This is a genomic window from Photorhabdus sp. P32, from assembly GCF_038085095.1.
Lineage (GTDB): Bacteria > Pseudomonadota > Gammaproteobacteria > Enterobacterales > Enterobacteriaceae > Photorhabdus > Photorhabdus luminescens.
Genome location: NZ_JAZGJN010000279.1, coordinates 1 through 57,671, shown reverse-complemented (window position 1 = coordinate 57,671; position 57,671 = coordinate 1). Strand labels below are relative to the sequence as shown.

Below are 57,671 nucleotides of genomic sequence, written 5' to 3'. Positions count from 1 at the left end.
TCTCACTATAACGATTTCTGTTTGTAAATCGTCTGGCGCATCTGCCCAATGCACCGCTACACGTTTACTATCTTCTACCTGACGCCACAACGTCCCGCGGTTTTCTACCCGGAAATAGCGAGTATTTGTCCGGTTGGGCAAACCATGTGGCGCAATTTCCTGGTAGTACAGACGCACACCGGGCAAAGCACGGTTAATAATGCTGTCGATCTGTTCTGCCGCTGCCAGTTTAATCAGGCGATCGTCAGGAATTTCCCGCTCGCGATGGGTAAAGCTGTCAGAGCGCAGCACCAAATAGAGCCGTTGTTGTTCATTGACGCCTGTTGTATTGAAGGCTGCATGATAATAACCGTGGCTTTCTTGTTGCAGAGGGATTACGGTGTTCGGTTCCAGCACCAGTGCATTAAGCAAATCAGCAATTGTTCGTTCACAACTATCAAGAGTTAGCGCCAGCTCCAAATGCTGATATTTCTCCAGTACTTCTTCTTGCCCGTTCCACTGGCCTAAGAAAGAACAACGGTCGGTAAAACAGGAAAGCTCGCTGATCAGTTGGCGTAATAGCCCAAAAATCTGTAACGGGTGAATATCTCTCGCTTCCTGAAAATGGTGCAACTGTACGACATAACGTGCCAGAGTTCGTAGTGTCAGCAATAATGTGCTTTTTTCCTGGGTATAAATTTCCCCTTCTAGCGTTTGCGGGCGTTTCAACTCTTCCAATTGATGGACACGCCCGGTTAACTCCTGACACAGTTGATCAATGCGTTGGCCCAATTGTGGCACAGCATAGAGCGTTAAGCATGGCGGTAGATAGCGGTTATCCAGTGCAATACCGTCACTGGCGCAGTGCAGTTGGCCAACCGGTAATAATGTATAACCCGTTGCTTGAGCAATCTCATCATGCAAGAAAAAACGTAAGTTATAGGTCAGTTGTTGCACTTCTGCTTCCGGCCCTTCGCCAAAAGCATCTCGCATACGCTGCTCTTGCGGCCATGTTACCCAACGGCTGGTGATGTTACCGACACTGTTGGCATCCGTGATACCGGTGACGTTACTCTGATTGTGGCTGAACATACGCAAACCAACATAAATGCGTTGCGGTTTGTCACGTACCAGCCAGCAATCCCGCAATGATCGGGCACTGAGTACGCCATTGACATCACAATCCACGTAACAACCATCGGGAAAAATGAACGCGGCGTGATGGACGCTCAGCACTTCGTCATTTAGTGCGGCCAGATTGAATGCAAGTTTCACCACACCAAAAGCATAAGGCTGTGTCAGTAACTGATAACGCCCTTGCCAATATTCATGTTGCAATTCATGGGCTTGAAAGTGTTGTGGTTGTAAATACAAGCCTGAATACCAATACATCGGTTTATGTTCAAACATGGGTTACTTCCTCAACAAACTCTCGTCACTGCCGGATTCTGCCGTTTGTCCGGGGAAAACTATTTGTCCTGGGAAAACCACCTCATCTCCAGTGTTACCTGCTGAGAAATCACTGCGGATAATGGCGTAACGCCCTAGCGTCAGATCAATGCGCATGGGAACAAATTCAGCGCTCCATGAGCTATTCAACCAACCGTGTTGCTCAAGGCGCAGCGGCAGTGATAATACTCGCGTATGAGTACTATCTGGCGTCGGGTAGTAACCGGCAATTAATGCGATATAACGTGCCTGTTCCGCTCTATCGATGTGTAAAGATACGGATTGCCCCGGCATCATCACGTAATTATCCAACTGTAATATTTGCTCTGTTGCACCGGTGCCGGCAAATAAATTGCGTAATAACACGGGATTAGCCAGTAATTTATCTAATTGTTCACGTTTCTCCGCTTGAGCAATTAATACTGTGCAACTGTTCGACATATTATTAAAAACGTTCAGTTGCGGAACTGCGGTTATTTTTAGACGAATGGCATTGCTGGCATAAACCGGTTTGGCTTGTTCAATTGCCTGTAAGCGTTTTTCATCGTTGGAAATAGAATGACTACAACCATTTATTAAAAGAATTACCGTCAATATTAAGAAACGGCATTTGATGCTATAAAAGTTTATGTTATTCATTTTACTCTCTGTTTATTTCTGGTCCTTGTATCACGCGCATAATTTCTTGTAGCGCGGAGGTATTTTCTGACATCATTTCTTCCAGCCATTCGGCCATACCCATATTGGCCCAACGTGCAGCACGTTCGATTAAATAAGGCACTGGGCTGGTAGGTTCATTTTGACGAAAGTAATTGGCGATATTGATTAATTGCCTAATGGCGATAGCGCGCATTTCATGGTGCGCCCGATCTTCCGTTAAAAAGGTCGTATTTATGCCATTTGGCGTATTTTTTCCGGCCGTTATTTCTCCCTCATTTTCACTGCTATATTCCTGAGTTAATTCTGGTGTCACCATTTCACGAAACCGTTCGATTAGGGTCAGCAGATCTTGCAACCGCCGCGTACTGTTACTCATGCTGTTACCGGCATCCGGCAGTAGCCCCACCATGATTTTTTGCAGATCTGCCAATGCGTTACTGACCTGTTCAGTTTGTACCAGCAGTTGGTTAAATCGTTCGGCTGGTGTAGCACGAATACTGCCGTCACACTCAGCGATACCGAAATAACCATCACTGATCAAGGCGCTGCGTAATTCGCTATTAACGGCGGCGCGTTGTTCAAAATATTGCACCCGTTGCCAGACGCCCAAGCTTAATTTGCCATCATCGGTCAGTGTTAGATTGTCCAATTGTTTCACCAATTGCTTATCTAACCAGCTTAACCGGCCAAGACGAGCATCTGCACTGTTTGTCTCTGTATCATCTAACGGCGGGTAAAGTACCGGCCAAAAGGCTTCCAGTAGACGGGCAAGTAATGTGATACCGCTACTAATACCTTCCAGGCCATACAGTTCCCCTTGCGCTTGGGTTAACCAACAAGCTATCTGCAAGTCTTTACTCTGTTTTTCCAGCACTTCCTGACACAAGGTCGAAACTCGCAGCCAATCAGCCTGACGGGTTTCGTACCCCCATGTGTCGTCTTGGAGAAAATCATCGTCGGTTTCGCGCGCGGCGTTTATCTGCTCAAAAATAGGTTCGTATTCGATATCGACTCCCGCTGGCTTGTCAGCAGAAATAGGTTGTAGAAAACGTGCGATATCTGTTTGGGCTAAATTCACAGTGACTTCCATTTCAAGCGATAATTACTAATGGGTAACCGGTAGTAATTGTGCCGCCATGTGCGCACAGATCGCCGAGTCTGGCCGCAGGTCGGCCACCGATTAATACCGTTGGGCTGCCCATGACTATCGTATCCGGCGGACCGACGCACACCAACATTGATCCCATTGTTGCCGCTGGCAATCCACCAATTAGCACTGTCGGTACGCCTGGCGGCATAATCGGTCCGCCTACATGTGGCACTGGAGGTACCGCAGGCGACACCATTGGACAAATATGCATATCACCCACGCGGGCTGCTGGCATTGGCATTATTGCTCTCCTGATAATGTGGCTTGATGGTGCAGATAATTTTTGCGCCCCTGATCCTGTGACGGCGGCAATTGCCTTAGTTGACCGTGTGCCAGTTGAAAAAATTGCTCAACGTACTGCATTTGTCGTTCCGGTTGTTCGCCATAAAGGTGCAATATCAGGCACAACGTATCGGCTAATGTCGCCAGTGACTGCCACGGTTGTGGATAGACTGCCTCCAAATCCGGAGTGGTCATGCTGCCTTCACTCCAAAAAACGGAAAGCGCCAGACATGAAATTGGGTTATCGAACCCAACTGTTTGTGCCTGTTCGAACAGTTCATGACGCAAAGGATCACCGCCATCAACCCGCCAGCGTCGCACCTGTTGCAATAACGACCGTTGTCCTTGCATGAGATCGCGTTCGTAAATGCAGGAGATAAATGTCAGTACCAGCTCCAGAGCCTGGGAGTAAGGCAACATAAAAATGGTGTAGTACACCGCGTCTTGCCACAACATCTCCTTATTAAGCGCTGATAGATTCTGTTCATGTGCTGCGTGTTGTTGTAGTGCCAATTCCGCCTGTGGCGAAAGCTGGCAGTATCGTAATTTAACCATGATTGCAAACTCTTATTATTCGTTGATCCTGCTATTAACCAATCTTGGTCAAAGTTCCTTTCACCATCGCAATGCCGGTCGCATCTACCTGCACAATGCCGCCTTTTAATTGTGCCATCGCACTGCCTTCTACTTTTACTGTGGTACCGGTTAACTCCGCCATGCCGCTACTCTTCAACGCCAGTTTTCCTGTGCCTTCTACGGTGACGGACGGCGCTTTGATGGTGATCCCAGCTTGGGTAATCGATAATTTGCTGGCGCCGACTTTCAGTTCAATGCCCTGATTTGCTGTAATTGTGCATTGCTGACCCACATTGATGTTGGCGTTACCTCTGGATACCGACAACTCATAACTGCCTGCGCTGATGGTGGTGGTGAAATTGCCGCGATCCAGAGTTTGTTTTTTGTCACCTTTTTTTACCTCAGTTAAGGCGTCGCCTTCGCTCAGAATTAACGTGTCATTGCCCTTTTTAATTTGGGTATCGCGCTTTTCCTGAATTTCCCACAACACGTTGCGATCGATCTGCGCCGAAAAATCATTTTTCACTTTCAGGCGCATATCTTTTTGTGAGTGAAGCAAAATAAATTCTTCGCCTTTTTTATCTTCGAAGCAAAGCTGATGTCCTTGCTCCACCGTGCCTTTTGCACTACTGCGTGTCGCAATCCCACTTTGAGTTTTCTGTCTCGGTAGCGCGAATGGCGGCATCTTCACCCCGTTATAAACCGTTCCTGTCACCAGCGGGCTATCTGGATCGCCATCGATGAAACTCACTAATACTTCATTGCCCACACGTGGCACAAATTGTGCGCCAAACTTTGCGCCATTCCAGAACTGACTGACACGTATCCAACAGGAGCTGTCATCATTTTTTTTATGTTCTTTATCCCAGTGAAACTGGATTTTGATGCGCCCTTGTTCATCAGTATGGATCTCTTCTGACGTCGGCCCTACCACCAGCGCGGACAATACACCGGCAATGTAAGGCCGCGTAACAGAAGGACGCGGGCGAAATGCTTTATTCGCCGGGAGTAAGGTCACTTGAGACGAAAACAGTAATTCGCCTTCTTCCAGGTTGCTCTCCGCTTTTAATTGCTGGCGGCCTACTGCATAACGGCCATCGGCGCTGGTATGACCTTTCAGAGTGAACTGATGTCCTACTTGTAAACCGGGATAACTGTTAACAGCACGTGCGTAATAGGATTGTGATTCCCATTGTTCCATGCACAGCGTTGCCTGTGCTTCCAGTTGATTACGTTCCTCCTGACGTCGATCATCATAGATAGAAAGCTTGGGATTGGTAGAATAGCCGCTATTCGCTTTGGCGCTGGCGCTGATTGCCGCTGCGCTTTTAACGTTATAACCATTCATTTCCGCCGTACCTGGAATCATTGAGCGATGAATATGCCAGGCGCGTAGTCCATAGCCCTGTTGATCACCTATCTTTGATTGGTATGGCAATACCGCTAAGGGCGCGTTAATAAATGTTGAAGGGTGATCCGCTAATACCAGCACATGACGCCCTTCTTCATGGCGAAAGAAATAGAAAATCCCCGCTTGCTCCAGTTGACGCGTCACAAAGTCAAAATCCGATTCCTTGTATTGCATACAATATTCAAGCTTCGGATAACGGCTTTTTAGCGCCAGTTCAACGTCGTTAAACCCACGTTTACGGAAGATATCACATACCATATCCGGCACGCTGATACGCTGATAGACGCGCAAATTATGGGTTAATGTCAGCATTTTCAGCCAAGGTTCAATTCGTGCCTGATAACAAAACTGGCCGTCGCTAAAACCTTGTTGCTGTAATTCAGTCAATAGGCCATGCACGATACGGTGATTCGGCGCTTCACCAAGGCGAAATGCCAAAGGCTTACCGATGTGAGACTCCAGCTTATCCCAGTCAGCGTTGGAATAGAGCTGAACAGAAAATGAATAAGGTTGCGATAGATGCTCTTCACCTTCTATTTTGTTCAGTGCCACAATATCTGACAGGCTACCTATAACCTGTAAAAAACGATTCTTTTGCCCTAACAGCATCTTTTTAATTACCTGAATTTTTTGTTTAACTTGCGTAAGGACCCGTACATTCAGCCAAGTAGATACGCTGAATATTGCTCTTGCCGGTATCGCCCAAACAACCATCCCATCCCAATTGGCGGCTGCCATTTAATACGTTGCCTTGTCCACTATGTTGTACCAACAATTCCAGTGAAAAGGAGAGCAATGGCCCGGCAAACTGCCACACCCATTGTGTCAGTTTGCGATATTGTTCATTTCCCGGCATAAAAGCGGCGCGCTGCCGAGCGGCAAATGGCCCCAACTGAATATGAAACCCGGATTGAATATCCCAATAAGCGCGACCCAACATCGGGTTATCGCCTAATGAACTGTTGCCAAGACAGCAACAGTGCGCCTGTTCAGCATCTTGCCAGCGTCCTTTAAAGGGTTGGATGTTGACCGCCATACCCAATTCCCGTTGCAACAGATGTTGCAAATTCACCATTGAGCGGACCGGTGTTGCCAGTAATCCGACACAAGCTGGATGAGGGCGCTGTATTTTGCTCTCCATCAATTGGCCGGCAACGGCTGGAATAACTGCCGGTAAAGCCCGATGGTTTTGTAATTCCGCGTTAATATATAACCGGTATTTCTGCCATGCCTGAAAGCGCAAACTAAGCAGACGATGAGTAAAAATATCAATAAATGCCTGAGCTGATTCGTCGCCATAGCGGTAACGCCTATCAATCAGCCATTCGGTATAACGCAATGGTAATGCGCCAAGGGTTCCTAATAGACCAAAGTGATGTACCGCCATGCGATACTGTTCGTACCCTTCTTGCGGTGGTAATAGCGATTCGACTTCCCTTTCCGGCGCATCTAATGTCAGTACAGAGCTGAATTGCACTACATCATCAGGGGTGATTGCCGTTTCTTCATGTCGCCGACAACGTTTGAGCAGACGACGTACATTTTGATAAAAACGGCCGCCGACTAAACGCATCTTATGTTCTACAGCCATGTCAGTCTCCCACTGCGACGCGGCCAACGGCGGGTACTATTATTAACCGCCTCTAACTGTGTTACGGTTTGCGTGAAGCTGTTAATCGGCGCATACATTGCGATAAAACGTTCTAACAGGCTGCAAAACAGGTAAAAATCAACAAACTCTTCGGCTTGTGCCTGAAATGTCAATGTCACTTCCAGCCCCCGCGCCAGAGAATAAGGATCGGCGGGATTCAGGCGTGCATTCACTGGCGCAATAGCAATCTGCTGTAATTGTGCAATCAACCTTGATATAGCTGGATCGCCAAGCAAGTTGTAGAGTTCTAGCGCCTCTTTTAAGCATTGAACCCCCTGTGGACCGCTTAGTAGCATTTGGTTCAAATTGAGTTGCGATACTAGCCGCCAGTTCAATGCGCTATTGGGTTGTGGACGCACCGGCAATCGAGGACGGATCAATCCCAGAATTTTTACTCCTGGCAATGCGCTTTCTGATTCGAAATCGCCATCAGGATGACCGTTGCTCAATTGCCGCGGTATATCGCGGTTAGTACAGGTCAGACTCAGGATCGCCACATCAGTTTCAGGTTTCAGATGTTCGCCGTTGCTATCAGAAAAACCGATGAACATATTCATCCCCAGATCGTTATGTCTGAGTGAAGGACGTGGCGTTGCCTGCCAAAATAACGGGAACTGTTCATCAGACCGTGTATGTTCAATACCAAATAATGACGGTACCGGCTTAGAACTTAGTTGTTCCTGTTGACGACTGACAATTTCGACCTGATCGATGGTGTAGACTTCCATACTTTGTGGGCGACGCGCATCCGGTTGAACCAAATATTCATGTTCCGTTTCCAGTGGAATAATGGGTTCCGCCTGATGAGAAAACAGGTTGACGATGGGGACGCAATTTAGCCGGAAGGTTTCATTGCTGACTTTATCGCTCATACGTTCAATACGGCGCAATGCGATGCAATCCTTAAGCCGGAAACGGTATTGCAGCTCGCCTGATAAACTGGTGATCAAACCGGTATCCGGTAATGGAATATCCAGGAATAAAAACTTTTCAGGAAAACTAAAATAGTCACGAAATAAGTGATGAACCGGGTTTATTAATGCATCATCGGCGCATAAGTTATCTTGCGGATCAAAGCCCACTACTTGAACACTCTGGTTATTCAGGTTGGATGTACGGCCGCCCAACCGACATTCCAGTTGTTTAACTTGCGCCGACAATAATTCATATAAACTGTGGGTCAGCACTGGTGCGCCATGTAAGTACAACCGGATATATTTCGCCTGAAAGCTGGCGCCCGGCCACAGGGTAAAACTCAGCGTTAAGATAAAGTCCCGATCGTAAGGGTCTGGCATCAGTTCTGCGTGCGTTAAATCTAATGGCAACATCTCCAGCGGATATACCGTGCGGAAACGACAAGTCACATCACCTACTGGTTGAGAAATCAATGGGGTATGCCGCGCCACTGTCATCATCCCGGTTACGCCGGATGCGAGTGGGTCCTGTTGAAACTGTACTAACGATACCGACGGTACCTGACGTAAAAACTGTGGCGCCAGCACCTCCAACATAGCATTACTGAGTTCCGGCATATCTTCATCAATCCGCTGGTGGATTTTTGCTGTCAAAAAGGCAAAAGATTCCACCAGACGTTCTACATGCGGATCTTCTGAAACACCTTCCGCGAACCCAAGACGTTTAGCAATTTTGGGAAAACGTTGAGAGAAAGCGGCGCCATATTGTCTTAAATAACTCAATTCCCGGTTGTAATAAGTCAGTATTTTTTGTGGTAATAACATCATCTTATTATTTATCCCATGAAATTGAATAGGTATACGCGGTACTGTTCCATGAGATAGAAAACACCACTTGTTCGTTGAAGAAAATTCCATTCACCCAGAAAGTTATATTTTCTGGCGTATTTTTCTGTAATGTAATCACGACATTTTGCAAACGGGGTTCGAACCAAGAAATAGCTTGGTAAATATTATTACTCAGTGCATCAATACGTTCATCATCAGAAATATCCACATTAATGACATCAGAAACGCCATAATTTAAAACGGATTTCGGTAATTCACCAAATAAAGGGGAAATTTCAGAAATCGGTCTTGATGAAAATAACATATTCAAATCGGAAATTAGGCTTTGTACAACTTCCTGACGTGACCAAGCCAAAGTGACACCCCGTTTTTCATCTTGTGGATAATCATCTTTCAGGCGATGGAGTAATGAAGGCTGAATCATTATATTTTTCCGGGTAGAAACTGCCGGCCAAAGGCCGGCAGTAAACAGTCAAAATTACTGTTTCTTGTTCTCGATAAGATCCCAACCTTCTGGACCGACTTTGTTGCCTTTGGTGCCATCTGGGTTGAGTGGTGTGAATGTCCATTTAATTTTGGAATAGGTGATAGAAATCTGTTCTTGTGGAAATTCACCACCACGTGTACAGGTTTCATGAACGTCAGAGATAATACATTCGTCCATTTCAACTTCCGCGTAAGGGTGCATTTCACCTTTAAAAATTGTGCAGATTTCCAGTTTCACTTTCTTAATCGCGGTACCTTGCGCCACGGCGGACAGTAAGCCAATAGAACTGGTATCCATCACTTTCACACAGTCAATGGTACGGAAATCCGCTGCGCCAGAGGTAATTTTGCGTTTACCGCTGTCTGCAATACGTGCATGGTTAAATGCGCCAAAATTGACATGTTCCAGCTCAATCCATTCTTTATGTTTGCTGTCGGTACTCTCACCTTTAATACCATCAATTTGTAAAAAAATTGAAGAACTCATAATTAACTACTCCAGTTAGTTGTAATAAATAGGATAAATATTAATAAATAGAAAAATCAGGCCGCCGATGACGGCGGTAAATCAGCCACCAACCGTAAAGACATACTTAACCCTTCTAATTGGAAATGCGGCCTTAAATAGGCTACAGCCCGATATGTTCCGGGTGATCCAGGAACTTCAACAACATCAACTCTTGCCTCCCGTAATGGGTGACTCGCTTTTATTTCTGCGCCAACGGTATCCGAGCCAACAATATATTGGTTGATCCAATTTTGCAGATAAGATTGACATTCTCCGCGGGACATAAAACTACCCACTTTGTCACGTACAATCATTTTCAAATAATGGGCGAAACGAGAAGTTGTCATAATATATTGCAATTGGGTTGATAATTTTGCATTGGCATTTGCCAAGTCAGAATTATATTTTCTTGCCTTATTCGGTGACTGCACCGAGAAAAATGCGGCATAGTCAGTCCCTTTGTAATAAACCAGAGGAATAAACCCTAATTCTGCCAACTCTTTTTCACGGCGATCAGAGATGGCAACCTCGGTCGGACATTGCAGCATCTTTTCACCAGACACCGAAGAGTAATGATGGGTTGGCAATGCTTCGACCAATCCTCCGCCTTCCACACCGCGGATCGCCGCGCACCAACCATATTGTTCAAATGCAGCTACCATTCGGCCTGCCAGTGCATAGGCGGCGTTAATCCACAGATAACTACTGCTATCTCCTTCCCTTACCTGCTCTTCGAAACAGAACTGTTCGACCGGGATGGTTTTTGCCCCGTAAGGCAAACGGCCAATCACTCGCGGTAAAGTCAGGCCGACATAACGGGAGTCATCAGATTCCCGGAAGCGTTTCCAGCGCAGATAATCGGATGTGTCAAATAGTTTGGACAAATCACGCGGACGTGGTAGCTCGCCAAAATCATTCAGACCCAACATGCCCGCGTTGACTGAACTGATAAACGGCGCATGAGCTGCCGCTGCGACATGAGAAATTTGTTCCAGTAAGTAAAGATCTTCCGGGCTGTTATCAAAGTCAAAATCACCGACAAATGCTGAATAAGGTTCACCACCAAACGTACCGTATTCATATTCATACACATTTTTAAACAGCATTGACTGATCGAAATCCGATGCCGATTTAAAATCTTTAATTAAATCGGTTTTTGTCGCGTTCAACATGCGGATTTGGGTATTATCCGTTTCGCTTTGGTCGAGTAATCCTTTAAGCCCTACCCAAGAAGATTCCAGACGTTGAAATTCCGGGTGATGCAATACCAGACTCAGTTGAGCGGACATCAGCGCGTCAATTGCTGCGATACGTTCCTCAATGCTGTTTACCAAATCGCCGGAAACCACCAATGAACCGGAAGTCACTTCGGCCAGAAACTGGTCGAGCTGGCTTTTTACCCGATCACGATCTGCTTCCCGACGAATGGCTTGGGTGTTATCAATAATCTGATCAAGAAAATCACCACTTGTTTCCGTCGTTTTCAATTCTTGTTGTTCAACAACGCTCTGTTCCATGCTGCCCTCACTGTGCATTGTTATTTTCCGGGATATTGTTATTTTCCGGAGTGACGTCATCCTCTGTATTTTCTGCGGCGGTTTCTGCTTTTTCATTTACCTGCGGTAAGTTATCCGCATGTTCAGCCAGAATTTCCGCCAGACGGTCACGCAATTTTTCATTGCTCAATGCACGGCCTTTCAAATCGCTGAGTTTGCCGCGTACTTCCAGTAAATTGCGCAGCGGTTCTATTTGCTTCGCCAAATTCTCTGGGGTAAAGTCAGCCATTGATTTAAATTGCAAATCGACATTAATAAATCCGCTCTGACCCGGCAGTGCGCTTTCAACCTGTAATTCCAATGAAGGCGATAAACCTTCCATCACTGCATTAAAGTTATCTTTATCAACATGCATGAAACGACGTTCGCGCATGGGAATAGATTGCTCAGCAAATTGCCCAACAACACCAATAACCAAAGGCAATTCTTTTTTCTCGACCGCGCCGCCTAATTCAACATCATAAGTAATCTGAACTCGGGGCGGTCTGACTTTATCAAGCTTACGTTGAGTATTCATGGCACCTTTTACCTTTATATATGACAGGAAGTGCAAACTTACTTACGTTAAACCGCACCAAACCTGATTAAATAGCCGAATAATAAGATGAGAAATAAATGGAGAGATCAATTAATACTATTTATAGCAAGTAAATATGCCGTGACGCATTTAATGATATTTAAAACCCACCGTATTTCGGCGGGAAATAAGTTCTCATGAATATTAACTTAATGCAATGGTCTCAGAGTGAAATATAATGCCGGGGATTTTGTGTTATTTTGTAACTGATTGTATTTATGTTGAAAAATCGAGAAAGCATATCGCGGTCAAAATGTATTTTCATACTTGTCTTATCTTTCATTCTGCCGTTTTTAATAATCAGAATCTGACGAGTCAGAAAAGTAGAAATATAGATGGAATTAGAGATTTATTTAATCTGGGGTGAGTTTTAGAAGGGAAATAAAATACTTTTCGAATTTTTATTGAATCAAATCGCTGACTGAAAAACAGCGCTTTGTTAATATTTTATGATGGTAAAGTTATACCTGTGCATTGGATTGCGGCGGGCCTAACTCAGAAGCAAGCTCATGTTTTCGTTGATGGGCTTGCAGCATTGATTGAGCCGGTCAAAACGCATTATTTATGGCGACCAATGTCCTGTTCCGGACAGGTGGAGAAGTGCCTCGTTCTGATGATGAACTTGCTCATCAATAACATACCGAACTGGAAAGCTACTTTTTCAGAGCATAGGAACCGTATTCTTGCCCATCAGGGATTTTCAAATATGGCGATAATGCTCAATCCAAATTTGAGCGTGGCTGGAAAATAAGCAAGCTCATCTTACCTGATGAGCTTTTATATTCTTAGGTCATTATTATTCTGCTTTTACGATGTAGTTAAAGGCGATATTTCGAGGACGGGTTTCATGGCTCGTCCTAGCTACTCGTGACGCGTCAAATAGGGTTTTATAGCTATCGTAGTCATTCGGAGATCCATTCATACCGTTTACTGTTCCTCCATTGGCAAAAACGCCTTCAGCGGTTATTGCTATTGAATTATCTCCTATAAATGAACCCTTTAAATCTTGTAAGGCATCACTCTGGTTTGTCAGAAGTGCTCTACCACTATCTATTCCTCGTCCGTCATCCCAACCACGAATAAATTCACCTCTCAAATCGGGTAACCTACCATCAGGATAAGCTTCTGCTAACTTAGGATATTGTAATTTATTAAAAGCGGAACCGTTACAAGTGAAATAGCCAATAGGTGGATGCGCTAATGGCCAAGGGATAGGAGCGCCAACAGGAATCTCACTGGTTGTCTTAATCAATCTATCCACCTCTGCTCGGGTGTAAACTTCTGTTCGAGTATATGCTCCTGCATCATTCGCATTCAGATTAATATCCTCAGTCAACGCTTTACCGTTTATTTTCCGACTATTGGAGACTTTGCCATCAATATTTCCACGTAATGAATTGATGATTTCCTGCACCAGCTTTTGTGTCACTGCTAGTGTGTCATTGCTGCCAATTTCATTGGTCAGTTGGACAACGCCTTTTTGTGTTAATGAGGCATTGGGAATTTCTGCTGTGACTTTTTGTTTTAATGCTTGATTTAATTTTGTAGTGAGTTTAGCTATATCACCATCATCCAGAACGTCATCACCAGATTGTGTTGCAATAAAGTTAGCGATAACAGAAGCTATTGTTGATGATTGGCGTAATGCCTTATTTAATACATGTGTAGAGATATTTTCTGGTGGAAATCCTACCTGCAAACTCTGATTTTCTTCATATTTTTCTTGACTTACCACATTAGCATTATTACTAATGGAAAAAGCTTTGAAATCATTTTTTTGGCTCATATACCCCTCTAAATAAAATAATTTTCTTACGTAATCAATATATTAAATTATCGTGCAGATAACTTTATCCATTGGCGCAAATTATAGTCTAGTTCATAAAAATAATAATGGAGTGTTTTTATAACTTACAGGGTTAATTATTTTTGTATAAGGAGCGAATAAAAAAATTGATGTATATAAATTATTATTTTCCTGAAAAATTAATGTATATGACAATAAGGTTGAAATATGAGAATGTTTTTATTTTTAATAAATATTTCATTATCCTTAAACCCAAGGGTTTAATATTGGCACGCCGGTTAATTCAAAATCAATCACATTTCGTGTGACGACAGTCATACCATGAACCAGCGCGGTGGCGGCGATATCAGCGCCTTTGACCTTCCTCCTTTTCTCCTTCTGGCTCATGCAACTTTAAACCTTTTCCCTTTGTTAGATTACGTTCAAGTTCAGCCAATGCCCCAACCAAATGAAAAACGAAGGTTTTTTTACCTGGTAGCAAAGCGGAGATTCCATGATAGAGTATTAAAAGGTATTACCTTTTAATATTTAGGTGGAAAAAAATGGCAACCTATTTAGAGTGTGAAGAAAAACGTGAAGCTTTCAAACGGGATGCATTGCGTGCTTGGGAAGCGTATCAAGAGAATGGACTACACTTAACGCTTGAAGAAACGGACAAGTGGTTAGCTAAGCTCGAAGCAGGAGTAAATGTAGAGTTACCTGAATACCACGTTTGATTTGGTTTCAACCGATTAATGGGCAATTAAAAACCCCTTCTCAGATAGAGCATTCGTGTCACAGAAGCATAAAAGGATTTCTGTTGACCGTGTTAGGTGGGGTGATTGCGTACTGCCTTAAATGGAAGAAGCCATCACTGAAAGTTTTTTACTCAGAATAAGATTTTCTAGTGACAGCTTAAACAGAATTCGAGTTATGTTATGACTAACATTCAATATGAAATCATAAAAAATAACTATCGAATTTATTATTTACAGATAATTGGTAAAAGGTAAATTTTGTTTTTTAGTGATAAATAACGATGGGTTAATATTTAACTAACACCATCAGTGGTAAATCACTATTTGTTATTTTTTTAATGTTAATCTTATAATTTCCCTCACCTTTTTCTGAGTCACCAGATATAATTTGCTTTTTGTTAAACTGTTTTTTACTGTTTGTAATATAAACTTGACTGCCATGTTGAAACATGTAGTTCACAGTATTAGGAATCCCACTTTTACTGAAAGTGGTTTTGATATAACGACCAGAGTCAAGATCTTGCTGACTATCACACCACGGAATCGGTATATTATCGGCGGGCCTATCCTCCCCAGGAGAAACAGTCACACTCTGTTTTGATTGCTCATTAAGTAAATCTACTTTGTATTTATAACCAAATTTGTTATCAACATTAATAATAGTACGAACATCTGGCATAATAATTTCATCCTATATAATTTAAAGAATTTTTCTTTTATATAACATATCAAAGGAACTAAACTCTTAAGTCTAGGTTTAATAAATATCATTATCAATGATATTTATATGAAAAATATTCTACCTGAGTTTTCTGTGTAATTTCAAGATAAGTATTTATCAATAATTATAGGTGAATTCACATAATAAGCTTATTATGTGAATTCACCACCTATATTTATTTTCTACTTAATATATACATATTTCATCATCCTTAAACCCAAGGGTTTAATATTGGCACGCCGGTTAATTCAAAATCAATCACATTTCGTGTGACGACAGTCATACCATGAACCAGCGCGGTGGCGGCGATAAGCGCATCACGCTCTGAGCATGGATCTGGGACATGCAACCGGGCGCACCGCTGTGCTACAGCCGTATCTATTGGCAATATCCGACTAGTAAATTCCGGCATTACATGGTGGTTAAACCATGATCGTAATAATGCCCCTTGGGTTGTGTCTCGTCGTTCAATCTGTAAGATCCCGGTTTCCAGCTCCATAATGGTAATGGCTGACAGGAAAAGTTCTGTTGCATCAACACCTTCAGCCCATGCAGCCACACCGACATTAGCCTTACCCGCTCGAACTTTCCGAAGTTCGGAGACAATATTAGTATCAAGAACATACATCATGAGAAATTGGCTGGACGGCTATTGATGGCGACACGTGGTGGATTGAATTCAATATCTTCAACATCGGGCATTGCTAAAGCATCAGCGATATTTCGACGTTGCTTGGTGATTCGTTGATATTCTTCAATGGTTAGTAGGACATGTGCCGGTTTGCCACGATCTGTGATGAATACTGGACCGCTTTTAGCCGCCTTCTTTGCTCTGCTGACGTCTTGATTAAGCTCCCGACTCGATAAGGTTGTGATTGACATGGTACACCTCGGTATAATCGCTAATTTATGTAGGTACGTTACTACATAATTCTGGGGGGCGCAAATTTTAGTCATTCAGCCTCTTATGGGAAATAATCTCCACTACCGGTTTTATCACCAATTATCTAACCGACTGGGGAACAATAACTAATATATCCATTAGCCGATTTAAAATAATCATTTTATTTTTTAACTATTTATTTTAAATGAAAAATAAATTATTTAATTAATTTGTTATTAATGGATTTATATAAATGGCGTAATAGAAACTTATTTTAATAAATGGAGAGTGAATATCAATATCATGAATTAATTTATATTGAATCAATATTCAAGAACGTTAAGACATTATATGGAATAACGGGTTTTAATTATCTTTCTTTAATCAATTAAATTAAATAAATCAGCGATAAAATTTTCTGCCACAATTCACATGTCTATATTTTCAAGAATATTAAATGGAATCAATCTCTCTTTATCATGTCATGTAATATAGTTATCCATTAATTTAGTCACTTCTAAAAACTATCAACGATGATAATAAATATGTCAGTGTGTTTATTCTCACCCGCGAGACCATTTAGCATATAAAATAGATTTATTCAATAAAAGTTTTGCAAAAATATTAAATTTTCATTATGGCTCACTAATTTATAAATTTTTAGACAATTACTCTTTAAATGATCTACATCAATCTATACTTACCTAGCTGGTTAATATTTTTAAAACACTTTTTTAACTTTATTTTAACTTAACAAGGATATGCATCATGGGTGTTTTTCAGTACAAAGACTTTGATGACACTACTTCTAAAGAGTTATTTTCCGACGCAAAAATTATCTCCGGATATGCTTACCATAATCTGGGCAGCGGATTTGCTGAGGGGTATTACAACTATGGTTATGGTTTAGGGATGCCATTAACATTGGTGACCGCACTTCTCGGCAGCACGACATCGCAGGGCATCACCCCTAAATTGCCTTGGAATCCGGACGCAGAAAAACAGGCACGAGATAAACTCAATGAATCGGGATGGTTTACTATCAGTGCTGATGAGTTAGGCTATCAGGGTAAAACTGATGCCCGCGGTACTTTTTTTGGCGAAAAATCAAGTCATTCCACCGCTCAGGCAGAGGTAATGGGAAAATATGATGCTGATGGTAATTTGATTTCTATTGGCATTGCGTTTCGTGGTACGAGTGGTCCTCGAGAGTCAGTTATTACCGATACATTCGGCGACATTATGAATAATGTGCTGGTCGCTTTGGGTAAGAAAGACTATTCGAATGACTACACGCCAAACGCTTTTGGTCGGCTGCTGGACCATGTGGCTAATTATGCCAAGGCTCACGGTTTGACAGGCAATGACGTTGTGGTTAGCGGCCATAGTTTGGGTGGGTTAGCTGTGAATAGTATGGCGGAGTCTAGCGATACGAAATGGGGGGGATTCTACTCCCAGTCGAATTATATCTCTTTCGCTTCGCCATCACAGTATGAAATAGGTAACAAGGTGCTGAATGTAGGATATGAAAATGATCCCGTATTCCGTGTATTAAACGGCACCACCGTTGATGCGTTCTCCCCAGGTGTTCACGATGTACCAAGGGATTCGGCTACAAATAATATTGTTAACTTTAACGATCACTATGCATCAAATTGGTGGAATATATTGCCCTTCTCTATTGCTAATCTGTCAACCTGGGTTTCGCATGTGACGCCGTTTTATCAGAGCGGCATGCAACGTATTATGGAGTCAACGTTCTACAATCTAACTCATAAAGACTCTACTATTGTTGTCAGCAATCTTTCCAATGTCACTCGTGAAAATACCTGGGTGCAGGATTTGAACCGGAATGCTGAGAAACACACTGGCAGTACTTTTGTTATTGGTACCGACGGCAACGACCTAATTAAAGGTGGTAAAGGAAACGATTATCTGGAGGGACGCGATGGCAATGATATATTCCGCGATGACGGTGGATTTAACATGATTGCCGGTGGAAAAGGCCATAATACCTTTGACTTACAGAAGTCACTAAAAAATGCAGAAATAGCCTATGACAAGGCAGGGACATTATATGTGCGTGATGCGCAAGGTGGTATCACCGTTGCTACGGATATTTCGACTATAAGAAGTAAGGAAAGTACCTGGCTATTTCTGACTAAACAGGTGGATTCTCAAGTTAAAGCCGATGGTTTGTATTCCAGCCGTGGAGTAACGAAATACGCCAATTCAGTAACCGGCAACGATGGGAATGATACTCTGACTTCTAAAACCTCCGGTAGCTGGCTATTCGGTCTGGATGGTGATGATACGTTGATCGGCTTCGGCAACAATAATGTTTTCGTCGGTGGTGAAGGCAACGATGTCATGAAAAGTCAGGGTAATAACAATACTTTCCTGTTCAACGGCGAGTTTGGGCAAGACATCATCTATGGCTACAATAAGACTGATAAACTGGTGTTCCTAGGTACCGAAGGCAGCAGTGACAACAGTAAGTATCTGGATCATGCTTCTATGGTGGACAATAATTTGGTGTTTACCTTCGGCCAAAACTCAGTCACTCTGGTTGGCGTCAGCATAGATAGCTTATTGGCGGATAATATAATACTGGCGTAACATATAAACCATGCGATATCCCTACTTGTAAAGTGGCCATGCAAAATGGCCATCTTGGTTCGGGAGTCAATTGAATAGCTAATTCCCGGCTACGATATTTTCTGTTAATAGGGTGTGACCAACGGCGTATTTCGCCTGCCATGCTTTAGGATTGATCAAATAATGTTGCCGGAAACGTTTAGAAAAGTGACTTGGGCTGGAATAACCCACTGCGGTAGAAACATCAATCACACTCATTCCTTTTTTCAATAAATCTTCTGCGGTTGTCATACGGACATTCTCCAGATATTGATGGAAAGTGCGAAAAACAACCGCACGAAATCCCTCTTTTAACTTCCGTTCGTTCAAACCAACTGCTCTTGATAATGATTTTATCGTCCAAGGGTAATGATAATCACTGTTAATTATTTTTATTGCATTATAAACAGCACGGCGTTGCAACCCGCTGATCACATTATATTGACAATCATAAACCTGAGACGCTACGCAAGCGAGTATTTCTAACGCTTTTGCTTTTAAATAAACCTTTCTTATACTGCCGCTTAATTGGCACTCTTCTATTTGATTCACTATCTGCATAAATGGTGGGTAAATGGGGCATGCCATCATCAATACATCACTGTAGCTGGCGTTCTTCTCAAAGCCAGCCGCTAATTGGGTGAATGGGGGTAATTCCTGAGCTTCAATTTCGTTCAACGAAAAACGGATATCGAGAATATGCCATGATCCGCAACCAAAGAAGTTCATGCCACGCGTTATTTTAGGGGAATGGAAAAATATCATCGTTCCTGAATTGATATCTAAAACATTGCCATTTTCAATCGCCATTTTCCCTTTCCCGCTTAAAATAAACGCAATTGATACCGTTGGCGGCCCTTCACAATATTCTGTGACATCTTTGTTAAGCTCAAAGCGAATTCGGTTTATATGAATTCCGTCAGATAATTCCTCAGTTAATAAAGGCGTATTTGTGTTATTTTTCTCCGCATGTGAATGCATGCAATTGCAATGGTCAGCCGTGAAAACTCCTAATTTCTTGCTATAGATCGTCTTCATGAGATCCCCTGTAAAATTAGCATCGGATACCGGTTAAAAAGTGCTTTCGCACTTAAAACAGTGTTTTTTGCATATTAAAGACATTATATTTTTATTTTATATATATATGCATATTGTGAATGTCACTCACTTTATCATTAATGAGAATCATTATCAATAGTGCGTAATGCGCTACTTTTGTCCCTATTCCGTTAGCCCTGATGGAATACTATCGATAGTCTCCCGTTAGGTTTTTTGTTTTACCATACTTAATTTTCGTAAAACATGATTTAAACAGTGCATAACGAGTTATTTATATGAAAAAAAAATATGCTAAGGCGTCTGTCTTATGTTGTTTAATTTCGCCTGTGGTATGGGCAGAACATTCGCCTGGCGCGACAGAAGATGCTTTGATTGTGACGGCCAATAAACGGGAAGAAGCATTAAATAAAGTCGATGGTAGCGTTCTGGTTAAAACTGGTGAGGAACTTGTGCAGGCTGGTATCACTCAAGTACAAGATCTTGAGCGCGCTTTCCCTGGTTTACAAATCCGCTCACGGGGGAACCGAACCTATTCAGCAACCACCATTCGAGGTATCAGTTCGCCGGATTTCTACTCGCCTTCTGTTCGAATTTATGTCGATGGCGTTCCTCAAGATCACCAGTTCTTAACACAAGAATTAATTAATGTAGAACGTGTAGAATTATTACGCGGTCCGCAAGGGACTTTATATGGCGGAAACGCCCAAGCCGGTGTTATCAATATTGTCACCCGTTCGCCGCAAGAAGGCCCTTGGCTTAACCTCGCCGGTAATTACTCTAAGCTGAAACAAGGCGGCTCTTTCAGCGGATCAATACCACTTATTGAAGATCTCCTTTATGGTAGTACCAGTTTGCGTTGGGTAAAAGAGCCTGGGCAAATTGATGCGCCAAATAGCGGCGATAAAAATATTGATTCCAGCAAAACCTGGCTCGGTAGAGGGCAACTGACATTTGCGCCGGAAGATTCTTCGTTCAGTGCTGAACTCAGTTTTGCTCATGAAGATCTCGATTCCCATGAAGAACTTTATTTAACCGACGAACAATTTCGCCGAAAAGAATACGATGGCCCTATTCCAGAGTTAACCCGGAGGGTTAACAGTTATGCATTCAAGGCTGAATATGATTTCGGCGACAGTGTATTAACCAGTGTGACTTCCTATCAGGATCGCGATATTTACCGTGATTTCATCGGGGGTAAGTGGAAAGAGAAGCACCACGCCACCACGCAAGAGCTGCGTTTAAATTCCAATTTTTCAAATGGGATTACCAGCGTTCTCGGCGGTTGGTTTTCAGATGAAAAGAATAAACATCATACCAGTGGTTATCCCGGTTACTATGGCGATGCGGCTAACACAATAAAAGGTAAATCTCTGGCGCTGTTTGGCGAAGTGAAATTGCCGTTTGCTTCTCAGTGGGATTTGACCTTGGGCGGGCGTTTGTCCCATGAAAAATCGCAGATAGATTATGCGGGCCGTTCTGGCATGGAGGCGCTCGAAGCTTTTGATAACCAGGTTTCCAGCAATGAGTTCACACCTAAGGCCGCATTGGGTTGGCAATTGACGCCAGATACCCGTTTCTATATCTCTGCCACTAAAGGGTACAAACCCGGCGGATTCAATAACATTGTTTACTCCGCTAATGATAGAAAACCCTACAGTACCGAAACCTCAGATAATTATGAATTTGGCTGGCATACCTCGTTCTTTGATAACGCGGTGACATTAGACAGCGCTGTTTACTACATTCGTTCGAAAGATAAACAAATTTATGTTGGTCCGATCAGTGCGCAGTTTATACGCAATGTGGGTAAAGCCGAGAGCAAAGGCATTGAGTTGAGTAGCCAGATCAAGCCAATGAAAGGGCTGAAATTTTCTCTTGGGGGAAGTGTAGGCAAATCAAACTTCACTGATGCAACCGGTACAGAGAATGGCATAAGTTATAACAATAAACGTTTACCTTATGCGCCAGACGTCATGCTCAATGCAGGTTTTGACTACTTGATTGATCAAACGTTGTTACCCGGTAACCTCTATTTAAATGCCGGCGCTCGCTACTATTCAAAAAGCTACTTTAATGAAGCGAATACCCTTGAACAAGGGGGATACACACTCTATGACGCTTCATTAAGTTTAGAAATGGCACATGGGATTAATGTAAAACTCTATGGCGAAAATCTGGGCGACAAAAAGTATCGTGTCTCTAGTTTCATAGTGGGGCCAAATACGCTCAGTATGATCAATAAGGGCTTGAATGTTGGGCTGGATGTGAGTGTCTCATTATGACGCATAATATCTCCCATCCCCGTCATATATCGTTGTTATTGCTAACTTTGGCGGGTGTTTACACCCTCCAAAGCACGATTGGCATGTTGACGTTACAAAGTATGCCGGCATTTTTGCGTAGCCACGGCGTAACCCCGGATAAAATCGGTTTGCTCTACTTGCTGATGTTGCCTTGGGCGTTTAAATTCCTTTGGGCGCCTATTATAGAGCGCTATCGTAAATCCGGTTCGGGGGATACAAACCCCCGTCGTATCATGATCTGCGGTAATCTGCTAATAACATTGCTTTTTTGTTCAATGTCATTGGCAAGACCTGCCGAACATATGCCGCTGATTATTGTCGGTCTGTTTTTGATCACCATTTGTCTGACGGTGGTGGATACCACTACAGACGGTCACGCTATTGACCGGTTACCACCAAAGCACCGCCCTTGGTGCAATGTTATGCAAGTTGGCGGCGGTTATTTGGGTTCCATCATAGGCAGCGGCCTGTTTCTATATCTTGTTTCACTGTATGGCTGGCATATTGGCGCCGGAGTGTTAGCTATAGTGATTCTGTTGATGTCATTGCCTGCCCTATTTTTACGGGAAACACAGGTAGAAAAAGCGCCGACGGTTTTAAAAGCTCCGGTTGCCCCTTCTCTCAAGAATGCACTCCGCCGAGCGCCGGTTAGGCAAGCACTGGTTTTGATATTGTTGTGTATGATCGGTACACGTCTTTCACTCGGTATGCTTTCGCCATTTCTGATCGATCGCGGCGTAGATTTAACTCAGCTCGGTATCATTGCCGCCAGTGGTGGCGCATTGGCTGGATTATCTGGTGTTTTGCTTGGCGGCGTCATTGTCCGTAAATTTGGTGCTGTCCAGACATTACTGGCTATCATGCTGCTTGAAGCTATCGTATTAGCCTGTATCTTCTGGCTTGCCCGTCAACCAGAAGCGCCGTTATCCCTGCTTTCAGCGGCATATGTCTTCATCACCTTAATCACCGCCGCTAAATTTGTTGCGCTGTATACCCAGATGATGTCGCTCGCTGCGGGTGCTCAGTCCGGTGTGGATTTTGCATTGATGCAATCCGCAGATATGGGTATTGCAATTATCTGTTCAGTGTTGGGTGGATTGATTGTGACCAAAGCAGACTATTCCACCCTTTTCATGCTTGCGCTCATCTGCACCTTCACGGCCCTATTCTGGACATTGCGTAAATTCCATGATTTCCAAAGGGAGAATGTGCATGCATAGCCATGATACTTCTGTTCAGAGTTCGCCGGAGCAGCGTGCGGCTGATGCCGGCGTAATTAAAGAGTTATGGTATATGATGCGTCCATATCGCACCTTGAGTTACGTTGCGATTGTACTTGCGATTCTTTCCGCCGGTTTGCAAATGTTGCCGGCGGCGGTTGCCGGGCTTATCACCCAATCTATCTATGACGGGCAATATGACACGCTATTGAATTATGGCGTCATGTTATTGGGATTCACGTTTGCCGCTATGTTGACCTTTAGTGGTTCAACGTTTTTTGCTCATTTGATTGCTGCCGATGTGCAGGCTGATGTTCGCCGCAACATTAGCAGTAAGTTGAAATCGGTTCCCTTGGGCTTTTTCATGCTGACTGACAGCACTGAAATAAAAAAGATGATGCTAGATGATGTCGAACAGCTTGAAGATGGTATTGCCCATATCATTCCAGAGATGTCTGCTACCTTGTTTGGCCCATTGATCGCATTGAGCGTCATGCTGGTTATTGATTGGCGGTTAGCTTTGGCGGCATTCGCGCCAACTTTGGGCGCTTGCCTGTTATTCGTCTATATCCAGATGAAGGTGCAAACGACAACTCAGCGTTTTTATGCCGCCCAAAACCGTATTGCTTCAACAATGGGTGAAGTTATTAATGCGATTCCAGTGGTTAAAACCTATTCAGGCGGCAAGGTTGCGTTGCAACGCGCTGAAGAAGCTTTCACTGCTCTGACACGGATTATTGATGTCTGGGTTGAGAAAGTGCAGGTCAAATCCAGCCGGTTTTTCGTGCTATCCAGCGCTAACCTGTTGTTTGTTCTTCCTTTGGCGGTCTGGCTATTCAACCGACAAGAGATCACGTTATTCGAATTCACTTTCTTTATTCTGGCGGCAATGGCATTTGGCAATATTGCTTCATCCATGTTCGCTGTGATGACACGTTTGCAACAGCAAGAGGCGTTAATCACTCGCTATCGCTGGTTAATGAATCAACCTGAACTGGCGCCTTGTACTCAGAGCCAAACACCGGCAGATCACAGTGTCGCGCTGCACAATGTCAGTTTCTCCTACCAAGATGAACAGGAGAATGCATTAAATAACATTTCATTTTCTATACCAGCGGGAAGTTCATTAGCTTTAGTCGGCGCCAGTGGCTCGGGTAAATCTACAGTGGCGAGTCTTATCGCACGTCTTTGGGACCCGCAGCACGGTCAGGTGACGATTGGCGGTGTTGATATCCGTAATATGGATGAACCGACGCTACGCAATAACGTCTCTTTTGTTTTCCAGCGTGTGTTTCTGTTCAATGATACGGTGGCTAATAATATACGACTAGCCCGTCCTAATGCCTCACAGGCGGAAGTTGAAGCAGCGGCTATCGCAGCACAAGCAGATCAATTTATTCAACAATTACCACAAGGCTACGACACCGTACTGAACGGCGGCGTGAGTTTATCGGTGGGCGAAAAACAGCGCATTGCCGTTGCCGCCGCTATTCTGAAAAACGCCCCAATTCTTGTCTTGGACGAAGCTACAGCCTATGCCGATCCAGAATGTGAAAAAGAGATGCAACAGGCGCTCAATGCCTTATGCCGCAATAAGACCGTGATTGTCATTGCTCACCGCCTGCCGACTATCCGTCATCTTGATCGAATACTGGTTTTAGATAAAGGACAGATTATCGAACAAGGCACCCATGAAGAACTGGTCGCACAGCAAGGTGCATACGCCAGACAGTGGGCCGCTTGGCGGGGAGAAAAAACTGGGACAGGAGCAAATTATCATGGGGTTATTTAATCGTCTCCAGCAACATCTATCACCAAAACTGCAAAGAGTTTGGTTCAAAGGGTTGTTATATAAACAGTTTGATACCGTTGCGATTATGGCTCAACTTGCTATTGCTGCCTGGGCTATTACCCATCTGGGGGAAAGTGATAACGCTATGTTGCCGCTTATCACTTTGGGATTACTGGTTCTTTTACTGTTGCTGCGATTTACTTTTATGGCTCGCGCATTACGTAAACTCACCATTGCCGCCTATGGTTTAGGCATAGAAATCCGTCGCGCCCTGCTACAACGCCTTGTCAGTATGTCTATAGCCACGATTCGAGGATTGAGTGCCGGAAAGATAGCGTTGACGTTATCTGAAGATGTGCAATGGCAGGAAAATCAATCAGCCTATACCACACCGCAAATCGCTTGTCAGGTGATGATGCTGACCCTCATCTACCTAGCTTTGTTCTGGTTCGATTGGGTGGTTGCCGGCAGTGCGTTATTGGTGCTGATGGTTGGAATGCTTATCTTGGGGGCTATCCGTAAAAAACTGAATGAAATATTGCGGTTGCGTGCCACTATGATGGCTGATGTATCCGAAGCGATTGTCGAGTACGCCCAAGGTATGTCCTTTATTCGTGCTGCGGCAGCGACCACGACGGTAGAACAGCGTTTTGACCGCGAAATCGACCAATTACGGGTTGCATTCCGCCGTGGGGTATTCAGAAGTATTCCGCTACTGAGCCTGTTTTACATCATCATTGATACCAGCGTGGTCGTTGGCATTTTGGCGGGCGCCCTACGCTTTAATGCACCAGAAGCATTAACGCTGTCGGAAATGCTTATCACTATTCTGCTGTTGTTTGCCACGATCACCCCTCTACGTGGAATCATCCCCCTGCTCAATATCACGGCCTTAACGCAAGTGGGCGAAACCCATATTGCAGAGATAGAAGCTGTTGCCACGCAAGCTTCCGGGCCATTAGCGGCGCCAGACAAATATGATGTTGAAGTGAATAACATCTCATTTAGCTATCCAGGTACGAATCAACCCGCTATCCAAAATGTGTCGTTTTATGCGCCGCAAGGCAGTATGACTGCGATTGTCGGGCCCAGCGGCAGTGGTAAATCCACGCTGGCTTATCTGCTGCTCTCTTTCTATCAACTGGATAAGGGGGAGATCCGTCTGGGTGGGAATGATATCCATCGTTATCAAACTCAGGCACTGTATGACACTGTGACTATGGTATTTCAGGAAACTGCACTATTTCAGGATACCGTCGCTAACAATCTCCGATTGGGTGATCCCAATGCCACCCAGTTAGAATTGGAGCAGGCTGCTCGCCTTGCCAATATTCACGATACGATTATGGCATTGCCGCAAGGGTATGATACACCGCTAGGCGTAGATGGCGGTACGTTGTCTGGCGGTGAGCGTCAACGCCTTGCCATTGCCCGCGCTATCTTAAAACAATCTCCGGTTTTATTCCTCGACGAAGCGACGGCTTCTCTCGATCCCGAAAATGAACAGTTGATACAACAGGCGTTTGATTCTCTTACCCAGAATAAAACGGTCTTTGTTATCGCTCACCGATTGAGCACGATAACTCGCGCTGACCAAATATTGGTGATGGATCATGGCGCCCTTTGTGATAGTGGAACTCATGACGAATTGTTAAGACGTTGTTCACTTTATCAATCTCTTTGGGAAAACCATCTTGGCTCATCAGAAGAGCACTGGCATCTATACCCAAATAAGGTGTAACCCACCGTTTCGTAACCGTCATTATTTATAGGATATCTTCATGCATACGGATCTTGTCTCTCCAGATTCACTGCGCCAGATCATATCTGGCCTTCTTAATCAGAAAAATACACTGGTGGATGATAACGACGATTTAATTCGCAAAGGGCTGGACTCAATGCAAATGATGGCATTGCTAAACCAGTTGAGACGTCAGGGATATCGCGTCACCCTTCGTGAACTGTATCAAAAACCCACGCTGCATGCCTGGAGCCAGCTTCTGCAACGTCATAAGCCTGTCACTCAGATGGCGCCTAAACCCGATGCGACTTTGCAGCCGCTGATTGCAGATGCTCGTCCGTTCCCGTTGACCGCGGTACAACATGCTTATTTTGTTGGACGTTCGCCGGAACAGACGTTAGGCGGCGTGGGTTGCCATTTATATCAAGAATTTGACGGTATCGGGTTGGAACCTGAACAACTGGAAGCGGCAATTCATCGGTTGATTCAAAGACATCCGATGTTACGAGTACGGTTTTTGCCGGATGGTCGTCAGCAAGGGATGGCCGACGCTTATTGGAAAAAATTAGCGGTTCATAACCTGCGCAGTTTGACAGAAGACGAACAGCAACAAGCGCTGAATAATATACGTGAACAACTAAGCCATCGGGTATTACAGGTTGAACAAGGGGAAACGTTCGATATTCAGCTAAGTCTGTTTGGTGAGAATCAGCACCGGTTGCACGCTAATATTGATTTGCTGATCATGGATGCCGCCAGTTTTAGCCTGTTCTTTACTGAACTGGCGGCATTAATTGCTAAACGCAATTTGCCGGATATCCCTTCTGACTACGATTTTTGCCGCTATTTGGCGCAATATCAGGCGCAATTTGCGCAGGCTCGACAAGAAGCAGAAATATTTTGGCGTAACCGATTGGATACCCTTCCCCCTGCTCCGCAACTTCCGCTGGCTAAGGAACCTTCTCTAATAAAAAACGTCCGCATCCAGCGCAGATGTTTTCGTTTAGCGCCTGAACATTGGCAACGTTTTAAACAAATTGCTCAACAAAATGGTGTGACGCCAACAATGGCATTAGCGACTGCATTTGCCGGTTTATTATGTCGCTGGAATCATGCAACCCGCTTGTTGTTTAACCTGACGTTGTTTGATAGAGCGCCGTTGCACACCGCCGTTGATAGTCTGCTGGCCGACTTTACCAATATTCTGCTGTTAGATATTCCCGCTGATAATTTGCCGTTCTGCCAACTGGCTCAAGATGCCCAGTCAACATTCGCCGAAGCTTACGAACACCGCCACTGGTCTGGTGTAGAAGTTTTACGTGAACTTAAAAAACGCGGCAATCATCCACATGGTGCGCCAATTGTGTTTACCAGCAATTTAGGCCGGCCTTTATATGGTGAAAATACCCATGATGTTCTGGGAAAACCAAGTTGGGGAATATCGCAAACCCCTCAGGTCTGGCTGGATTTTGTTGCGTTTGAACATGAAAACATGCTGAATATTCAGTGGGATAGTAACGACGAGCTCTTCCCCGATGGGTTAATCGATACTTTATTTACCGCTTATCAGGGGTTCATTGAAAACCTAACGGAAGACGCTACCCAGTGGAGTAAAGAATTACCGGATCTGATGCCTGAATCACAATACCAGCTTCGGTATCAGATCAATGATACAACTGAACCTTTGCCGGATGCCTTACTGCATGAAGGTGTGTTTTTACAGGCAGAACGTACACCAAATATTGTTGCTTTGGTGACTAATAATAAGGAAATTAGTTATGGTGAATTAAGTTTGGCAGCCCGCCGGTTGGCAACCGTGTTGCAAAAAATGTCTGTTATACCGGGAGATCGGGTTGCCATCAGCATGGAAAAAGGCATCGGACAAATTGTTGCAGTATTAGCGATACTTTATGTTGGCGGCGTTTATGTACCGGTCCCGGTTGATCAGCCAGTAAACCGACGTCGTGCTATCTGCGAAAGTGCTGGAATTTGTATCGTTATCATTGATCCAGAACAACAATATGATGACTGGTCACAAGATGTACATTGTGTTTCCTGGCATCAGGGTGAGCAATGGCAGCCTTTGGCAAACATGGCTAAACGTGCGGTTACTGATCCGGCTTATATCATCTATACCTCTGGTTCAACCGGTATGCCAAAAGGCGTGGTGATCAGCCATCAAAGCGCACTCAATACCTGTTTGGATATTAATCGCCGTCATCAAGTCCAAAGTAGCGACCGGTTATTGGCACTCTCTGCCCTGCATTTCGACCTCTCCGTTTATGACATTTTCGGTATCCTCACGGCGGGAGGTGCGCTGGTATTAATTAATGAAGCGCAACGTCGTGACCCATCAACTTGGGAAATGTTGATCGAACGTCATCAGGTGACGTTGTGGAATAGTGTGCCTGCCCTGTTCGATATGCTACTGACCTATTGTGAAGGGATGGAGGTGGATGCGCCGAAAGCGCTTCGTACTGTGATGTTGTCCGGGGACTGGATTGGTTTATCATTGCCTGAACGTTACCGTGCCTTCAACCCTGATGGTGTTTTGAGTGCAATGGGGGGCGCAACAGAAGCGGCTATTTGGTCAAACGAATATATTGTCAAAGAGGTTGAAACACAGTGGCGTTCTATTCCGTATGGTTATCCTTTAGCTAACCAACGTTACCGCGTTGTAGGTGAAGATGGTCGTGATTGCCCTGACTGGGTTGTCGGTGAGCTTTGGATTGGTGGTGCCGGTGTTGCATTAGGTTACTTTAATGATGAAGAACGCACTTCCGCGCAATTTGTTGTCGATCAAGGGGAACGCTGGTACCGCACCGGTGATTTGGGTTGTTACCATCCTGAAGGCTGGCTTGAATTTTTGGGGCGTCGTGATAGCCAGGTAAAAATTGGTGGTTATCGAATTGAGTTGGGAGAAATTGATGCGGCCCTTAATCAAATAATTGGAATTAGTAAGGGGGTTGCATTAACCAGTGGTGAAAAAGAGAAGTCGCTGGTGGCGTTCCTTGAATTGGAAGGTGATTCTTTATGCCAACGAGTAAATCGTGCGCCGCAGTTGCCCGTTAGCTATCGTGATCTGTTCCCCGCAGTGTATGAAATAACCGCGAATAGCAATGAACCTCAAGTTACAATGTTCCTGCTGGAACATCTATCTCGTCACGGTATTACCTTTACTTCACCACAATCGCTGACAGATTGCTTGAAGCGCTACCAGCCCCAACCAGAATATCATGATTGGTTTGGCCGTATGTTGGCATATCTTTGCCAATCCAAAGCACTGACTGAATCTGCACAGCATGTATATCAGGCCGGATGGTTACCTGCTGCATCCAACAATGAGGCGATATGCGTCCCTGAACGCTGGCATACTGTGCTACGTGATGTTCTTACTGGTCAACAGCCGGCAATCGCATTACTTGACGATCCGCAATTCGCGCCGGAGCAACAATTGTTTGTGTTGCCGGAAACCCAGCAATGGTTGGCAGGATTGCAACAGGTCATCACTGCTCTTTCTCAGCGATTACAACGCCCTGTGACTTTGATGGAGTTTGATGCTCGTAGCGGTCGCTGTGCACAATGGTTGGCAGAGCATATTACTGATCAACATCTCTGTTATCTTGGCTTTGAACGTTCTCAGACACTGGTCAATCAGGCGCAAACACGGTTAAGCGGTTATGCTCATGCATCAGTACAACATTGGTCTGAACAACGTTGGCCTGAACAAGTTCCTGAGCCACTGCAACATCAGGCTGATATTGTTTTGCTGAATAACGTATTACACCGGGAAGCAGATCCCGCACGTTGTATCAAGGAATTGATACCGCTTGCTCAACCTGGCGCGTTGATATTGGCAATGGAGTTGCAACAGGCATCGTCTCTCTCCCTAATTACGACTGAATTGCTTTCACCTCAAGGTATTCAATTACGCTCTGCGTCACAGTGGTTATCGTCATTACAAGTATCGTCACTACAGGCCGAAACGCCAATGACCATCGGTAATCTTAGTGTGTTATTGATGCAATCAAGTGACGTTGTCACTATTCCTGATCGGGAAAAAATTAAATCGGTGCTGGCACAACATCTGCCGGGATATATGATCCCACAGCGCTTGCATATCATTCCTCGCCTGCCACTGACACCTAACGGCAAAATTGATCGTAAGGCGCTATCGCAAACACTACAGTCAGTGACAAAAACAGAGACAGCACCGCGCCAGAATGAAATGGCCTTGTTGAATGCGGTGGAACAAACCGTTGCCGGCATTTGGCAACGCTTGCTCAATACAGAACAACTGGGCTGTGACAGTGACTTTTTCCAACTTGGCGGAGACAGTCTTCTGGCTACACGTTTGGTTGGTGAACTGACACAACAAGGCTTTAAAGGTGAGCTGGGCCATCTTTTCCGTAACCCACAATTGGCAGCATTTGCGGCTACACTGGTTCCTCTGGCTGAAACCTCATCAGCAGAGTGTGCTTTGCCGAAAGAGCAAAGTGAATACCAGCCTTTCCCACTCACCGAAGTTCAGCAAGCTTATTTGGTCGGACGTCATCCGGGTTTTGCTTTAAGTGGTGTTGGGGCGCATTTCTTTATTGAATACCAGATAGAGCGGTTAGATATTCAACGTTTAAATCGGGTGTTAAATCGTCTGATCCAGCGTCATCCAATGCTGAGAACCGTGGTTGTCAATGGACAGCAACAAACATTAAAAAATGTCCCGCAGTTCTCCGTCAAACAACATCAATTCACTGACGTTACGCAGGCGGATACATTACGTGAACAGCTTTCACATCAGGTATTAGATGCCAGTAACTGGCCGGTGTTCGATTTCCAGCTTGCGCAAGACGATGGGATTATTTCCCGGTTATTTGTCAGTCTGGACAATCTGTTATTAGACGGGTTGAGCATGCAGATATTGCTGGCCGAATTAGAACAGCTCTATCTTGACGAGCAGCATGCATTGCCGCCATTGAAAGTGACATTCCGGGATTGTGTACTGCGTCAACAACAAGCGCCAGCGCATCAGAGTTCGCTGCAATATTGGCAGGAGCAAGTGAAAACATTACCACTGGCGCCACAATTGCCACTGCGTATTGCCCCGGAAAGTATTCAATCCCCACGTTTTGTGCGCTATAGCGATCGGTTGTCTGCACATGAATGGAGTCAGTTAAAACAACATGCCGCTCCCTATCAGATAACGCCTTCCGCGCTATTAATTGCAGCTTATGCAGCGGTTCTTTCTGCGTTCAGTGCTAAACCGGAGTTAACGCTCAACCTTACCCTGTTCGATCGTCCACACTGGCATGAAGATATTAATCACATTCTGGGTGATTTCACTTCTCTGTCATTACTGGCTTGGCGCCCGGAGAAAAATTGGTTATCAAGTGCCCGTAGATTGCAACAACAGCTATGGCAGGATTTAGATCACCGTCATATTTCAGCAATCAAAGTGATGCGTGAACTGGCACAGAACCGTGGCCCCGATGCGGCCATTATGCCGGTCGTTTTCACCAGTGCCTTGGGAACACACCAAGGGCAATTCCTTTCTCATTCATCGTGGATGAAACCCGTTTGGGGTATTTCCCAAACGCCACAAATCTGGTTGGATCACCAGGTTTATGAATCTGATAATGAACTTTGCCTGAATTGGGATGCTGTCGAAGAATTGTTTGAACCGCGTCAGTTGCAAAACATGTTTAATAGTTACATGACGCTGTTGCGTACCCTTGCAGCACAGCCAAAAAGCTGGCATTCCGCGCTGGAACAACTGATGCCGCGCCAGCAAGGTGTGATGGTTGAAAATACTGCTGTTGTCATTGCGCCATCACTGCGTTCGGAGGAATTCGATCCTCAAATATGCAGCGAAATTCAACGCCTGTTCTTGTCTATAACAAATCGTCCTATTAACGCACAGCAAAACTTTTTTGAGGCAGGAGCCAGCTCGCTACAGCTAATTCAATTGCATAGCAAATTACAACATGCGGATTTTTATCATCTTGCCGTGACTGATTTATTTGCTTATCCAACACCAGAGACGCTCAGTTTGCGCTGCCGGAAGGATTCCCACGATGGAAATCGCCAGTCGATTACTCCTCGTCAGCGTCAACAACAGAAGCGTCTGCAACAACGGGAAAAACGTCATAAAGGAGCTGCATAATGACTGATTTAACGCCTCACTACGATAATTGCGATCCTATCGCAGTGATTGGCCTTGCCTGTCGCTTTCCGCAGGCGCCAGATAGCGATGCTTTCTGGCATAACCTGCAACTCGGAGTTGAGTGTACTGTGCCACTCTCCCGTCAAACATTATTAGATGCAGGTATTCCTCCTGAAGTCATTGAGAGTGAAAGTTTTGTCAATCGGGCAGCGATATTAGAGAAGGCTGAACAATTTGACGCTTCGCTGTTTGGCTATTCACGTCAGGAAGCGGAAATGCTAGATCCTCAACAGCGTCTTTTTCTCCAGACCGCCTGGCATGCGCTTGAACATGCTGGTTATGCGCCACGTCGTGTCCCCCTGAAAACCGGCGTTTTTGGTAGTAGCCGGGTCAGTACTTGGCCTTCATGGTCACAATTTTCCATGACCGATGTCGGCAAAGTTAAAGGGCTTCAAGCGTTAATCAGTAACGATAAAGATTATCTTGCGACACGTACCGCTTATAAATTAAACCTAAAAGGCCCGGCGCTGACGGTACAAACAGCATGTTCAAGTTCACTGGTTGCCGTGCATATGGCTTGTGAAAACCTGCGTGCCGGTGAGTGTGACATGGCGTTGGCCGGTGGTGTGGCGGTTTCCTTCCCTCAAGAAAGTGGTTACTCGTATCAGCCGGGAATGATCTTCTCCCCTGATGGACATTGCCGCCCCTTTGATAGTCAGGCCAATGGCACCTACGGCGGCAACGGCGTCGGTGTTGTCACACTGAAACGTTTGAGCGATGCTTTTCGTGATGGCGATCCCATCATGGCTGTGCTACGTGGCAGCGCCATTAATAATGATGGCAATGAGAAAGTTGGCTTTACTGCCCCGTCGGTTAACGGTCAGCGCAACGTTATTATCGAAGCACTCCAACTGGCCGATGTCAGCATTGATGATGTTGGTATGATCGAGGCGCATGGTACAGGAACGCCTCTTGGCGATCCGATAGAAGTTGACGCGTTACGCAGCATATTCTCTGACCGTAGTGTAGCAGTACCGCCTTGCTATCTTGGTTCAGTGAAAAGCAATATGGGCCATCTTGATACGGCCGCCGGCATTGCTAGCTTGATTAAGGCGGTTCTGTCTGTTTGGCATGGCTATATTCCTCCGACGATTAATGTCCAGCAACCCAACCCGGCGTTACGGTTGGAACAAAGTCCATTCAGGCTGGCGACACAAGGGCAGCGCTGGACACAAGCATTACGTACTGCGGGCGTCTCTTCGTTCGGGATTGGCGGTACCAACTGTCATGTCGTAGTGCAATCATTGCCGCAAGAATTACAACCTCGCCGTAGCGATAATGCACAACTTGCGCCGTTGTTGCTTTCCGCCGCTTCTGAATCCTCGTTGCGTCAATTGGCGCAACGTTATGCGACTGCGCTTGATGATGCGCCAGAGCATCATGCAGATCTGGCCTGGACCGCATTACAGGGACGTGATCTTTCATTACCCTGGCGTTTAGCGTTGATGCTAACGCCACAAGGCGCTGAAAATTTATCCGCTTTTGCCAACAAGAATCCAACACAAAATGTTTTCAGTGGACAAGTCAATAGCGAAAGTAAGCAACTTTGGCAATTCAGCGGCCAAGGTTGTCAATGGTCTGGCATGGGAAAAGCAATGTATGCCAGCTCTCCTGTTTTTTCCGCTATGTTGGATCGTTGCTGTGCAGCCTGTGCGTCAGAGTTGGCATTGCCATTAAAAGCCGTGATGTTCGGAGAGCATGATGCCGCATTAGCCACCACCGAATACGCACAACCGGCAATTGTGGCGCATCAAATTGCGCTGTCGGCACATTGGCGGGCGCTTGGATTAAAGCCTGATTATGTATTGGGGCACTCGGTTGGCGAATTTGCCGCTGCGGTTGTCGCCGGGATTTTCACACCTGAACAGGTGATGCCGTTAGTGGCGGTACGAGGCAAGTTGATGCAAAGTTGCTCCCAAGGGGGAGCAATGCTGGCGGTTTTTGCCAACGAAGAAGAGATTATCCCCTTCACTCATTCGCTGACATTAGATCTGGCGGCTTGCAATGGCCCACAACATTGGGTTTGGGTTGGTACAGAGACAGAAATTACTGCTTTGACCCAACGTCTGGAGCAACAACAGATTCGCTGCCAGCGTCTTAATGTTGCCTGTGCAGCACATTCAGCCATGCTTGATGGCATATTGGAGGCATTTTCTCTGCGTTGTAGCCAGTTGCAACCTGCATTGGGGGAAATTCCGCTGATTTCTACCCTGACAGCCAATCTTGCAACGGCTGAACAATTGGCTTCACCAGATTACTGGCGCAACCATATGCGTCAGACTGTACGCTATTATCCGGCTATTGAATTTGCCCGTCAGCAAGGTGTGGCATTATTTATGGAGATAGGGGCTGATGCACAATTAACCGGCATCGGGCGGCGTGTCAGTCTGCCACAGGAAAACTGGATTGCTAGCGTTCAGCGTCAAAACTCTCCAGAGACAGCTCAGCAAACGGCTCTGATGCAACTTTACTGTGCTGGTGTGCATCTTGATTGGTCGCAGCTTTTCCCATTTGCTGGGGAAAAATGCCACGCTCCTCTCTATCCATTTGATGAGCAGCATTACCGCTTCCCTGCTGCTAAATCTGTGCAGTCCACAACCAATATCAATGCTGAACTTGATGTGAATGTTCTGCTCGATCCTGCCATTGAGCGAAATCCCGATGCTGCGACACTACGGGTACTGTATACCGATGCATTGATATATCAATGTCATGGGCGTGATGCTGAACAAGGTTTCAGTGCCATCGACACTATTCGGGCTGGCCGACTGCAACCTTGTTGGCGCCCTTTGTTGGAACAATTATTAACCTATTGCGTCCAGCAAGGTTATTACCGGGAAGTTTCTGGGCCAACAGCAAATAAAATGTATCGTCCTGATCGCGCCTTGCCATATGTCAAACGCAGATTATTAGAGTCACGTTTACTCACTGCTTTTCCGGCCTTGATCTATGCGGGTGAGCGTTTATTCTCCTTGTTAAGCGATCGCTCGGATCTGCCGCGCCAGTTTGTGGCAACACAGGTCATGACCAACTCGTGGCTTCCTGCGCCACAACCGTGTCCTGACACTCATTATGCCCTACACTGGCGTACCATAAACACCGCAGATAACCCAAGATCTTCAACGGCATATACACTCCGCTCTTCAACTGAGAATGACGAAATAGCTAATCACTGGCGTCAGGCGGGTATTCATTTACAGCCAGCAAGCGGAAACACCTTATTACTGCTTACCGGCAATGATGTAGTTGAATTATGCAATCAGGTTATTACCGAATTAAAACGCGATGAAACAACATCATTAACCGTTGTCACCTGTTGCGCTCAACCGGAAACCACCTTATCACCAGAGAATATCAATCCAGCTCAATACGCTGTCTGGGCGTTGCTGCGTGTCGCAGTTGAAGAGTATCCCCACCGCCGTATTCAAGCGATTGATATTGCTGATATCAACGATGCTGACTCTTTATCATTGGCGCTTGGATATTTGAATGAACATAACCATTGGTTGAAAGTACGCGGAAATCAAGTCTCGATACCGGTTTTACAACGGCAATCCTTACTGCTTTCCCAACAGCCAATGTCGATTCCCCATCAGGGTTGGCATATTGTGACCGGTGGTATGGGAGGAATCGGTCAGATTTCCATCCGTTGGTTGTTGGCCCAAGGCGCACGTAGGATTGCGGTATTTGCCCGTCGTCAACATGCAGATTGGGAGACTTTTGTACAAGAGTTATCACTGAATACTGAATGTGAGATACGCTGGATTAACGTTGATGTTACTGATACGCCAGCCTTGTTAAATGCAATAGAGTCGTTGGCGCAAGAGGATGGTATTGCCGGGGCAATTCATGCGGCGGGTATTGCGGATCACACCCGGTTGGCAGAACTTGAACCGCAACGTCTGTCACAGATGTTATCAGTGAAAGCCCTGAGTGCATCGGTGTTGCAAACTGCTCTTAAGCAACATAATGCACATTATCTGTTGCTTCATTCTTCTGCCGCATCCATGTTAGGTGCTCAAGGACAAGGCGCTTATGCTGTTGCTAATGCGTACTTAGAATCTTTGGCGCTGACAGCATCAAATTTGTTGATGGTAAAAACACTGGTCTGGGGTGTTTGGGGTGGCATTGGTATGGCCCGCGACCAGCGATTAGTGGAAAAATTAGCACAAGATGGCATGTTACCATTCAGCGTGAATGAAGGTATCTGGCATTTTAACCAATCTCTGCGTACCGCATCTCCCTGCTATCTGGCAATACGGTTAGATGAGCATCATCCCGATATTTTGCGCCGTTTACGGGCTGACATAACAATTACAGCGCCTACTCCTTCGCACTCTGTCGATAACATGCGGTATCAGGATAATGAAGAAAGACTCCATTGGTTGCGTCAACGCGTCGCCGCATTATTACGGCTAGAACAGCCTGCACGTTTGGAGCCAAAACAGGACTTACTCCAATTCGGCTTGGATTCCCTACTGTTTCTGGAGCTAAATGCGGTGATCCACCAGCAATTTGGTTTCAGATTAACGGCTGAATTGGCTTATCAGAATATGACTTTGGAAGGGCTTAATAGGCTCATCGGAGATGCATTACCTGAACAGCCAGTAACATCCTCTCAGCCTGAGATTGTTATTGACAGCGCCCAACATCATGCGCCATTCCCTCTGACGCCTATTCAGCATGCTTACTGGATTGGTCGTACTCAAGCCATTGATTTTGGCGGTGTGGCTTGTCACGTCTTATTTGAATGGGATCTGGCGCTGGATAGCTTTGACATTTCGCGTTTTGAGAAAGCATGGAATGCTTTAATTCAGCGTCATGGCATGTTGCGCATGGTAGTGGATGAAGACGGACAACAAAGAATTCTGCCTGAAACCCCTTGGTATGCTTTATCACAAGATGATTTGCGTATGCTGGATGAAACGGCTTGCCAACAGGCACTGGTTCAGCGTCGTCATACGCTTTCCTACCAAGTCCCGCCAGCAGAACAGTGGCCGTTATTTGAAGTTTCTGTTTCTCTGTTACCGAATACACGTTGTCGCTTACATATGAATTTGGATCTGTTGCAGTTTGACGTCCAGAGTTTCCGAATCATGATGGACGATTTGCAACGCGCTTATCATCAGCAACCACTGGCTCCACAGGTGTTTACTTTCCGTGATTATGTGATGGCGGAACAAGCTCAACGGGCAAGTAAAGAGTGGTGGGCATCATGGGCATACTGGCAGGAACAATTGCCTTCGTTGCCTCCGGCACCAAGATTGCCGTTGAACCTACAACTGCCTCAGCGTAGTCAGCCACAATTCACGACTTATGAAGGTCGATTAGCACAATCTGATTGGCAAATGCTTAAACGATGCTGGCAACAATGGGGTGTGACGCCTTCCGCCGGTCTGTTGACGCTATTTGCTCATACTCTGGAATGGTACAGCCGCCATCCGTTGTTTACCCTCAACCTGACATTCTTTAACCGTCAGCCTTTCCATCCAGAGGTTCAAGATCTGATTGGTGATTTTACCTCTGTCATGTTGATGGATTTTGACTTACGTAAGACAACTTCCCTGCGTACCAGCATGGAGAAAACACAAGCTTTGCTATGGCAACGACTGAGCCATAACTATGTCAATGGCGTTGAGGTGTTGCGAGAACTTGGCCGCCAACAAAATGGTGAAGCGCAAAGCAGACAACCGCTGACGCCGGTGGTTTTCACCAGTATGTTAGGAATGGCGCAAGAAGGCGTCGCCATCAAACAATCCATCACCCAGTTACTGGGCGATCCGGTCTTTGTTCTGAGTCAAACCCCGCAAGTCTGGCTGGATCATCAGGTCATGGAAGTGGATGGTGATTTACTGTTTAACTGGTACTGCATGGATGATGTATTGGCGCCGGGGGTTATTGAGGCACTATTTGCCGCTTATAACGCGCTGTTAGTGCAAATTTGCCGCCAGCCTGAACGCATAGAACATTATGATCTTCATACACCACCTTCTGGTCATGCACGTTATGATTTCTGGCCGCAACAGCCTGAATTGCGTCAGGCTGAACAATATTTGCGTTCCAAGCCTGAAATCCGGCTGGCAGAGATTCAGCCACGTCAGGACGACACGCAAGGTTATAATTTATGGCTGGTGGCAGAAAACAATTTGCCATTATCGCTACCAGAACCATTGGCAATAAACACCGATGTGTTACCGCTGCCTGAGTTGGCAGAACAACAGGCGTTTGAGCGTTCTTGGCAACACATTGAACAGCAAGCGTTATTTGGTCTGAGCCAGACATTACTGCGCCATAACCTGTTCACTTATCCTCAGCAATGTCACTCCCGTGAGGAGATTGAACAACGTTTACAACTTGCGCCACAGTATCAGCGTCTTCTTACCCAATGGTTGACGTTATTAAACAACCAGGGATTTATTGAGAAAATCGCTGATGGATACCGTTGTTTGCAACCACTTAATCATGTTCCTGCCCCTACGGCAAAACTGGATGACGCAGTGTGGTGTCAAACAATTAGCCGCTATGTAGCGGCATGTATCGAGCAACATGACGCCTTGCTTGCCGGGCGAGGTAATGCGTTGGAACTGTTGTTTGCCGATAAACAGACTACTGCCAGCCTCTATAGTGAGAATCCAGCTCTACGATGCCTGAACCAAACTGCTGCTGAAATTGTCCGGCAGTTGAGTCAGGTATCTAACGATTTTACTGTCCTAGAAGTTGGTGCAGGTACCGGCGCAACCTCAGCGAAGGTACTGGAGCACAATGCACAATCGATTGAACACTATCATTTTACTGATGTTTCGCCGCTATTTCTGGATGATGCACGCCAGTTGCTTAATCACTATGGCGAAACCGTAAAATTTGAGTTGTTCGATATTAATCAGCATATTGATTTTAGCCAGCATCCTGAATCCGGTTATGACCTGATTATGGCAGTTAACGTGTTACATGATGCAACTCATCTGCGAAACACCCTACAGCGCCTGTCACGGTTACTGAAAGCGGGTGGATGGTTGCTGATTATTGAATCAACGAAATCCGAAAGCGCGATGCAACTCGCCAGTGTCGGCTTTATTGAAGGCATTAATGCCTGGAGTGATGATCGCGGTGATAGCGCATTGATGGCGCTTGCTGATTGGCGTCAATGTCTGGAGAAATCTGGCTATCAGGTTTCATTGGAATGGCCGGGGCAAGATGGCCCAGAACTGCATCAACAACTGATTCTGGCGCGGGCTGAACGGCAAGCGCGGCTTGATATCAGTGAAATAGCGGCGCAATTTTCTACTTTGCCTTACTCATTGCATGTTCAACAGCAAGAGCAATTACCGTTGATCGTGACTGCTAAAGAGAGCGTGGCACAATCATCAACTCCAGAAACAGTACAATCTGAAACAGCAGATGACCAGCTCCATGATATAGAACAGCAGGTAATCGCGCTCTGGTGTTCACTGCTTCCTCAACCAATACAGCGGCACAGTGACTTTTTCCAGAGTGGCGGTGACAGCTTAATTGCTACCCGGATGGTGGTGCAATTGCGTCGTCAAGGTTACAAACAGGCAAATCTGCAACAACTGTTTGAGCATCCTAAGTTGAGTGAGTTTTGTCGTACCTTGCGAGTAGTTGAAACAGCACCTGCGACACAGGCTATTCCACTTGAGATTAAGCCAGCATCGGAGCAGACGCTTCCACTTACTGCATTGCAATATGCTTATTGGTTAGGCGAAAGCCAACTGTTTCAGTTTGGTAACGGTATTGCGCATTTCTACGCTGAACTGGCTATCAATGATCTTGATCTACCACGTTTCACTACTGCCTGGAACCGTGTGATCAACCATCATGCGCAATTACGTGGCTATGTGAAGGAGGGACAATATCATATTTTGCCGGAAGTTCCCTGCTATACCCCGACGGTAATCGACTGTCGCAACATGATGTCTGCTCAACGCGAAACAAAACTCGCTGATGCCCGCGATACCCTGCGCACTAAAGGTGTTCCTAGCGATAACTGGCCGCTGTTTGATTTGACGCTATATCATACTGATGACCGGACGCATTTATTGCATTTGACTATCGACCTACTGGTTGCTGATGGCAAAAGCTTGACGTTAATCCTAGGCGATTTGCAACGTGGATATCAGGAACCTAACTGGCAGCCAGAACCACCAGCAGCGACTATTAGTGACTATATTCAAGCACTGGAAGATGAGAAAGCAGGGGAAGCTTGGCGACAAAGCCGGCAATACTGGCTTAAGCGCTTACCTTATCTGCCTGATGCTCCTGAATTACCATTAAAAGATCATCAGTCACAACAGCTTAATCAACAATGTCTGGCAGGCTATATCAGCCCACAGCAATGGCAACGTTTGCAACAGCGTGCGGCAGAACATCGAGTGTCATCATCACAAGTTATGCTGACGTTATTCACTCATATTCTGGCGGTGTGGAGCAACAGCGAGCATTTCACCATCAATGTCCTGCATGGCAACCGACTATTAATGCCGCAACATTGCGATACATTGGTCGGAAATCTGTCCACCACGTCATTATTGGAAGTGGATTTGCGCAATAACACTGGATTCAGCGACGCGGTAAGTCGGGTACAGAAACAGTGGTTAGCTGATCTGCAACATGCGCTATTTGACGGCCAGTTGGTGCTCAGAGAGAAAAATCAGCACCGCCACAATCTGAATGCCGGTATGCCGATCGTGTTCAACGATACAACCGGCACGGCGGGTCAAGGGCCATCAGGGTTAGGAACGCTAAATCTTTTTGGCGCGCAAACACCGCATGTTTATCTCGACTGTATGCTGATTTCCAGCTCAGATGGCGGCGTTATCATTCAATGGGCAATTTTGCCGCAACTGTTCCAGCCACAAGTTGCAGAAAACATGTTTGCTCATTATCAGGCTAGCGTCGCTGCCCTGCTTGAACCCGATTACCAATGGAACGCTCCACTGCCAGAGTGGCTCCCGGTAAATGATCGGATTTTGTGCCAAAACAGTAATGCGACAAAGAATGTTTTTCCGCCGCATACGCTCTGTTCGTTGATTGAACAGGCGGTAAACCGTTATCCACAACGTACTGCTGTAGTTGATGCTGATCGTCAAATCGATTACCGCACTTTGTGGTCACAAAGTCTGGCGCTGGCCACCCATCTACAAGCGCAAGAAAATCGGCATTCGTCTCTGATTGGCGTGGTGATGGAAAAAGGTTGGCAACAGATTGTCGCGGTTGTAGCGATTTTATTGGCGGGACGGGCTTATCTGCCTATTGATGCCAGCTATCCGCAACAGCGCATCCATCAGCTATTGGCATCAGGAGAAGTTGATACTGTATTAACTCAACCTAAGTTTGCTCAACAGATGAGTTGGCCTGATGGTGTACAGATTATCTCTCTGGATGAAATGTTACTTAACCGCTTGCCGGAAAATACCGGTGAACAGCGCTTGTCTGTTTGTCCTGAGGATTTGGCTTATGTAATCTTCACATCAGGTTCTACTGGCAAACCGAAAGGCGTGATGATAGATCATCGGGGAGCAGTTAATACCATCCTTGATATTAACCGGCGTATTGCCCTCAATGAACACGATAGCGTACTGGCAATCTCAGAATTGACATTCGATCTTTCAGTTTATGACCTGTTCGGTACTTTAAGTTGTGGGGCAAAACTGGTTATTCCTTCTCCCGGTGACAGCCGACAACCCGACAAATTACTGACGTGGTTACAGCAAGAATCGGTCACAGTTTGGAACTCCGTTCCGGCATTTGTTCAACTGCTTGAGGAATACGCCAGAGATTACCCACATTCCTTGGATAGCTTGCGTTGGGTACTAATGAGCGGTGATTGGATACCGATCAGCTTGCCGGAAAGATTGTCTGCCCTTCACCCTGCGCTGAATCTTCTTAGTTTGGGCGGTGCGACCGAAGCATCAATTTGGTCGATTGCCTATCCTATCGTTCAGGTTGATCCAAACTGGCGCAGCATTCCATATGGAAAGCCACTGGCTAATCAGACTTTCTATGTGCTCAATGCAACGCTTTCACCCTGCCCGGTCTGGGTAACGGGGGAGCTTTATATTGGCGGGCAAGGGTTAGCTCTAGGTTACTGGGCTGATTCAGAAAAAACCGCCCAAGCCTTTATTACTCATCCTCAAACGGGTGAACGGTTGTACCGTACCGGTGATTTAGGGCGCTGGCGGCCAGACGGTAATATTGAGTTTTTAGGGCGCAATGATCACCAGATTAAAGTTCGTGGTTACCGGATTGAGCTAGGCGAGATCGAACATCGCTTATGCGAGCACCCGGCTATACAGCAAGCGTTAGCGTTTGCGCATACTACGTCAACCGGCGCATTGCAACTTGTCGCGGGTGTGCGTTTATCTGATGAAGCACCGTTATCTACAGAACTTTTACCGGTTCTGCCTCATTGGTTGCAACAGACTTTGCCTGTTTGGATGTGTCCGCAGCGATTTATCGTTCTTGATGTGCTTCCTGTATCCGACAACGGTAAAATTGACAGACGCGCATTAGCTACCTTAGTTGACGAAGTACAGGAAGTTAATCCAGTATCATCCGTTGCTCTTAGTGTGACAGAACAAGCTGTGTTGGACCTTTGGCAATCGGTATTGGCACGACAATCTATCAGTGTGCATGAGAGTTTCTTTACGCTAGGTGGCGATTCTCTGGCGGCAGTGCGGTTAATGGTGAAAATTAATCAGACGTTTAACCGTCAATACCCACTCAGCTTGCTACAAACTTACGATACCGTACACTCTTTGGCTGACTTTATTGAACATCAGCCGGAAAGCCCTTGCCAAGGGGTGATATTGAATGAGGGAAGCGTTGAGCAACCAGCCTTGTTTATCGTCCATCCTATTGGCGGGCATCTGTTGGGTTATCGCCATTTGGCGGCTAATTTCGGCGACCAACGCATGATTGGACTGGCGTTTTCGCCAGATAATTTAAATACCGATATCCCTTCCGTGGCGGCGTTGGCGGCTGACTATATCCGTCAAATCCGCGCCTTCCAGCCGCAAGGACCTTATGCTCTGGCAGGTTGGTCTTTCGGTGGATTGGTGGCCTATGAAATGGCTCATCAATTACGAGCGATGGGTGAACGTGTTTCTCAATGTATCTTAATTGACAGCTTTGCGCCAAATGTGCGCACCGATTTGACGCTGAATGAAACATTTTGTCATCGTCATTTCCTACTCGATTTGCAGGGACAATTCCCCGGTCTGACGCTGGATAATCATGTTATCGCTGCCGATACGGAGACGTTCCTTAATACACTGCACGATGCCTTGCCACAATCTGCCCAGATTGATAGCTCGCTGACCGCGCTTTATGACGTGTGGCGCCATAATCTGAATGCGTTGCTTGACTACTGTCCACCGCAGACTTCTCAGCCTTTCTGGCTTGTTCGGGCAGCACAGGCATTACCTGATTTTATGGATTATCTCGATCCAACCACCGTCGCCTCAATCGATCTTGGCTGGCAGGCTTTTGGGCCAGTCCATGTGACACAACTTACGGGCGATCATTACACCTTGTTCCAACATGAACATGTTGGCTCACTGGTTACCTGTATGAAGGATATCTTGAATTCGGTACCAACCACTAATCTTGTTAAGGAGAACATATGATAAAGCCACGGCGGGTTCTGATTGTCGGTTCGAAATTTGGCGAATTATATCTTAATGCGTTCCTACAGCCTCAGTCTGGTCTGGAACTGGCTGGCATTTTGGCACAGGGGAGTGCTCGCTCGCAGCAACTTGCGCGTGATTTCAATGTGCCGCTATTCCGCTCATTGGATGAGCTACCAGACGATATTGATATTGCCTGTGTGGTAATACGGGCGGAGGTTATTGGCGGCAAAGGCGATCAGCTCACTCAGGCGCTTTTGGCGCGTGGAATTTCTGTCATTCAGGAACACCCCCTTGACGCCGAAGCCATCAAAAGACATCAATTAACCGCCAACAAACATAATGCGGTGTTTTGGGTAAATAGCTTTTATAGCCAATGTCAGGCTGGAAGAAGTTGGTTACACGCTGCGCGACAAATTAGTCACTTATCACAGCAGCGTCCGGTGAGCGGTTATCTGACAACCAGTCGCCAATTGCTGTTCTCCGCGCTCGATCTGTTGTTACAGGCATGCCACTGTCCAGAACAGATGGAGATAGTCTATGTCGGTCAGCGAAGCAGCGCATTTCATTGCTTTGAACTTAGCTTCGCAGGAACAACAGTAACATTGAACGTGCAATCTTATCTGGACCCGAGAGATCCCGATATGCACAACCTGGTGATGCATAAAATGACGCTGATTTGGCCTGCCGGTTATCTTACGCAGGAAGCCAGTTACGGGCCGGTCATTTGGACACCCGTCCTTCATGCTCCTGATCATCTGAATAACGAGCAAAGCCTCTACCTGAATGCCAGTCAGCCGGATGGTAACTATTTGCACCAGGCAACATCACACATTCTTTGTCCGGCAACCAAAAACTGGATGACGGCATTTGAATGTGATGGCGCTAAAGGTGTGGAATTTCTACTCAATACCTTGAGTTCTGTATTGAACGGTACCCCTTGCCCGTCTGCTTTTGCTTACGATTACCAACTGCGGTTAGCCGGTTTATGGCAACAAATTTTGCGCATTATGGGAGAGCCTATTACTCAGGACTTGCCGCCGCCTGTTTGGATTGAACCGGCAAAATTAATGTTAACTGAGGAAGAATGTTAATGACGTGGGTACTCCCTACACACCCGATGATTCGTCCGTGTCTGACGACTCACGGCAAACCCAAATACACGCTGCTAATCTGCCCCTTTGCCGGGGGCAGTACCAGTGCATTCCAGCGCTGGTCCACACTGGAAAATTCAGAGATCGCGGCTTCATTGGTGATTTACCCCGGACGTGACAGCCGCATGAATGAAAACGCTATCACCAGTATTGCGCCATTGGCGCAATCACTTTCTGACCTGATGGCATCATTCACCTCCGCACAGAGAGAGAACTTGATACTTGTCGGTCACAGTATGGGCGCTCAAGTCGCTTTTGAAACTTGTCAACGCCTTGAGCAACAAGGTTGTTCGCCCAAAGCGTTAGTACTTTCGGGGTGTCATGCTCCTCATCTGCAATCTCGCCGTAAACTTAGCGGATTACCTGATCATGATTTTCTCGAACAATTGATTGATATCGGCGGTTGTAGCCCGATTTTGCGGGAAGATCCCGGTTTGCTTGCGCTGTTCTTACCGATGTTGCGGGCTGATTTTCTTGCTACAGAACGCTATTACCGGGTCATGCAGACTGACGCTGTAAAACTGCAAACACCAACATTGCTACTTTATGGCAGTGAAGACAAAGAGGCTTCCGCGATAGAAGTTCAGCAATGGCAGCAATGGCTTGTAGATGGAGAGCAACATCTTTCATATCGCTACAAGGAGGTTGTAGGCGACCATTTTTATATTACTCAAGAACCTGAAAGTTTTATTCGTCACATTACACAATTTATACAATATGTACAGGAGTTTGCATAATGGCACCTTTTTCTATTCCAGGGAAAACACTCACTATGACGCCAGACTATCTTTGGAATGGCAAAACTCTAGACCAACAACTTGCTGGGTGGTCTGGTATTTGGGGCGATAAAACAGCGCTGATCTATCAAGAACAGCAACTAACTTACCGTGAATTGCACCAATCCGCAGAGAGATTAGCCAGCGGATTATTTCGTCGTGGGGTCCGTCGCGGGGATAACGTTATGGTACAACTGCCTAATCGTATTTCCTTTGTCGTTACCTGTTTTGCCCTGTTTAGGTTAGGCGCTCATCCGGTGTTATTAATGCCGACCCAGCGGACACATGACGTTCATGCCCTTTGCCAGATTGCACGCCCGGTCGCTTACATTATTCCTGATTGCATCCATGATTTTGACTACCGGGAAATGGCACGAGAAATTGCAGCATCTTGTCCCGATTTGAAACACATTATTGTTGATGGAGTGGCGGAGGAATTTACCGCATTGGCCTCCATTGATGATGAACCGGCAAATATTCCCGGTCCAAGCTATGGTGATATTGCTGTATTGTTGCTTTCAGGAGGAACGACGGGTACGCCGAAATTAATTCCCCGTACTCACGATGCTTATACTTATGATTTTGTGCTCTCTGCGCGCCTGTGTGCAGTAACCACGGAAAGCGTTTATTTAGCTGTGCTGCCTGTTGCACACAACTTCACATTAGGCAGCCCCGGTATTTTGGGTACCCTTTCTCAAGGCGGCAGTGTTCTTCTGAGCGATACCGCCAGTTGTGATGAGGCCATGCCGCTAATCGAACAACACAAAGTGACCCATCTGGCATTAGTACCGGCTTTGGCACGGCTCTGGGAACAGGCCCGCGACTGGGAGCAAAGCGATCTTTCATCCCTACGCTGCTTGCAAGTAGGTGGAGGCAGGTTGACGCCAGAACTGGCGGAACAGGTAATAGCACGCCTTGGACCTTTGCAGCAGGTGTTTGGTACAGCGGAAGGATTACTCTGTTATACCCGATTGGATGATCCTCATGAGGTCATTATTAATACTCAAGGACGTCCGTTATCAGAAGAAGATGAGATCAAAATTGTCGATGCCAATTTGCAACCTGTAGCACCCGGTGAGGTAGGAGAGCTTATTACACGTGGCCCCTACACCATCACGGGATATTACCGTGCAGAACAGCATAATACCGTGGCTTTCACCACCGATGGATTCTATCGTACAGGCGATCTGGTGCGTATGACCTCAGATGGCAACCTGATCGTTGAGGGCCGAATTAAAGAACAGATTAACCGCAGCGGTGAGAAAATTTCGACTCAAGAAGTTGAGACCTTGTTGCTGCAACACCCGGATATTGATGATGCGGTTGTCATTTCTGTGCCTGATGAACTGTTGGGTGAACGAACTTGCGCTTGTTTACCTAACAATGGCAATCAACCAGAACCGGTGCAGATAGAGGAATTTCTACAGCAGAAAGGGGTTCAGCGTCATAAAATTCCTGACCAATGGTTGTGTGTCCCATATTGGCCGTTAACTACGGTGGGAAAAATTGATAAACGCCGCTTGGTACAGATGGCACAAGCAGAACATGGCTGTCCAATGCAGCAATATCATGAACAAATAGTCTCAATTGCCAGCACTCCGTTAGATTTGGTTACGCATTTGCTTTCGGATGACAATGCACAACCTTATATGCTTTATGAAGTAAAAGGTGAATGGTCGTTGGGGATAGGCTGTGCGGCGACTATTAGTGCGGATGCATCGGGGCAATTGATTGATCCACAGGGTAATCGTCATCCATACGATATCAGCACATTGAGCCAAAAACTGGAACAGGCGCTTAATGCCCTACCCATTCAGGATTGGCGGGCCTATGGAAGAACTTTATTTGAATTCTCCCACATGACATATGGGTTGCCATTAGCACAACAAAACGAAGCGTTAATAAAAATCACCATTCCACAACATGAATTACGCATAACTCAAGGACAGGTTCTGATACGAACACTTGAAGAAGGTCAACTCGCCATATTAAGTGAGAAAATTAGCCAGGCTGATCAATTAGGCACACCCGTTTTCTCATGTACAGAAGATATGGCAATCATTAATCAGCCAGACGTAGCAAAATATTATCAGGATAACGTCGCCAATGCGGTTAAGGACATTGCCGCGGGCCACTACCAGAAAGTGATCCTGTCACGTCGGGTTGAACTTGGCTCAGACATTGATATGCCACACAGTTACTGGTTAGGTCGTCAGGCTAATACACCTGCCCGCTCCTTCTTCTTACGGGATGAAGACTTCTCTGTTTATGGTTTCAGTCCAGAAACCGTGGTTGAAGCAGATGGTTCAGGTTGGGTCAGCACGCAACCATTGGCTGGAACTAGAGCATTGACACATGACAAAGATCAGGATCAACGGTTGAGAGCGGATTTGCTTTCTGACCCGAAAGAGATCTCCGAACATGCCGTTTCAGCCAAATTGGCATTAGAAGAGCTGTCGCCGATTTGTCAGGCTGAAACACTTTGTGTGTCAGAATTTATGGCGATTCGTGAACGGGGTTCAGTACAACATTTGGCATCACGGGTGAAAGGATTACTACAAACAGACAAAAATCGTTGGGATGCGTTTATCGCCCTATTCCCAGCGGTGACCGCTTCGGGGATACCAAAAAAACCTTCTTTACAAGCAATTTCACGTTATGAAGGCGAACCACGCCGGCTTTATAGCGGCTGTGTCATGTTATTGGATAGCTCAGGTAAACTGGATGCGGCGTTGGTATTACGTTCTCTCTATCAGTATCAGGGGCGCTGTTGGCTCCAGGCGGGTGCGGGATTAGTAAGAGATTCAAAACCAGAAAGAGAATGGCAGGAAACTTGTGAAAAACTTGACTGCATTATGAAATACGTTCGCCCTTACTTTGGCAAAAAAGAGTAAAGAAGTAATAACACTTCCGGGAAAACCAGAGCTGTCTCTGGTTTTCCCTAAACGACTAATTTTCTACTATGCTTAACAGGTCACCTCTAATTTTTCCTTCCGTGACAACCAGTAGCTTAAAAAAACTAACAAATAGATATCAGCTTGCAACTATTCCTGCTGGTACCCATTTTACCTGGAGGTAACAAATATGTTCTCTCGTCGTGATATCTTGAAGGCATCCGCAATTGGCGCGGCGGCTGCTAGCATGGGCGGTATGATTAAAGCTGCCGCTGCTGATGAACAACACAATACAATCACTGCTGGTAATAATAAACCGTCAACAAATGCCAAAAGTTTGTATAAATATAAATTCACCGATAGCAAAAAACGGATATTGGAAAATGGATGGGCACGGGAAGCTACAGTAGAACAATTTCCGATATCTGAAGGTGTTGCTGGTGTTGATATGTTACTTAAACCCGGTGGTGTCCGTGAACTTCATTGGCATGCTATTGCCGCTGAATGGGCATATATGCTTGAAGGTCATGCGCGTATTACCATTATCGATCCGGAAGGCAAAAGTGAAGTAGCCGATTTTGGCCCCGGCGATATATGGTATTTTCCTAAAGGTCATGGTCATTCCATTCAGGCGCTTGCAGATGGCGCGCATTTTATTCTGGCTTTTGATAACGGGCACTTCTCAGAATTTGGCACTTTCAGCATCACTGATTGGATAACGCATATGCCGAAAGAGGTGCTTGAGAAAAGCGTCAACATGCCGGCATCTGTTTTTTCTAACATTAAACAGGGTGAAGCTTATATCGTCGGTGGCCCTATCCCGCCAAAACTTCCCCTGCCCGCTGACGATGGAGGATTGAACGATGCTCCACTCACCCACCGTTACGAGCTTTTGAAAAATAAACCCTTCTTTGAGAACGACGCAGGGAGTATTTATCGTGCTTCATCGAAGGAATTTCCCATTTCTACAACGATCACCGGTCTCATAGAGACGGTTAAACCTGGCGCAATACGTGAATTACATTGGCATCCGAATGCCAACGAGTGGCAATACTACATTTCAGGCAAAGGACGTATGACCGTGTTTAGTTCCCACGGACACGCACAAACCGCAAAATATGGGCCAACTGATGTTGGTTATGTGCCACAAGGATTTGGTCACTATATCGAAAATATTGGCGATGACGATCTTACAGTGCTGGTTGTGCTGGATAATGGTATTTACGAAGATATTTCACTCTCTGATTGGCTAGCTAAAACTCCGTCTTATCTACTGGCGGATAACTTCAATAATAAGCCTTCCGACTGGGTGGATCGTCCTAAGGATAAGTTAGTTATATCACGCCGTAGGAGTTGAGATATTACACCGTGGTATATTGAAGCAACTTACATAACCTTGTATATCAGAAATAGCCTCGTTTACACGGGGCTTTATTTACAGTAGTGAAAATGATAAGAGGTCGATGTTAATACCAGAACCTAGGCCAGACTATTGATGTAATCGCCGTTGTTGAGCAACGGCGTAGCGAAATCAGTGCAGTACTGGATATAGATATTACACTTAAAGATTTACCTGATATAATTTATGATGTCATGTCACGATTATGAAGGAAGTATTGAATGTTCCAAATTGAAAAAGCGCCTATAACAACAATATTTATAGTATGTGTGACAATTGTTTACTCCACATTTGTTTCATATTCATTAACAGGTAATTTTATCAGCAAAATAAGTATTATAGATTTAGAGAGATATGGAGGATTAACACCGAATAGATTATATGAATTTGAATATTGGCGACTTCTGGTTTCTCAGTTCATACATGTTAAACAACTGCATATGGTCTACAATGTGTTATCACTTTCCATTCTAGGAATTTTATTAGAAAAACATCTTGGATCTAAATTTTTATTAGTTTTATGGTTTACTTCTGGTGCTTTGGGAACTCTTTATAGCACTAACTTTGTTAGTTATCCTTGGAATATTGGCACAGGAGCATCACAAGCTGTTTTGGGCGTATCTTCCTTTGCATTATTGTTGATTTTTGTCAAAGAGCATACCTCTAGTGTATTAAAGTTTGCTGTTGTTTTTTCCATGCTGCCGGCAATGGCTTTAGATTTTATTTATGCTCACTACCCTAAGCCAGGTCATGTTCTTTCTATTTGTATTGGGCTTGCAATGAGTTTGTTTTTCTATAGGAAAAATAAATCTTATTTTGATAATATTGCTATTTGAAAATAATAATTATCCACATTTAGCCCATAAGGCGTTTTACCTTTCAAGCCACTGTGTGGTCTGTGATAATTGCAAAACGCCTTCCATTTAACCAATACACTTTACTGCCAAGAAGATATTACTGAAAGAAACCGACTCTCCCTGTCAATAACGTTAGATGGTTATAATTTTTGATGTTATTTTTGATTTCCGTAACAAAACGCATAATATATATGACAGGATAAAAGCCAGCAAAGAATAGGCTATTATATAAACATATATATTTATGTAATTAAATTTCTCTAAAAATAAATTATGGACAAATTCGTTATGTATTTCAATAACAAAAATATTGTGAACAAGATATATACCTAGTATATTCTTGCTAATGTCATTTATTAATGATGGTATTTCGTTGATATTCAAATTAACCAAGAATAAAAACAGGCAAACCGAAGAAACCTGAAGGAATATATTATAAAATTTCCCATAAAAGAAGGTCATTCCCGTCCTGGATGAAATGATTGATAAAGATATCAATGATATAATAAAAAATACCAGAAGCATTATGTGTTTACAGGAAAAAGTCTTTATTTGAGGTTTAGTTAGCCCTAAATATCCGCCTATCAAGAAACTAATCAAACCCTCAACTTGGAACGGAAGCAAAATATTGAATGGGATTAGGGAAAAAGAGAATTGGTAATCTGTTAGTGCATTCAGCAATGTAAGATTAGAAATTATAAGCATTATGACAAGTATTTTCATAATCCCCTTTGCATTTGTTTCGTTAAATGTGTTACGCATTAGTGGTGTTAATATATAGAGGGAGACAATTGCAAATATAAACCATAAATGGGTGGCATCTGATGTGGTTCTACTAACATTAATATAATTTAGAAAATCAATAGTAGGCACTGTTGTAAATTTACTGATAAAACATGTGTCATACAAATAATAAAAGATAAGCCAAAACAACAATACAGTTAATATCCCTTTGGCTTTATTAATGATGTAATCCACCTGCTTTTCATGTTTGTTATTTAGTAAGAAATAGCCACTGCACATAAAAAATAACGAGACCCCTAACTGACCAATCTGCCTAAAAAAATACAAAACCACGTCATTATCATCACGCAACAAGAAAAATAAAGTAACGTGAGAAATTACAACGAAAAATATAGAAACGATCTTTAATAAATCTATGGTTAATATTCTCATTTTTTGACTCTTAAATAGATAAAATGAAGTTTGAAATTTTTGGGGCAAGCCTGGCCATACCTATTTTTGATGGATGCAAACCATCGGACACTGTGCCCAAGCTATTGCTGGTCATAATATCGATATTTCCTTCATTGAATCCAGATTGTTTTAACAAATCCAGATATGGGATGGAGTGTTTTTCGCAAATTTCCCGACAAACGTTGCAATAGTCAGACAAGTAGTACCCTTTGGAGTTTTTACTATTCATACCTCTTTGTACTGATATTGGCGTTGTTATAATAAACCCTATTCTCGCTAATGGGTATTTTTTGGTAATTCTAGTCATTAATAACTTCATCCCCCCAATAAATGTCAGAGAGGTTTTGTCTTTATAATCACCTATTTCCACCCCTCCATAGGAGCCGAAATCAAATCCAAAATCATTTACCCCTCCCCATATTGTAATAACATCTGGATTGCTTCCCATTTTTTCATATCTTAAACAAATGGCTGAATTGTCATTTTTATCTTTTTGGGCTATGCATGTTCCCCCTATTCCGTAGTTTTTCCATTCTTTTAGACCTAAACTTTTAGTCACTATTGGTTGATACCACCCTCTTTCAGTTATACTGTCTCCGAGGGTAAACCAATACCCTCCCTGCAAATGCGATTGAATATAAGACATTCACTTTCATCCTTCTAAAAATAAAATGTAGACCGACTGGCTTTCTATCAGTATCGAATGTTAGCTGGAACGCGAAATGGAAAAAAACGTGTTTAACTTTGAAATGCAAACCCGGCCGATTTGTAGCAAGTTCCAGTTCACTTGCTGACAGCGATAAAAATTCCAACTGTAGTCCTTTACCAAAATCAGGAAGCGCATACAGAGCGAATTGCTTCGCATTCATTAACACAATGAGTCTTTTACTTTTATTGGTAGCTTGGTCTATATGACGAGTCATCATCCTGATCCCATGCAAATCATGTCCGTATGAGGATCGCTGACCGGATAGTGAAAATTAATTTAGTCACTGCGGTTGGATCTCAGATAAAGTTGTCTCATATAAATAGTACGATATCAACCCCTTTTACGACCCTTTAATCGTACACATGCATAACAGAAATACAGATTGGCTATCATAAACAAATTATTTGATTAGGCACTAAAAAATTACGATAGTGATAATTAGTTTGCTAAATAAATGGCTGATAAATTAGCTAAGGAGAAAAATGGATCTGAAACATAATATTGAATTACTGACCTCCTGAGTTTAATAACAAAAATGCCGATCTTGAATATCGGCATTTTACAGCGAAAGAGGAGATTAATTTAATGCTTTAACATTTCAATTTTATCCCGGCTAAGTCCGGTAGTGGTGACAATAATGTCCAGACTGACACCATGTCGTAATAATGCGCGAGCCGTTTCCAGTTTACCTTCCTCTCTACCTTCTGTTCGGCCTTGCTCGCGACCTTTTTGTTCAAACTGTTCTGCAATAGTCATCAACATCGTTTCATGCTCCGGAGATTGTTCAATCAGTTGATGGACAAATTGGGAGAGATCCTGCGTATGTCCATTCAGTAAAATATAGCGTAACACAACATTGAGCTGCTCGGCTGTATTATACCCCGCATTCAAGAGTTCCACCAAGTGGGGGACCCATTCCAGCATATCCCGGCAGCGGATGTGTTTTTGCACCAGTTCCATCAGGGCAACCCCTTTATGTGTCAGGATTTCTTCATCGCTGAGCACACTGACGTCCACCAACGGAAACGCCTGACGGTATAAGCGAGCAGCCTGTTCAGGGAGCGTAAAACAATCCAGCCACCGGTTTGAGTAAGGATAAGGACGAACCTCGCCATGATAAAACAGCAGAGGCGCCACCAAAGGGAGTTCAGTATGGCCTTTTTTCAGGTGAGCCGCCATCGCTGACATGGCGTAATACATCAACCGCCAGGCCATCAACGGGTCAGGGGTGGACTGATGTTCAATCAGACAGTAGATATAACCTGGTCCCTGAGCTGTTTCAACCGAATACAGCACATCACTGTGCAGTTGACGTAAATGCCGGTCCACAAAACTGCCGGGTTCCAGTTTCAATGTGGCTAAATCACACAACGACTGGATCTCTTCGGGCAGATAAAGGGATAAAAACTCCCTGGCCGTTTCAGGTTGGGTTAAAAAATGTTTGAATAATGCGTCATGGTGAGGCCGTTTTTCTTTCTTTGCCACAATCCGTTTCTCTGTCTTATCAGTTAGTCATCGCTGCTCATCGCCAAGGCTATAATATCTCTGGAAGACCCGCAACCAATGAACAACATATTATCATCTGCCTCCGGCCAATCAATGAGTTCCATTACTGAATATGATTCCCTCTTCAGAACCTTTCTTTTCGGTGATTATACATTACCATGAATAGTGTTATCGACTTTTGGCTATTGTTAACCGTATCCACCACATTTATCCTCTTAAACACCAACCGTTATCCCATTTTTATAAAAAACTACGTTTGATTATGCACAAAATGGGATAACCATATATTTAAAATGAGAGGATAAAATGTCTGATTCCAGAGTGGAACGTAACAAAGCTGTTTTCCGCTTATTACTTGAAGGTGCAATGCCGAATTGGCCATCCAGATCGGTTACGGTCTCAAGCTCAATTAATTTGCATCATCTTTTCTCTGCAAAGATTAATTGAGTCTCTGCTTGATTAATTTATCCCCTTGGGATGCAGTCTGGGGATAAGCATTAATACTGTCCCTGCCTTTAATCTCCCTATTATCCGTTAAAAAATGAGAGCTGTGATATGAATGAGACCATTGAACTCCTGCTTAACCACAGAAGCGATCGTAGTTTTCTTGATAAAGATATTCCGGAAGATGTACTCGATAACATTATTAAAGCGGCTTACCGCGCCCCTACCTCAGTTCATTCCCAACAAGTATCAGTGATTGTCACCAGAGACCAGAAGACCAGAGAAAAAATCACTGAACTCTCCGGAGGTCAGAAATGGATAGCACAGGCACCGGTCTTCCTGACATTTGTGCTGGATCTGTATAAGACCCACAGGGGACTTGAATTCGTCAGGGAAAAACAGTTAGTCCATACCAGCATCTTTTACACTTGTCGGTAGTACAACACTTTCTGGCAACATAAATTCGACCACAGCAAACGTTTTTTCTGGGAGATTACCGATCATGAGGGTAAACACTAGTCCGGTTCGTTCTGTATACTTGGCAGTAGCTTCCATATTTAGTCCAATTGATATTTCACAGTAATCGTCCAGCAAAAAGCACTATGAACCTAATTGGAACTTGAACAACCAGACATTTTATCGGAATTACAGCCTTCATAAAGTAGGGAAACTACATCGCCGTTATTCCATCTGCCGACAAAGTCCATTGCTACGATTCCGAGAGTTGGCTTATCGTGGCCCGAGTATGCAGGTTGGTAGGTATGAATAAGCCAATTTTTAAGGCTTTTGTTCATATAAAAAGCATAATCAAGAGTGAAATCAGGGCCGCTGTATGCACTCGTGTTAGTCAGATATAGAGTATCCCCACTATCTTTCAATGCCTTTTCGAGATGATTAACGACAAGGTGATATTTCTCCTTCTTCCCAGGGTTATCATAGTGATCTTCAATGTCCATTGATGTCCAAGCTATCCCAGGCAACCCTTTATTCCTTGAAATGACAACAATCTTCCCTCTGACATCACCAAGCTTTGGAATTTGGCAATCGTCATGAAAGAGCGGAGAGTATTTGTCCTTGTAGCGCTTGAAAATAGCATTGAATAGTTCGTCCGGTTCCTTTGATTGCTCTTGTTTGATACTCATCAAAATCGTTTCTAATGGATTAGCTTTAAGAAAATTCTCACAGTCATTAATTACCTTATCGAATATGATGTATTCATTGATGATCCCGTGATGTATGTTGAAAATCCACCTGCCCTCATAGCCATCAATGATAAATCCCCTATTATTCGTCTCAGCATGACATCGGATATCTAAATAGCGAATTCCTAATTGCAATTGATCCGATATTGATAAATCCTGGCATTGAACCATTCCCGATATATTCCTGTGGGCACAACTTTCATGTGTTCCCGGAATAGTGATATGACTCAAAAGTCGATTATCATCATGTAATCGTCCCATCCAAGCATTAGGAGCCCATCCTGACAGTGAATTTTCGGTTTGATGGTTAATATTTAATTTTTCATCGATATTATTACGGTTATTATCCATATTCATTTCTCACTATATTAACTTAAGTTGTCTAAGAGGTATTTAGCGTATGACATAGAGCGGCATTATTATTCTCAAGTATAGCTACTATTTTGCAAAAATTAGAAACTCACTAATAATAGGAAATTAAGGCAGGTAATTATTGAAAAATATAGTGATTATATTATAAGGTTAATCATAATAGAGTAAACAGATTAAAATAATGCCCAGAAATCATCTTCTCCTATTATACTTACAAATAAAAATCAACATATTGGATTTTTATTATCTCAATCATTGTATAAATCAGTAACTCAATAAATATATTATATGTCGTAATCAATAATCTAAAGAAAATATTAAGATCAAAATTTTTTTAAAATAAATTAT

36 protein-coding genes and 2 pseudogenes (1 of these 38 running past the window's edge) are annotated in these 57,671 nt (G+C 44.6%); 16 read left to right on the top strand and 22 right to left on the bottom strand.

The window, feature by feature from the left end:
• The 12 genes in view from tssK to tssB are tightly spaced (at most 56 nt apart) and all read right to left on the bottom strand, a layout consistent with a single transcriptional unit that may run on beyond the window.
• Positions 1–1,389, bottom strand: the 5' portion of a protein-coding gene (gene tssK, locus V2H77_RS16115) for a type VI secretion system baseplate subunit TssK (RefSeq protein WP_341499618.1). 9 nt of this gene lie to the left of the window's left edge; the window shows 1,389 of its 1,398 coding nt (coding positions 1–1,389); its start codon is at positions 1,387–1,389; its stop codon lies off the left edge, out of view.
• Positions 1,390–1,392: 3 nt separating this feature from the next.
• Positions 1,393–2,067 (bottom strand): type VI secretion lipoprotein TssJ, encoded by a 675-nt coding sequence (locus V2H77_RS16110; RefSeq protein WP_341499617.1) that lies wholly within the window; start codon positions 2,065–2,067, stop codon positions 1,393–1,395.
• A gap of 1 nt (position 2,068) precedes the next feature.
• The gene (tssA, locus tag V2H77_RS16105) at positions 2,069–3,166 is read right to left on the bottom strand and encodes a type VI secretion system protein TssA (RefSeq protein WP_341499616.1); all 1,098 of its coding nucleotides are present in this window, start codon (positions 3,164–3,166) and stop codon (positions 2,069–2,071) included.
• A 13-nt stretch (positions 3,167–3,179) separates the two neighbouring features.
• A complete protein-coding gene (locus tag V2H77_RS16100) occupies positions 3,180–3,479 on the bottom strand; it encodes a PAAR domain-containing protein (protein ID WP_176414618.1) in 300 nt (99 codons plus the stop codon).
• Complete coding sequence (locus tag V2H77_RS16095; RefSeq protein WP_341499615.1) at positions 3,479–4,075, bottom strand: DUF6931 family protein; 597 nt, start codon at positions 4,073–4,075, stop codon at positions 3,479–3,481. The genes V2H77_RS16100 and V2H77_RS16095 overlap by 1 nt, the downstream gene beginning before the upstream one ends.
• A gap of 34 nt (positions 4,076–4,109) precedes the next feature.
• Positions 4,110–6,245, bottom strand: a complete 2,136-nt coding sequence (locus V2H77_RS16090; protein ID WP_341499614.1) for a type VI secretion system Vgr family protein — start codon at positions 6,243–6,245, stop codon at positions 4,110–4,112.
• Entirely contained in the window at positions 6,142–7,098 is a 957-nt protein-coding gene (tssG, locus tag V2H77_RS16085) for a type VI secretion system baseplate subunit TssG (protein ID WP_341499613.1), read from the bottom strand. Before tssG ends, V2H77_RS16090 begins: the two co-directional genes overlap by 104 nt.
• Positions 7,089–8,900 (bottom strand): type VI secretion system baseplate subunit TssF, encoded by a 1,812-nt coding sequence (gene tssF, locus V2H77_RS16080; RefSeq protein WP_341499612.1) that lies wholly within the window; start codon positions 8,898–8,900, stop codon positions 7,089–7,091. Before tssF ends, tssG begins: the two co-directional genes overlap by 10 nt.
• Before the next feature lie 4 nt (positions 8,901–8,904).
• Positions 8,905–9,345, bottom strand: a complete 441-nt coding sequence (tssE, locus tag V2H77_RS16075) for a type VI secretion system baseplate subunit TssE (RefSeq protein WP_341499611.1) — start codon at positions 9,343–9,345, stop codon at positions 8,905–8,907.
• A 54-nt stretch (positions 9,346–9,399) separates the two neighbouring features.
• Complete coding sequence (locus V2H77_RS16070; protein WP_341499610.1) at positions 9,400–9,894, bottom strand: Hcp family type VI secretion system effector; 495 nt, start codon at positions 9,892–9,894, stop codon at positions 9,400–9,402.
• A gap of 56 nt (positions 9,895–9,950) precedes the next feature.
• Positions 9,951–11,432, bottom strand: a complete 1,482-nt coding sequence (gene tssC, locus V2H77_RS16065; RefSeq protein WP_341499609.1) for a type VI secretion system contractile sheath large subunit — start codon at positions 11,430–11,432, stop codon at positions 9,951–9,953.
• Positions 11,433–11,439: 7 nt separating this feature from the next.
• On the bottom strand, positions 11,440–11,988 hold the full coding sequence (gene tssB, locus V2H77_RS16060) for a type VI secretion system contractile sheath small subunit (RefSeq protein ID WP_341499608.1): 549 nt from the start codon (positions 11,986–11,988) through the stop codon (positions 11,440–11,442).
• A gap of 529 nt (positions 11,989–12,517) precedes the next feature.
• Here tssB and V2H77_RS16055 point away from each other — a divergent pair.
• On the top strand, positions 12,518–12,799 hold the full coding sequence (locus V2H77_RS16055) for a hypothetical protein (RefSeq protein WP_341499607.1): 282 nt from the start codon (positions 12,518–12,520) through the stop codon (positions 12,797–12,799).
• A gap of 45 nt (positions 12,800–12,844) precedes the next feature.
• Here the strand turns inward: V2H77_RS16055 and V2H77_RS16050 are convergent, their stop codons facing one another.
• Both V2H77_RS16050 and V2H77_RS16045 read right to left on the bottom strand, forming a co-directional pair.
• Positions 12,845–13,834 (bottom strand): tail fiber protein, encoded by a 990-nt coding sequence (locus tag V2H77_RS16050; protein ID WP_341499606.1) that lies wholly within the window; start codon positions 13,832–13,834, stop codon positions 12,845–12,847.
• A 267-nt stretch (positions 13,835–14,101) separates the two neighbouring features.
• Positions 14,102–14,206, bottom strand: a pseudogene (locus V2H77_RS16045) (VapC toxin family PIN domain ribonuclease); the annotation flags it as partial.
• Positions 14,207–14,397: 191 nt separating this feature from the next.
• On the opposite strand from V2H77_RS16045, the gene V2H77_RS16040 reads away from it, so the two are divergent.
• Both V2H77_RS16040 and V2H77_RS16035 read left to right on the top strand, forming a co-directional pair.
• Complete coding sequence (locus V2H77_RS16040; protein WP_341499605.1) at positions 14,398–14,571, top strand: hypothetical protein; 174 nt, start codon at positions 14,398–14,400, stop codon at positions 14,569–14,571.
• A gap of 8 nt (positions 14,572–14,579) precedes the next feature.
• Positions 14,580–14,732: pseudogene (locus V2H77_RS16035) on the top strand (IS982 family transposase); the annotation flags it as partial.
• Positions 14,733–14,878: 146 nt separating this feature from the next.
• Here the strand turns inward: V2H77_RS16035 and V2H77_RS16030 are convergent.
• From V2H77_RS16030 to V2H77_RS16020, 3 genes are all read right to left on the bottom strand, one after another.
• Positions 14,879–15,271, bottom strand: coding sequence for a hypothetical protein (locus V2H77_RS16030; protein ID WP_341499604.1), 393 nt, complete (start codon positions 15,269–15,271; stop codon positions 14,879–14,881).
• A 253-nt stretch (positions 15,272–15,524) separates the two neighbouring features.
• Positions 15,525–15,941, bottom strand: coding sequence for a type II toxin-antitoxin system VapC family toxin (locus V2H77_RS16025; protein ID WP_341499629.1), 417 nt, complete (start codon positions 15,939–15,941; stop codon positions 15,525–15,527).
• Positions 15,941–16,195 carry a type II toxin-antitoxin system Phd/YefM family antitoxin gene (locus V2H77_RS16020; RefSeq protein ID WP_341499603.1) on the bottom strand — a complete coding sequence of 85 codons (255 nt, stop codon included), beginning with the start codon at positions 16,193–16,195 and terminating at the stop codon, positions 15,941–15,943. Before V2H77_RS16020 ends, V2H77_RS16025 begins: the two co-directional genes overlap by 1 nt.
• A 769-nt stretch (positions 16,196–16,964) precedes the next feature.
• Here V2H77_RS16020 and V2H77_RS16015 point away from each other — a divergent pair.
• The gene (locus V2H77_RS16015; RefSeq protein ID WP_265378845.1) at positions 16,965–18,815 is read left to right on the top strand and encodes a polyurethane esterase; all 1,851 of its coding nucleotides are present in this window, start codon (positions 16,965–16,967) and stop codon (positions 18,813–18,815) included.
• A gap of 78 nt (positions 18,816–18,893) precedes the next feature.
• Here V2H77_RS16015 and V2H77_RS16010 read toward each other — a convergent pair whose 3' ends face one another.
• The gene (locus tag V2H77_RS16010; protein WP_341499602.1) at positions 18,894–19,871 is read right to left on the bottom strand and encodes a helix-turn-helix transcriptional regulator; all 978 of its coding nucleotides are present in this window, start codon (positions 19,869–19,871) and stop codon (positions 18,894–18,896) included.
• A gap of 296 nt (positions 19,872–20,167) precedes the next feature.
• On the opposite strand from V2H77_RS16010, the gene V2H77_RS16005 reads away from it, so the two are divergent.
• The 11 genes from V2H77_RS16005 (at position 20,168) to V2H77_RS15955 (ending at position 51,872) form a co-directional block, all read left to right on the top strand.
• Positions 20,168–22,174, top strand: a complete 2,007-nt coding sequence (locus V2H77_RS16005) for a TonB-dependent receptor (protein WP_341499601.1) — start codon at positions 20,168–20,170, stop codon at positions 22,172–22,174.
• Positions 22,171–23,415, top strand: coding sequence for an MFS transporter (locus tag V2H77_RS16000; RefSeq protein ID WP_341499600.1), 1,245 nt, complete (start codon positions 22,171–22,173; stop codon positions 23,413–23,415). Before V2H77_RS16005 ends, V2H77_RS16000 begins: the two co-directional genes overlap by 4 nt.
• Positions 23,408–25,207 (top strand): ABC transporter ATP-binding protein, encoded by a 1,800-nt coding sequence (locus V2H77_RS15995; RefSeq protein ID WP_341499599.1) that lies wholly within the window; start codon positions 23,408–23,410, stop codon positions 25,205–25,207. The genes V2H77_RS16000 and V2H77_RS15995 overlap by 8 nt, the downstream gene beginning before the upstream one ends.
• The gene (locus V2H77_RS15990) at positions 25,194–26,948 is read left to right on the top strand and encodes an ABC transporter ATP-binding protein (protein WP_341499598.1); all 1,755 of its coding nucleotides are present in this window, start codon (positions 25,194–25,196) and stop codon (positions 26,946–26,948) included. The genes V2H77_RS15995 and V2H77_RS15990 overlap by 14 nt, the downstream gene beginning before the upstream one ends.
• A gap of 40 nt (positions 26,949–26,988) precedes the next feature.
• A complete protein-coding gene (locus V2H77_RS15985) occupies positions 26,989–33,108 on the top strand; it encodes an amino acid adenylation domain-containing protein (protein WP_341499597.1) in 6,120 nt (2,039 codons plus the stop codon).
• On the top strand, positions 33,108–44,813 hold the full coding sequence (locus V2H77_RS15980) for a non-ribosomal peptide synthetase/type I polyketide synthase (RefSeq protein WP_341499596.1): 11,706 nt from the start codon (positions 33,108–33,110) through the stop codon (positions 44,811–44,813). Before V2H77_RS15985 ends, V2H77_RS15980 begins: the two co-directional genes overlap by 1 nt.
• Positions 44,810–45,907 (top strand): Gfo/Idh/MocA family oxidoreductase, encoded by a 1,098-nt coding sequence (locus V2H77_RS15975; protein ID WP_341499595.1) that lies wholly within the window; start codon positions 44,810–44,812, stop codon positions 45,905–45,907. Before V2H77_RS15980 ends, V2H77_RS15975 begins: the two co-directional genes overlap by 4 nt.
• On the top strand, positions 45,907–46,704 hold the full coding sequence (locus V2H77_RS15970) for a thioesterase II family protein (protein WP_341499594.1): 798 nt from the start codon (positions 45,907–45,909) through the stop codon (positions 46,702–46,704). The genes V2H77_RS15975 and V2H77_RS15970 overlap by 1 nt, the downstream gene beginning before the upstream one ends.
• A 35-nt stretch (positions 46,705–46,739) precedes the next feature.
• Positions 46,740–49,637: a salicylate synthase gene (locus V2H77_RS15965; protein ID WP_445935541.1), complete on the top strand. Its 2,898-nt coding sequence runs from the start codon at positions 46,740–46,742 to the stop codon at positions 49,635–49,637.
• Between the two features lie 190 nt (positions 49,638–49,827).
• Positions 49,828–50,994, top strand: coding sequence for a cupin domain-containing protein (locus tag V2H77_RS15960; protein WP_341499592.1), 1,167 nt, complete (start codon positions 49,828–49,830; stop codon positions 50,992–50,994).
• A 263-nt stretch (positions 50,995–51,257) separates the two neighbouring features.
• Positions 51,258–51,872: a rhomboid family intramembrane serine protease gene (locus V2H77_RS15955; protein WP_341499591.1), complete on the top strand. Its 615-nt coding sequence runs from the start codon at positions 51,258–51,260 to the stop codon at positions 51,870–51,872.
• Positions 51,873–52,025: 153 nt separating this feature from the next.
• On the opposite strand, the gene V2H77_RS15950 is transcribed toward V2H77_RS15955, so the two are convergent.
• The 3 genes from V2H77_RS15950 to V2H77_RS15940 form a co-directional block, all read right to left on the bottom strand.
• Positions 52,026–53,069: an acyltransferase gene (locus V2H77_RS15950; RefSeq protein WP_341499590.1), complete on the bottom strand. Its 1,044-nt coding sequence runs from the start codon at positions 53,067–53,069 to the stop codon at positions 52,026–52,028.
• Positions 53,070–53,079: 10 nt separating this feature from the next.
• On the bottom strand, positions 53,080–53,736 hold the full coding sequence (locus V2H77_RS15945; RefSeq protein WP_341499589.1) for an SGNH/GDSL hydrolase family protein: 657 nt from the start codon (positions 53,734–53,736) through the stop codon (positions 53,080–53,082).
• Positions 53,737–54,381: 645 nt separating this feature from the next.
• Positions 54,382–55,284, bottom strand: coding sequence for an Rpn family recombination-promoting nuclease/putative transposase (locus tag V2H77_RS15940; protein ID WP_341499588.1), 903 nt, complete (start codon positions 55,282–55,284; stop codon positions 54,382–54,384).
• Positions 55,285–55,860: 576 nt separating this feature from the next.
• Between V2H77_RS15940 and V2H77_RS15935 the strand changes: the two genes are divergently transcribed.
• Positions 55,861–56,187, top strand: a complete 327-nt coding sequence (locus tag V2H77_RS15935; RefSeq protein WP_341499587.1) for a nitroreductase family protein — start codon at positions 55,861–55,863, stop codon at positions 56,185–56,187.
• 170 nt (positions 56,188–56,357) lie between these two features.
• Here the strand turns inward: V2H77_RS15935 and V2H77_RS15930 are convergent, their stop codons facing one another.
• Positions 56,358–57,302, bottom strand: a complete 945-nt coding sequence (locus V2H77_RS15930; protein ID WP_341499586.1) for a phosphatidylinositol-specific phospholipase C — start codon at positions 57,300–57,302, stop codon at positions 56,358–56,360.
• Positions 57,303–57,671 lie beyond the last annotated feature (369 nt).

What these genes read in the sequence shown, in the direction of transcription:
- V2H77_RS16110 (WP_341499617.1), bottom strand. Translation starts at nt 2,067, where the DNA reads ATGAATAACATAAACTTTTATAGCATCAAATGCCGTTTCTTAATATTG.
- V2H77_RS16100 (WP_176414618.1), bottom strand. Translation starts at nt 3,479, where the DNA reads ATGCCAATGCCAGCAGCCCGCGTGGGTGATATGCATATTTGTCCAATG.
- V2H77_RS16095 (WP_341499615.1), bottom strand. Translation starts at nt 4,075, where the DNA reads ATGGTTAAATTACGATACTGCCAGCTTTCGCCACAGGCGGAATTGGCA.
- V2H77_RS16090 (WP_341499614.1), bottom strand. Translation starts at nt 6,245, where the DNA reads ATGGCAGCCGCCAATTGGGATGGGATGGTTGTTTGGGCGATACCGGCA.
- tssG (WP_341499613.1), bottom strand. Translation starts at nt 7,098, where the DNA reads ATGGCTGTAGAACATAAGATGCGTTTAGTCGGCGGCCGTTTTTATCAA.
- tssF (WP_341499612.1), bottom strand. Translation starts at nt 8,900, where the DNA reads ATGATGTTATTACCACAAAAAATACTGACTTATTACAACCGGGAATTG.
- tssE (WP_341499611.1), bottom strand. Translation starts at nt 9,345, where the DNA reads ATGATTCAGCCTTCATTACTCCATCGCCTGAAAGATGATTATCCACAA.
- V2H77_RS16070 (WP_341499610.1), bottom strand. Translation starts at nt 9,894, where the DNA reads ATGAGTTCTTCAATTTTTTTACAAATTGATGGTATTAAAGGTGAGAGT.
- tssC (WP_341499609.1), bottom strand. Translation starts at nt 11,432, where the DNA reads ATGGAACAGAGCGTTGTTGAACAACAAGAATTGAAAACGACGGAAACA.
- tssB (WP_341499608.1), bottom strand. Translation starts at nt 11,988, where the DNA reads ATGAATACTCAACGTAAGCTTGATAAAGTCAGACCGCCCCGAGTTCAG.
- V2H77_RS16050 (WP_341499606.1), bottom strand. Translation starts at nt 13,834, where the DNA reads ATGAGCCAAAAAAATGATTTCAAAGCTTTTTCCATTAGTAATAATGCT.
- V2H77_RS16040 (WP_341499605.1), top strand. Translation starts at nt 14,398, where the DNA reads ATGGCAACCTATTTAGAGTGTGAAGAAAAACGTGAAGCTTTCAAACGG.
- V2H77_RS16030 (WP_341499604.1), bottom strand. Translation starts at nt 15,271, where the DNA reads ATGCCAGATGTTCGTACTATTATTAATGTTGATAACAAATTTGGTTAT.
- V2H77_RS16025 (WP_341499629.1), bottom strand. Translation starts at nt 15,941, where the DNA reads ATGTATGTTCTTGATACTAATATTGTCTCCGAACTTCGGAAAGTTCGA.
- V2H77_RS16020 (WP_341499603.1), bottom strand. Translation starts at nt 16,195, where the DNA reads ATGTCAATCACAACCTTATCGAGTCGGGAGCTTAATCAAGACGTCAGC.
- V2H77_RS16015 (WP_265378845.1), top strand. Translation starts at nt 16,965, where the DNA reads ATGGGTGTTTTTCAGTACAAAGACTTTGATGACACTACTTCTAAAGAG.
- V2H77_RS16010 (WP_341499602.1), bottom strand. Translation starts at nt 19,871, where the DNA reads ATGAAGACGATCTATAGCAAGAAATTAGGAGTTTTCACGGCTGACCAT.
- V2H77_RS16005 (WP_341499601.1), top strand. Translation starts at nt 20,168, where the DNA reads ATGAAAAAAAAATATGCTAAGGCGTCTGTCTTATGTTGTTTAATTTCG.
- V2H77_RS16000 (WP_341499600.1), top strand. Translation starts at nt 22,171, where the DNA reads ATGACGCATAATATCTCCCATCCCCGTCATATATCGTTGTTATTGCTA.
- V2H77_RS15995 (WP_341499599.1), top strand. Translation starts at nt 23,408, where the DNA reads ATGCATAGCCATGATACTTCTGTTCAGAGTTCGCCGGAGCAGCGTGCG.
- V2H77_RS15990 (WP_341499598.1), top strand. Translation starts at nt 25,194, where the DNA reads ATGGGGTTATTTAATCGTCTCCAGCAACATCTATCACCAAAACTGCAA.
- V2H77_RS15985 (WP_341499597.1), top strand. Translation starts at nt 26,989, where the DNA reads ATGCATACGGATCTTGTCTCTCCAGATTCACTGCGCCAGATCATATCT.
- V2H77_RS15980 (WP_341499596.1), top strand. Translation starts at nt 33,108, where the DNA reads ATGACTGATTTAACGCCTCACTACGATAATTGCGATCCTATCGCAGTG.
- V2H77_RS15975 (WP_341499595.1), top strand. Translation starts at nt 44,810, where the DNA reads ATGATAAAGCCACGGCGGGTTCTGATTGTCGGTTCGAAATTTGGCGAA.
- V2H77_RS15970 (WP_341499594.1), top strand. Translation starts at nt 45,907, where the DNA reads ATGACGTGGGTACTCCCTACACACCCGATGATTCGTCCGTGTCTGACG.
- V2H77_RS15965 (WP_445935541.1), top strand. Translation starts at nt 46,740, where the DNA reads ATGACGCCAGACTATCTTTGGAATGGCAAAACTCTAGACCAACAACTT.
- V2H77_RS15960 (WP_341499592.1), top strand. Translation starts at nt 49,828, where the DNA reads ATGTTCTCTCGTCGTGATATCTTGAAGGCATCCGCAATTGGCGCGGCG.
- V2H77_RS15955 (WP_341499591.1), top strand. Translation starts at nt 51,258, where the DNA reads ATGTTCCAAATTGAAAAAGCGCCTATAACAACAATATTTATAGTATGT.
- V2H77_RS15950 (WP_341499590.1), bottom strand. Translation starts at nt 53,069, where the DNA reads ATGAGAATATTAACCATAGATTTATTAAAGATCGTTTCTATATTTTTC.
- V2H77_RS15945 (WP_341499589.1), bottom strand. Translation starts at nt 53,736, where the DNA reads ATGTCTTATATTCAATCGCATTTGCAGGGAGGGTATTGGTTTACCCTC.
- V2H77_RS15935 (WP_341499587.1), top strand. Translation starts at nt 55,861, where the DNA reads ATGAATGAGACCATTGAACTCCTGCTTAACCACAGAAGCGATCGTAGT.
- V2H77_RS15930 (WP_341499586.1), bottom strand. Translation starts at nt 57,302, where the DNA reads ATGGATAATAACCGTAATAATATCGATGAAAAATTAAATATTAACCAT.